Source organism: Salinisphaera sp. RV14 (assembly GCF_052044135.1).
GTDB lineage: Bacteria > Pseudomonadota > Gammaproteobacteria > Nevskiales > Salinisphaeraceae > Salinisphaera.
The window spans coordinates 227,734-285,404 of sequence record NZ_JBQDYF010000001.1 but is presented as its reverse complement, the minus strand read 5'-3'; the positions used below and the strand labels follow the sequence as shown (position 1 = coordinate 285,404).

The following is a 57,671-nucleotide window of genomic DNA, read 5'->3' as shown; positions in this document are numbered from 1 at the left end:
CGATCTCCAGGGCGGCCCACACCGGCAAGATCGGCGACGGCAAGATCTTCGTCTCCGCACTGGAACAGGCGATCCGTATCCGTACCGGCGAAACCGGCCAGGATGCGCTCTAGACAAGCGAACGCAGCGGCTGACACCGGCCGGGGAATGCCAGGGGCAGGCGGCGATCTTCAAGCCCGCGTGCCTTCGAAGCGCTCCCACCGACGCGGGTCGGGGCATGCGCCGCCTGCACGACACCGATCGCGAACCGGCAATGCGACCGGCCGAGACCGGGCGCCATGGGCGGGCCACCGGAGTCACCGTGCATTCGGGATTATTCGACTCATCCGGGGAGGGCTTCCGTTTACGGGGGCTTTTCATACATCACACCGCGCGAACGGGCACGGCCCGTCACGGCATCTGGCACAAACCGTGCTTGAACCCAAACCGTGCAACGGCCATCGCCAGGCCGATGGCCACAGGGGGCACGATCGGACGACCAACCGTTTTGCCTCGTCGTTCACCGCCCATGCGCAGACGTCAAAAAGGTAGCCTCATGTCAACACGTCTCTTATTGAAATCCACCGGTTTCGGTCTCGCCGCGCTCGCGCTGCCGGGCGCGGCCATGGCTCAGGCGAGCACGCCCACCCTCAACGCGGGCGACACCGCCTGGATGCTCACGGCCACGGCGCTGGTGCTGTTCATGACCATTCCGGGGCTGGCGCTGTTCTATGGCGGCATGGTGCGCGCCAAGAATTCGCTGTCCGTGCTCATGCAGTGCTTCGCCATCTGCTGCCTGGTCACCCTGATCTGGGCATTGTGGGGTTACAGCATCGCCTTCGGCGGCAGCGGCACGATCTGGGGCGGTCTGTCCAAGGCCTTCATGTCGGGCGTCGGCGTGAGCAGTCTCTCCGGCACGATTCCCGAGACGGTGTTCTCCACCTTTCAGTTGACCTTCGCCATCATCACGCCGGCCCTGATCGTCGGCGCCTTCGTCGAGCGCATGAAATTCTCGGCGATGCTGTGGTTCATCGGCCTGTGGGTGACCCTGGTCTATACCCCGATCGCCCACTGGGTCTGGGGCGGCGGCTTTCTGGGCGGTCTCGGCGTGCAGGACTTCGCCGGCGGCACCGTGGTGCACATCAACGCCGGCGTAGCCGGCCTGGTCGCGGCCCTGATGCTGGGCAAGCGCAGCGGCTACCCCAAGACCATGATGCGCCCGCATAACCTGGGTTACACGCTGATGGGCGCCTCCATGCTGTGGGTCGGCTGGTTCGGCTTCAACGCCGGCAGTGAGCTGGCCGCTGACGGCACCGCCGGCATGGCGATGTTCGTGACCCAACTGGCGACCGCGGTCGCGGCGCTCACCTGGATGTTCCTGGAGTGGGGCAGCCACGGCAAGCCGAGCGTTCTGGGCATTTGCTCGGGCGCGGTCGCCGGCCTGGTGGCGATCACCCCGGCCTCGGGCTTCGTCGGCCCGATGGGCTCGATCGCGGTCGGTGTGGGTGGCGGCTTCTTCGCCTTCTACGCCGTGACCCTGCTCAAGGGCAAGCTCGGCTACGACGATTCGCTCGACGCCTTCGGCGTACACGGCGTGGCCGGCATGGTCGGCGCCCTGCTCACCGGTATCTTCTCGGCCAAGAGCCTGGGCGGCGCCGGCCTGTCGGCCAACGCCGGCGGCAGCATCCTAACCCAGTTCGGCATCCAGGCGGCCGGCGTGTCGGTGACCATCATCTACTGCGCCATCATGACCGCGATCATCCTGACGGTGATCAAGGCGGTCATCGGCCTGCGGGTGGACGCCGAGTCCGAAGAAGCGGGTCTGGATCTGTCGCTGCACGACGAACGGGCCTACGACCTGTAGCGTGCACCGCCGCCGTCGATCCGGGGCGCCTTCGGGCGCCCTTTTTTCGTGCCGACGATTGGAGGACGGCGGCCGGGCACGGCTATACTCCGGTGCACCGCCTGCAATCGCACCGAAGATGAGCGCCATTTCGATACGTCGCCGTGCCTCGGCCCTTTTATTGTGCGCCGGGCTGATCGCCAGCCCTGCCGTCTGGGCGGCGCCTGCGTCCGCCACGTTCGACAAGGCCGACACCGCCTGGATGATGATGGCCACGGCGCTGGTGCTGTTCATGACGCTGCCCGGGCTGGCGCTGTTCTATGGTGGGCTGGTGCGGGTGCGCAACGTGCTGTCCGTGCTCATGCAGTGCTTCGCGATCTGTGCCCTGGCGTCCCTGCTCTGGTTCTTTGTCGGCTATAGCCTGGCGTTTTCGGGCCATGGCCTGTTCATCGGCAACCTGGACCGGATCGGCCTGGCCGGCATCACACCGAACGACGTGACCGGCACGATTCCGAGCCTGCTGTTCGTGCTCTATCAGATGACGTTCGCGGTGATCACCCCGGCGCTCATCATCGGCGGTTTCGCGGAACGGCTGCGGTTTTCGGCGCTGCTCTGGTTTTCGGGTCTGTGGTTGCTGCTGGTCTATGTCCCGGTGGTGCACTGGATCTGGGGCGGGGGCTGGCTCGGCCGGCTCGGCATGCTCGATTTCGCCGGCGGTACCGTGGTGCATATCACGGCCGGCGTGGCCGCGCTCATGGCCGCGCTCGTACTCGGCCCGCGCAATGGTTTCCAGAAGCGCCCCATGGCGCCGCACAACCTCACCATGACCGTCTCCGGCGCCGGCATGCTGTGGGTCGGCTGGTTCGGCTTCAACGGCGGCAGCGCGCTTGCAGTGGATGGCCAGGCGGTCAGCGCCATGCTGGCCACTCACCTGGCGGCCGCCGCCGGCTGCATCGCGTGGATTTCCGCGGAATGGATTCGTTTCGGCAAGCCGAGCGTACTCGGCATCGTCACCGGCATGGTGGCCGGGCTCGGCACGATCACCCCGGCCGCCGGTTACGTCGGCCCGGCCGCGGCGATCCTGATCGGCCTGGCCGGCGGCATCGTCTGCTTCGCCGCCACGATGTTCGTCGAACGCGTGCTGCATATCGATGATTCGCTGGACGTGTTTCCGGTCCACGGCGTTGGCGGCATGCTCGGCACACTCGCGGCCGGCGTGTTCGCCGCGACCGGCCTCGGGCCGTTGTCCGGCTACGGGCTGGCCGACGGCATGCCGGGCATCGCCGCCCAGTTCGGCGTGCAGTTGCTCGGCGTGGTGACGGTATTGATTTACACCGCCGCACTGACCTGGGGGCTGCTCAAGCTGGTCGACAGAATGGTTGGCCTGCGTATCGGGCACGACGAGGAGGATATCGGCCTGGATATCATCGAACATGAAGAACGCGGCTATGATCTGCAGAGCAGCGGCATGTAGACTCGCTCACAAGACATTGAGGAGAACACGAGATGAAAATGGTCACCGCGGTCATCAAGCCGTTTCGCATGGACGACGTCCGTGAGGCGCTCGCCGAAGTCGGCGTTCACGGTACGACGATGAGCGAAGTGCGCGGCTTCGGCCGGCAGAAAGGCCATACCGAGTTGTATCGCGGCGCGGAATATGCGGTCGACTTCCTGCCCAAGGTCAAGCTCGAGGTCGCAGTCGACGAAGACCGGCTCGACGCGGTGGTCGATGCCATCATCGGTGCGGCCAAGACCGGCCAGATCGGCGACGGCAAGATCTTCGTGCACGATCTCGATCAGGTCGTGCGCATCCGTACCGGCGAAACCGACAGCGACGCGATTTAGGCCCGGTGCCGCCGCTTCACGCGGTCGCCTTGCGGCGCGGTGAGTTGACGGACTGCTGTGCCGGGCGCGCGGCCGGCATGGCGCGCCCCGGCGCATAACCGGCGACGGGCGTGGTCTCGAGCCGGATGAAGACAGGCTCGCCCCGCGCCGCCCCTGTCACCCGGTTTCGCCGACGGGGCTATCCTCGGCGACCGGCTCGAAGCCGGGCAAGCGGCCGCGAAAATAGCTCGGAATCCGTTCCTCGAGCCAGTAGACCGGCGCGCCGAGACGGCCACCCGAGACAAAGCCGACATGCCCGCCGTGTGCCGAGAGTTCGAGCCGGATCGCGTCGGACAGCTCGTCGGCCCGCGGTACGACGTCGGGCGTCATGAAAGGGTCGTCGCGCGCATGCAGCACCAGGGTCGGCGTGCGAATGCGTTTGAGAAACCCCCGGCTACTGGCACGCGCATAGTAATCCTGCGCGTCGGCGAAGCCGTTCAACGGCGCGGTGATGGCGTTATCGAAACTCGGAAAATCGCGCAGCTCGCGCAGATGCGGCAACGGCCGATCGATGATGCCGGCCCGTACCTTGGCTTCCACGATTTCGCGCATGCCGTTGATCAGATGCGCCTGATACAGTCGGGAGAACCCGTGCTGTACCGCGTGGGCACAGATTTCGAGATCGTAGGGCACCGATACCGCGACCGCGCACGACAACGGCGCATCGCCTCCCTGCTCGCCCAGATACTTCAGTAATACGTTGCCACCGAGGGAATACCCCGCCGCGCCCAACGGGGCACGCGGGTAGCGTTCGCGCAGCCGCGCCAGTACGGTGGTCAAATCCCCGGTTTCGCCCGAATGATAGGAACGCGACAACCGGTTGGGCTGCGCCGCGCCGCGAAAATGCATGAGCACACCCCGCGCGCCGTGCGCCGCTACCTGGCGCAGCAGGCCACGGGCATATTTGGATTCGATCGACCCATTCAGCCCGTGCAACACCACGACCAGCGGCGCATCCGCGGCCAGATCGGTCTCGGGCAGCCAGGACAGATCGATGAAGTCGCCGTCCTCCAGCTCGAGTCGTTCGGGCACCACCGTCACCGGCGGCCGGGCCCGAATCTGCGAGGCGAACAGCGTCTGCGCGTGGGGATTGCGCAGCCAGAACGCCGGTTTGAACTCACTCGTTGTCAGCATGAGCACTGGGCCGGTCGGTGCCGGCCGGTATTGAAACGAAAACGGGGCCCGCCGGTTACGGCGGCCCGCACCACGGTGTCATCGCGCAGTGCGACCCGACAATATGGTGCATTTTACACTTAATTGCGCTGCAGGGCCGAGTCCAGATAATGCGGCCCCAAATGCCGCATCTGACGCAGAATCCATGCCTTTCGCCGGGTCAGGTAGCGCCCGGGGTGGGCCGCATCGTACTTGTCCGGCGCCGGGAGCACGGCCGCCAACGCCGCGCATTCACCATGCGACAGCTTTGCTGCCGGGATGTGAAACAGTTGTTGGGCGGCCGCCTGCACGCCGAAGGCCGTATCGCTGAACTGGGCGATGTTCAGATAGACGGCCAGCACGCGACGCTTGGACCAGAGCAGATCCATCCAGACGGTGATATAGGCTTCGATGGCCTTGCGGATATAGCTCTTGGCCGGCCACAGGAACAGATTCTTGGCCGTCTGCTGGGTGATCGTGCTGGCGCCGCGCACCACACCGCCGTTGGCGTTGTGCTTGAGGGCACGCGCAATCGACGACCAGACGAACCCGTGATTCGTGGGAAAGGTCTGGTCCTCGCCGGCCACCGCGGCCAGCGGCATGCAGGCCGCGATCCGATCGAGACCGACCCACTGGTGCCTGATCGTCCGGCCGGGGTGGCGGTCGTGAAGCCCGGCCGCCTTGCGCGTCATGAAGGCACTCGCAGGCGGATGGATCACCCGGAACACCAGCAGCACCGCCGCCGGCGCCAGCGCGACGACGACGACGATGATCGCGATATCGCGAAACGGGCGTTTAAGCAGAAACCTCAATAGCCCTGGCTGCCCGCACCGCCAGTCTGCTGGCCGTTGTTGTTGGCCGCACTACCGTTATTGCCGGAGCCACCGTAGGTGCCGCTGCTGTAATCCGATGTGCCGTCGGCATTGTTACCGCCGCTGCCATTCTGCTGCACGGTGACGCCGCTGTTCGAGCCGCCATTGTACGGTTGGGTCTGGCCGTAGCCCTGCGTGCCCTGATTCGACTGGGCGCCGGCCGCATGGTTGCTTGCCGCGCCATTATCGCCGGTATCGCCGCCGCCCTGGTTGTTGCTGTTGTTGGCGCCGCCGACATGGGCGTCGTAGTGAAAGTGGTCGTTCGACGGCGGCATGTACTGGTTGAGCGTATAAACGAAGCGCCGACCGGACTTCGGAAGATTGCCGCTATCGCGCGTGAGCAGCGTGCGGGCGGAGATGCCGCTCTGGTTGTAGTACAACCAGTTCCAGTCCTTCTTGATGCCGATGTGTGCGCCGCTGAGCGATACGCCGCCGAACAGGCCGCGCGAACGCGAGTAGGAATACACTTCGGCGTTGAAATCGCCGTTGGTGGCTGCGCCTACCTTGCGACCGACCGGGCCGGCGGCCACCGAAGCATCCGCGCCGAGGCTGAACTGGCCATCGGCGAGCCGGCTGATGCTGCGCTGCGTCTTGAACACCAGGATGATGTCGGTCGAGGACACGCCGGCCTGAAAACCGACCGAGCCGCCGGACAGGCTGATGAAGGTCGGATCGGACCACTTGCCGTCCGCGGTGCGCACCGAAAGCACGCCATCGCCGTGTTCACCGGCGCCGATGAAGCCGATCTTGAGCACACTCGGGATCACGGCGATGCCGTAGGCCTGACGCAGCAGCGCCGACGGGATCTTGTTCTCCGGGATGTTGACGAACTGCTGGAGCACGCTGGTCGCGTCGTCCATCTTCTGGGCCTGCTTGCTGCTGGCGATCGCCGCGCTGCTGGTCGTCAGACCACCGACGATAATGAGCATCAGGCTGGCCAGTACGGTCATCCATCGTTTCATGTGGGTCATTCCCTTGTAAGGCGCGAACCGCCGTGCGGTTCGCTGGATCGGGTGGCCGGTTGCGCCGTACCACAGTCTATTGCCTGGGACCACGGCCGACGACAAGGGTTCATGACCTGCCGGGCGATGGTCCGCTACCCCGGTCCCTCCATGAGACGCTTCTGCACGGACACCACGGGCTCGTCGGCCGCTGGCCGCACCGGTGTATAGCGTCCGTTCTCGCCCAGCTGCCAAGCACCGCTGTTATCGGCGAGGTAAAGCCCCAACTCGCGCACGACACGATCATATAACGGGCGCGAGGTCACGGGAAAGCAGATCTCGACCCGACGAAAGAAATTGCGATCCATCCAGTCGGCGCTGGACATGTACAACTCGGGATCGCCGTCGCCGGCGAAATGGAACACACGCGTGTGCTCCAGGAACCGCCCCACGATCGAGCGCACGCGGATGTTGTCCGACACCCCCTCGACGCCCGGACGCAGGCAGCAGATGCCGCGCACGATCAGATCGATCTGCACGCCGGCCACCGATGCCGCATACAGCGCCCGGATCACCGCCGGCTCGACCAGCGAATTCATCTTGGCCACGATCCAGGCGGGCCGGCCGGCCGCCGCGGCCTCGGCTTCGCGACCGATCTTGGCGACGATGGCATCGTGCATGCGGAAGGGCGCGTCGACGAGCCGCTCCAGCCCGCTGACCTTGCCCAGGCTGGTGAGCTGCAGAAAGATCTCGTGTACGTCGTTACCGAGCGCATGATCGCAGGACATCAGACCGTAGTCGGTGTACAACCGCGCGGTCTTGGGATGGTAGTTGCCGGTGCCCACGTGCACGTAGTTGTGCAGGCCATCGGGCTCCCGGCGCACGATCAGCGTCATCTTGGCGTGGGTCTTGTAACCGACCACGCCATACACGACATGCGCGCCGGCCGCCTGCAGCCGGTTGGCGAGCTCGATATTGTCGGCCTCGTCGAAGCGGGCCCTGAGCTCAACCACGACGGTGACTTCCTTGCCCGCCCGCGCGGCCTCGACCAGCGCATCCACCACCGCCGAGTCCGGCCCGGTGCGATACAGCGTCTGCTTGATCGCCAGCACCTTGGGGTCGGAGCCGGCCCGGCGCACGAAATCGATCACCGGCAGGAAGGAGTCGAACGGGTGGTGCAGCAGCACATCGCCCGCCCGGATCTCGGCGAACAGATCGCCCGACGGCGCGAGCGCGTTGGGCAGCCGCGGCGTGAAGGCGGGATACTTCAGGTCGGGCCGGTCGACCGTGCCCTGCAACGACAGCAGGCGATTGACGTTGACCGGGCCATTGACCTGATACAAATCCTCGCGCGTGAGCAGGAACCGTGCGAGCAGATAATCCGACAGTTCCTGCGGGCAATTGTGCGCCACTTCCAGGCGCACGCAGTCGCCGTAGCGCCGCCCCGGCAACTCGCCCTCCACCGCGCGCAGCAGATCGTCGACCTCTTCCTCATCCACATACAGATCGGAATTACGGGTCACGCGGAACTGGTAGCAGCCATCGGCGCGCATGCTGGGGAACAGATCGCCGACGTGCTCGTGGATGATCGACGACAGGAATACGAAATCGTGGGTCCCGCTGCCGGTAGCCTCCGGCGGCAGCGCGATGATGCGCGGCAGCGCGCGCGGCGCCTGGACCACGGCATGGCGGATCTTGCGGCCGAACGCATCGGTGCCGTCGAGCGCCACGATGAAATTCAGGGATTTGTTGAGAATCCGCGGAAACGGATGCGCCGGATCGAGCCCGATCGGACTGATCACGGGCAACAGCTCCTCCTCGAAATATTCCGCCAGCCAGGCGCGTTGGTCGGCATTCCACTCCGACCGTCGCAGGAATCGAATACCCTCGGCTTCCAGCGCCGGAATGATCTCGTCGTTGAGCGTGGCGTACTGCTTGTCCACCAGCGTATGGGCCCGTTCACTGATCGCGCGTAACACCTCGCTGGGCGTGCGGTTGTCGGCCTCGCTGGGCGTATCCAGCAGTTCCGCCTTCTGCTTGAGACCCGCCACCCGGACTTCGAAGAACTCGTCCAGATTGGTGGACGAGATACACAGAAACTTCAGCCGCTCCAGCAGCGGCACCGACTCATCCTGCGCCTGCGCCAGCACGCGGTCGTTGAATTCGAGCAACGACAGCTCCCGGTTGATGAACAACTCGGGGGCGGCGAACGCGTCCGGCGTGGGTACGGTGGACGCATCGGCGGGTTGGGTCATGCGAAACTCTCCTGGAACGGACACGGCAGCTGGAATCGATACAGTGGCCCGAGCCACCACACACGCCACATTACATGACACCTCTATGACAATCGGACGACAACCCCTGGCTTTTCATCAGGTGGATGCCTTCACTGATCGCGTATTCGCCGGCAACCCGGCGGCGGTCTACGTGCTCGACGCCTGGCCGGACGACGCAACACTCGCCGCACTGGCCGCCGAGCACAATCTATCGGAGACGGCTTTCGTGGTTCCCGGGGCGCACGCGCGCCACGAGCTGCGCTGGTTCACGCCCACGGTGGAAGTCGAGCTCTGCGGCCATGCCACGCTCGCCAGCGCCCACGTGCTGCTCAACGAACGGACCGGCCACGACGCGCCGCTGACGTTCGTCACCCGCTTCGCGGGCGAACTCGGCGTCGACGCCCGCGACGGCCGGCTGTGGCTGGATCTGCCGGCCCGCATCGCAACCCCGGTCGAGCGCGACATGGCCGACGTCGCGACCGCGCTCGGCGGCCGGCCGATCGAATGGCAGGCGGCCACCAACTACCTGGCGGTGTTCGAAACCGCCGCCGAAGTCGCGGCACTGGCCCCGGACATGCGCGCCCTGGCCCGGCATTCGGCCCGGACCCATCTCGGCTTCATCGCCACCGCCGCGGCCGACGATGGCGTGCACGATTTCGTTTCGCGCTTTTTCGCGCCGGGCCACGGCGTCGACGAAGATCCCGTCACCGGCTCGGCCCACTGCACGCTGGCGCCTTACTGGGCCCAACACCTGGGCCGGACGGAACTGGCGGCACGCCAGATCTCGGCTCGCGGCGGCGAATTGCTGTGTCGCGTCGACGGCGATCGCGTGCATGTCGGCGGCCAGGCGGTGACATTCTGTTCCGGTACCACATACCTGCCCGAGGACGGCCACTCATGATTCGGCTCACGCTTGTTTTCGCCGCGCTTTACGGCGGGCTCGCCGTCTGCCTCGGCGCGTTCGGCGCGCACGCCCTGTCTTCGCATCTGTCCGAGCGCATGCAGGCCGTCTGGCATACCGCCGAGCAATACCAGTTCTATCACGCCCTCGCCCTGCTGGCGCTCGCCCTGCTGATGCGCACCGGGCTGACGGGCGCCGCGATCACCATCGCGGCCTGGTGCTTCATCGCGGGCACGCTGATCTTCTCCGGCAGCCTCTATCTACTGGCCGGCTCCGGCGTGAAGATTCTGGGCGCGATCACGCCGATCGGCGGCGTACTGCTCATCGTCGGCTGGATCGCGTTACTGACCGGCGCATGGCGGATGACGCCATAACGCCCCAGCGACCGCTCGCCCGCCGCGCGGTCTCGCCCGGCGGCCCATGATCAGCCAGCCGGCACCGCCAAGCTACGGCGTGCAGGACGCGAACTGAAAAGATCACCCCTCGCCGCGGTACTGGGCGTCCGTGACCTTTTCCATCCAGTCAACCACCCGACCGTCCTCGGCCTCGGCGATCGCCACATGGGTCATGGCGACATCCGGCGCCGCGCCATGCCAGTGTTTTTCGTCCGGCTCGAACCAGATCACGTCCCCCGGATGGATCGTCTCGATCCGGCCGCCGTCGCGCTGGACCCGGCCCTGGCCCCCGGTGACCAGCAGCGTCTGGCCCAGCGGATGGGTATGCCAGGCGGTTCGCGCCCCGGGCTCGAAGGTCACGATCGCCCCGCTCACGCGAGCCGGCTCGCGGCCGGAAAACGGCGCGTCGATACGCACGCGGCCGGTGAAATAATCGGCAGGGCCGGCCGCCGACGGCTTTGAACCATTGCGCTGAATATCCATGATCGGTCTTCTCCGGGGAACTGGGCCCCCAGCCTGCAGCACGCGCGCCGCCAAGGCGAGCGGTTGCGCAATGGCGGCAGACGGCGCCCGGCCGACGCGCAACCGGCCAGGCCGCGCCGGATGCGCCCGCAACGCATGCCTGCAGCGCCTGGCGGCCACTTCGATCGCATCGTCACGGCCCCGGAGGGCCGCCCGGCTATGACGACACCGCGGCCTCGGATTCACCCCACCCCGAGACCTCGCCGCGCGCCGGCAGGGCACCGACGTCCAACCTCGCGTGCCCGGCGTCGGCTTCGCGCAGGCGGAAGGCTGCGACCGTATCCGCCAGCTCCCTGGCCTGCTGGTGCAGCGCCTCACTCGCGGCCGCCGACTGTTCCACCAGGGCGGCGTTCTGCTGCGTCATGCCCTCGAGCTGCGAAACCGACTGGCTCACCTGCCCGATGCCGGTTGCCTGCTCGGCGGCAGCGCTCGTGAGCTCGACGAGCATGGTGCTGACCTGCTCGATTCGTTGCACGATGCCCTGCATGGCGCTATCGGCGGCCTCCACCTCGACCACCCCGATGTCGGTCTGCTGGCTGGCGTCGGCGATCAGCGTCTTGATCTCGCTGGCGGCTTCCGTGCTGCGGTTCGCCAGACCACGCACTTCTTCGGCGACCACGGCGAATCCACGGCCATGTTCGCCGGCGCGGGCGGCCTCGACCGAGGCATTCAGGGCAAGCAGGTTGGTCTGGAAGGCGATCGTGTCGATCATCTCCAGAATGCCCTCGATCTTCTTGCTCGAATCCTGCATGCGCTGCATCGCGCCGTTGACCGCCTGCATGCGCTGCCCGCCCTGGCGTGCCGTTTCGGCGGCTTCGCTGGCGACCTCGCTGGCCTGGCGCGACGAGGCGGCGGAATGTTCCACCGTCCCCGTGAGCTGCTCGACCGCCGCGGCCGACTGTTCCAGCTGGGCGGCGGTTTCTTCGGTTCGCTGCGACAGATCCTGGCTGCCCTGGCTTATTTCATCCGAGGCCGTACGCACCGATTCGCTGGTGCCGCGGACATGCAGCAGGACATCGTTGATGCGTTCGACGAAGGCGTTGAATGCGCCGGCAATACCGGCGATCTCATCGCGGCCCCGCACCGGCAGGCGGCGCGACAGATCGCCCTCTCCGGAGGCGATGTCGTCGAGCGCGTCGCGGACACCCGCCAGCCGCCGGAAGCTCGGCTTTAGAGCCAGCCAGAGAATGGCGGCGGCCAGCACGGCCGTGATCAGCAGCGCGATCAGCATCGTCTGGCCCGCGCTGTGCAAGCCAGCCAGCGCCTCGCGCTGATTCATCGCGATCACCAGCGTCCAGTCCGTATTCGGGATGGCCTCTGCGAGCACCCGCTCCTTCACACCGTCGAGACTGACCCGGCGCACTTGCCCGCTGGACGCCGCCTGATGGAGCCACTGCGGGGTCAGTCTGGGATCGATCTTGGTCGCGGGCTTCAACGCGAGCGCAGTATCGGGGTGAGCGATCACGGTGCCGTGGCCATCGACCAGGAAGGCATAGCTATGCTGCGTCGGCTTGATCGCCTTGACGTTGGCGACCACCCGATCGAGCGGCATATCACCCGCCACCACCGCCGCCAGCTGCCCATCTTTCATTACCGGCGTGGCGAATGGCACGGCCAGTTTATGGGTGGCCGCATCCATGTACGGCTTGGTCGCCACGGTATGCCCGGCCTTGGCCGCCTGTTCGTACCAGATCCGCTGCGTGGGCTGAAAACCCGGCGGCGGGGTCCAGTTGCTGCCCGAGACGAACCGCTCGTCCGGATATCCCGCGTACACCATGGAGAACTGGCTGGCTTTTTCGATCAGAGCCATCGACGAGGCCGCGTCCGGCTGGAGCGCGCGCTGGCCGATCGATGACACCAGCCGCTTCTCGGTCGCACTCCATTGCGCAATCGCCATGACGTGGCCGGTGGCGATCGACTTGAGATTAGCGGCAATGCTCTGGTTGTTGTAGGCGTTCATCACGCGCCAGGTGGCCGCGCCGATCACGACCAGCGACAACACAATGATCGCGATGCAGATCGCCAGAATACGGGCGCGTAGAGAATGTCGCATCAGAACCTCGGTGAAAGCGTCGGACAGCGATCGGATTAACGGCGACTTGCGGCCGGTCTTTAGGGGCGATTGCCGTTTCGTACATGTGCCGCGTTGGAGACCGCAAATCCGTTGAGACAAGGCGCGCGCCGCCGGTCGTGACGTGCCAGCGACAGGCGCCGCTTGGCGTGGCGGGGCCCGCGGTCAAGGCGCGAACAGCGTGCCGGACGGGTTTCACGCGGCTGGGAACGTTTCGGGACAAACGCCGCCTCGATCCGAACGGCTAATATCCGATGCCCGTTCGCCGATCCGCCGTTCTCATCTCGATCCCCGATCGCAACGCGATGCGACCGTATCCGCCGCGGCATCGGCGGCCGGACCTATAACCCTCGGCGCGGCGCCGTTTATCCAAACGAACCGACACAGGAAAACGAACTCGCCCATGCCGCTCGCCGCTTGCGCGCGATCGAGATCAAGGGCACTTTCTGCCGCCCCCGAAACCCGAGACCTTCGCGCGCTGGGCCGGGCAAACACCCGCGGATTTCGTGTTCTTAAAGCGCCGCGCTATAGCGTGCATGAGGGCATTGTTGGCGCTGTCTCCGATCAGGGTCTTTGGCAGCGAAGCGCGGAAACAGCGCTCTCTGCCCAGGCGCGCCCGCGGCGAGTTCGTCGGTGGTTTCGGGTTGGCCGAGCCCGAGGCCGGCTCCAACCCCGACGGTATGGCCGGCCGCGCGGTGATTGCGCAAAGGCGTTGGATATCGCCCGCAGCGCCCGCGGCATGCACGGCGGAAACGGTACCCTGATCGAGTACGGCATCATGATGCATCCTATGCACAATCCCGAAAGCGGAACACTCATCACGGCACCCACGACGTGCATGCGCTGATTCTCGGCCGGGCCCAGACCGACATCCAGGCAGTCCACTAAACCATGACCGATCAATCATCCCACCGCCCGCTCGCAGGGATTCGCGTGCTCGATCTATCGCGCGTGCTGGCCGGGCCCTGGTGCACGCAGCAACTGGCCGACATGGGCGCCGACGTGGTCAAGATCGAACGCCCGGGCCGCGGCGACGACACCCGCCACTGGGCGCCACCCTGGCTGTACGGCACCGATGAATCGTCTTATTTCCTGTCGGCCAACCGGGGCAAGCATTCCGTCTGCGTGGATTTCTCGCGGCCCGAAGGCCGGGATCTGGTGCGCCGGCTGGCCGCCGATAGCGACGTACTGGTCGAGAATTTCAAGGTCGGCAGGCTGGCCGGATATGGGCTCGATTATCAATCATTGCGCGAGATCAATCCGTCGTTGATCTACTGCTCGGTTTCCGGCTTCGGCCAGACCGGACCGTACGCATCGCGTGCCGGCTACGACTTCCTGATCCAGGCGATGGGCGGGCTGATGAGTGTGACCGGCGAACCCGATGGCGAGCCCATGAAGGCCGGCGTGGCCTTCGCCGACGTCTTCACCGGCCTGTACAGTGCCAACGCCATTCTCGCGGCCCTGCACCAGCGACGCACGACGGGCACGGGCACGCATATCGATATGGCGCTGTTTGATGTCCAGATCGGCGTCATGGCCAATCAGGCGCTGGCCTATCTCACCACGGGGGCAAACCCGCCGCGGCTCGGCAATGCCCACCCCAGCATCGTGCCGTACCAGGTCTTTCCCACCGCCGACGAACCGATGGTGATTGCGGTGGGCAACGATGATCAGTTCGCGCGCCTGTGCGCTGTGCTCGGCGCGGAGGAACTGGCAGAAGACCCGCGCTTTGCAACCAACGCCGAGCGCGTGGCCTGTCGCGATACACTCGTGCCGATTCTGTCCGGGCACTTGCGCACCGCGCCACGCGGCGAATGGCTGAAGCGACTGGAAACCGCGGGCGTGCCGTCAGGGCCGATCAACACGCTCGCGCAGGTCTTTGACGACCCGCAGACTCAAGCCCGGGAGATGCAGATCCAGCGGCGCCATGCCAGCGGTCGCGACGTGTCGCTGGTCGGTAATCCGATCCGGTTCGATGATCAGCGACTCAACGCCGACCGTGCGCCGCCGATCCTCGGCCAGGACACCTTCACGATCCTGCGCGAACGCCTGGCACTGGACGACGCGACACTGACCGACCTGGTGGAGCGGGATGTGATCGCCGGTGCCGACACGACCCAGGGCGCCTGACCGGGCCGGATCGCCGCATCAGCGCGACGCCAGCAGACGGCGCCGAATCCGGGCGCCGCCCAGGCGAGAACACGGACACCATCGCTTATCGCGCCGCTCGTGCGCTCGCCGACAGGCCGCGCCTTGTAGCCGGAGCCGGCGCGAACCCCGGCGGCTCAGACCATGACGCATAGATCCCGATGCATCGCACCATGGACCTGTCCCGGAGCCGCTGCAAAGTAGCACAGGTGATGGCCTGATAGGCCAGGCCGGGCCGGGGGCGCGGCGAACGTGGCGTGGTCGCTCTACGCAAAACAGCGCTTGGCGCGGCCCCGCACGAGGAGGTCTCGCTAGCGCACCAGCGCCAACCGCAGACCCAGCGCCGTGAGCAACGCGCCCATGACCGTATCGATGCCGCGCCGGGCCTTGACGTAGAGCCGCTGTATACGCCCCATAGAAAATGCCAATGCAAGCACGATGAACCAACCGAAGGCCGTGCCGGCCGCCAGCGCGATGGTGGCGCCGTACACCCAGTCCGGTGCGTGAGCCGGCAGAATGGTGGCGAACAAACTACTGAAGAAAACCGCCGACTTCGGATTGGTAATACCGATCAGAAAACCGCGCTTGAACGACCCGTACTTGGTGGCGACACGCATCGGCGCCGTCGCTGCCGGCCCACCGCGCCAGGTCGAAACCAGGATGCGGATACCCAGATACACCAGGAATGCCGCACCGGCCAGCCGCACGCCCTCGTACAGCACGGCAACGCGCGACAACACAAAGGCCAGCCCGGCCACGCTCAACGCGGCCCATAACGTAATCGCCGCCGCGATCCCGCAGGCGATGCGCAGCCCGGAACGCCGATCGGCCAGAGAATGCGACGTGACCGCCACGAAATCCGGCCCCGGGCTGATGCAGCCCAGGAGCAGGACGGTGCCAAGTGTGATGAGTTCCGGAATGAAAGCCATAGTCGACGTCCAGCGGACTTTAGCCAACATTAGCCGGGCCGCAGACCACGAACAAGGCGCGGCTCCGGGCGAGTCGATCAGCGGTTGTTCGACTCGGCCCGTTGCTGGCGGCGTATCGTGCCCTGACGCTCGAGCATCCAGCCCGGATATTCGGCCGGCAGCGCACTGACTTCGTCCAGGCGCGCGAGTTCGGCATCGGACAACTCGACTTCCGTGGCGCCGATATTGTCGTCGAGCTGGTCGGGCCGCTTGGCGCCGATGATCACGCTGCTCACCACCGGCTGATGCAGCAACCAGGCCAGCGCGATGCGGGCCACCGAGACACCCTTGGCGTCGGCGATGTCGCGCATGACATCGATGCAATCGAAGCCGCGCTCGCGATCGACCGGCGGAAAATCGAAGGTCGTGCGGCGGCTGCCGGCTTCGCCGTCGGACTCGCGATCGTACTTGCCGCTGAGCAGACCGCCGGCCAGCGGGCTCCACACCATCAGCCCCAGATTCTCGCTTTCCAGCATCGGCGCCAGCTCGCGCTCCAGATCGCGCCCGGCCAGCGTGTAGTACGCCTGCAGCGATTCGAAGCGGTTCCAGCCCTGGCGTTCGGCGATGCCGAGTGCCTTGACGATCTGCCAGGCGGCCCAGTTGGATACGCCGACATAGCGCACATGGCCTTGCTCGACCAGCGTATGCAGCGCGCGCACGGTTTCCTCGATCGGCGTGGCCGGATCGAAACCATGGATCTGATACAGATCGATATGATCGAGCTGCAGCCGCTTCAGGCTGGCCTTGACGCCTTCCATGATGTGATAGCGCGATGCCCCCTGCGTATTGGCCCGGCTGGCGGCCCGCCCGCTGCTCTGGGTCGGGCCGAACACCTTGGTGGCGACCACCACCTCGTCACGCTGCACGCCGAGATTCTTCAGCGCCTGGCCGGTGATGATCTCCGACTGGCCCTCGGAATAAACATCGGCGGTATCGATGAAGTTGATGCCGGCATCCAGCGCCCGGCCGACCAGTTTTTCGGCATCCGACTGCTGCAGATCGCCGATCTGGCTCCACAGCTCGCCCTGGCCGCCGAAGGTCATGGTGCCGAGACAAAGCTCGGAGACGAACAGGCCGGTGTTGCCCAGTTTGTTGTAACGCATTGCGAACCTCTTGAGAGAAATGGCACAGCGATCACTTCAGTATGCAGCCATCACGCGATTGATGGCCGCTCGATTCGATCTCATCCATGCCTGATCGTCCAAGATTCCGGCAGCCGAAAGCCGCCCTGCGGCTATCCGATGATGCGCCGCTCCGGATCATGCGCCACCTGACCCCGGCATACGGTCAGCCGGACACGAAGCTCGGCATCCAGCACCACCAGATCGGCATCGAAGCCTTCGGCCAGTGATCCCTTGCGATCGGCAACATCCAGATCGTGGGCGACGTTCGTACTGCTCATCGCGATGGCGTCGGCCAGCTCGCAACCGGTGAAATCGAGCAGATTGCGGAACGCGGCATCAAAGGTGAGCACGCTGCCGGCCAGTGTTCCATTCGCGAGCCGCGCCTGGCCATTGGCGACCGTCACTGCCTGCCCGCCCAGCTCATATTCGCCGTCGCCGAGGCCCTTGGCGCGCATGGCATCGGTGATCGCCATGAGCCGGTCGCGGCCGGCGGCGCGATAGGCGAGCTTCACCATGGCCGGCGTCACATGCAGCCCGTCGGCGATGATCTCGCTGCGCGCGGCCGGATCCGTCAGCAGTGCGCACGCCGCACCCGGTTCGCGGTGGTGCAACCCGTTCATCGCATTGAACAAATGCGTGCCGCGGTTCGCCCCGGCCGCGATCGCGGCCTCGGCTTGCGCCGCGCTGCAACTGGAATGGCCGATCGAGGCGCGCACGCCGTGGCGGCCCAGATGCGCGACGAGCGCTTCGCCGCCGGGTTGTTCCGGCGCCAGCGTGACCACGCGGATACACCCGCCCGCGGCCGCCTGCCAACGATCGAACAGGCTGATATCCGGGGCGATAATGTGATCGACCGGCTGGGCACCGGCCTTGTTGCGATCCACGAACGGGCCTTCCAGATGCACGCCGAGCATCTCGGCGGCGCCGGGCGCTGCTTCGAAATGCGCCGTCACGCCAAGTGCGGCTTCGATCGCGGCCGCCGGCCCGGTCATGGTGGTGGCCAGAAACGCGGTCGTGCCCTCGGCCGGCAGATAGTCCGCGATACGGGCCAGCCCGTCGGCATCGCCGTCCATCACATCGGCACCCATCGCGCCGTGGATATGGGCGTCGATAAAGCCGGGCACGACATGCCAGTCGGCCGGCAGATCGATCGCGGGCGCGTCCGAGTCAGGCGCAGAGATGCGCGTGCCGGCGATGGTGATCGCCTGCGGCTCCGTTGCCCCGCCATGGACCCGAGCCCCGCGCAACTGCCACACGCGCTGATCCTCGTTATCGGATGAACGCATCAATACGTACTCGTGACCTTGCGGACATTGGGCGGCTGATCGGGGTCGTAACCGAGCGCCACCGCCCGGGCCTCCAACGCGCCGTAGCAGTCGAACGCCATCGCGATGGCATCGGTATACACATTACCGGTGGCCGGACGGCTCACGACCGACAGATGCTCGGCCGCGGGCACGCCATCCAGATCCGGGCCGACCAGCGTGACGTTGGCCGCCAGCTCGGCCAGCCGATGCGCGGTGTCGATCAGCCCGGGTCGCGTGGCGTCGTCCAGGCAGATGATGAGCACCGGCGTGCTGCGCCCGACCAGCGTCAGCGGGCCGTGAATGAACTCGGCGGCCGAAAACGCCTCGGCCGGCGTCACGCACACTTCCTTGAACTTGAGCGCGACCTCGCGCGCGATGCCGAGGCTCACCCCGCGCCCGAGCACGAAGCCGGCCGAATCGAAGGCGGCGAGCGCCGATGCATCCAGCGGGGCCTGCTTGTCGCGCCGGTGGGCGAGTGTGGCCGGCAGGCGCTCGAGCGCGGCCTCCAGTTCCTGATCGTCGGCGACCGTGGCCACCAGCCGCGCGGCGGCGGCCAGTGTGCCGAGATAGGTCTTGGTCGCGGCCACGGCCTTCTCGGGCCCCATGGCCAGATCGAGGGTATGGGCCGCCGTGGCGGCAAGCCGGGATTCCGGGTCGTTGGTCAGCGCGAGCGTGAGCGCGCCGGTCGTGTTGGCGGCATCCATCACGGCGTTGATGTCCGAGCCCGCGCCGGACTGCGAGATCGCCATTACCACCGCGCCGGCCAGCATGGGTTTCCGGCCGTAGACGGTGAACAGGCTGGGCGTGATCTCGCCGACCACGCGGCCGGCACCCAGCCCGGCGGCCGCGGCGAAGAACGCCCCGGCGTGCGAAGAACTGCCGCGGGCCGTGACCCACCAGGGCGCATTCGGGCGCGCGGCCAGATCGGCGGCGATCGCCATGATCGCGTCGCGATTGGCGGCCCATTGATCGGCCAGACGCTCGGGGGTTTCGCGCATCTCGCGCCGCATGAGAGTGGTCGAGCTCATGAACCGGTCTCCGGTGAAGGGGTGAAAGCATGACGGGCCATCAGCGCGGCCCCGTGCGCGCCGTCGTGAACGGGCCGCGTGGATCGCGCCTGCAGATCGGCATCGAGCCGCGGCGCGATGATCGCGGCCAGGCCGCCGGTGAGTGCCAGCAGGAGATCGCGACGCTCACCGATGAGCGCGCGCGCCACCGCCGACACATGCCGCCCGGCCGCCTCGAGCAATGCCTCCGCGCTGGCCTCGCCCCGGTCCGCCAGCTCCACCACGGCGCGTGCGTAGCCGGCGAAATCGCCTGCCTGCGCGCTACACGCCCAGCCGGCGAGCGCGCCGGGATCGTGGTCGAAATCGGCCAGCAGCCGATCGGCCAAGCGATCATGTGGGCAACGCTTGTCGGCAGCGGCCAGCGCATGGCCGACCGCCTCCATGCCAAGCCAGGCACCGGAACCACGATCGTCGTGCGGAAACCCCCAGCCCCCGGCGCGCGCCGTGGTCTCGCCGTCGCGACAGAAACCAACCACCCCGGTACCGACCGACACGATCGCGCCGTTGCCGCCGTCATGCGCGCCGGCACAGGCGATATGCGCATCCGAGACCACCTCGAGCGCGCCGCAGGCGGGTGCTGCCGCCACGAAGGCACGATACGCCGGCGCGATCTCGGTGCCGGCGATGCCGACGACCACGCTCGCCGCAAGCAGATCGAGGCCGACCAGCGCATCGATGGCGCGAATCGTCTCGACAATGGTCGCCCAGCTCGTATCGGCGCGCCCGTTCAGGGTGGCAGCGGCGCCGTTGGCGGTGCCCAGCACCTGCCCCGCGGCGTCGAGCGCGACGACCCGCGTCTTGCTCGCGCCACCGTCGACGCCGATGAACACGCGCGGCTCGCGATCAGCCATGCGCTTCTCCCAGAAAATGGGTTTCGATCTCTTCCAGTTTGCGCCCCTTGGTCTCCGGCAGCGGGAAGATCGCCACCAGCATGTAGACGAATACGGCGATTGCGAGCAAGCCGAAGGCCCCGGCATAGCCGGCCACCGAGACGATATCCATGAACACCGCGGCCAGGATCGCCGACATCAGCGAATTGGCGAACAGCGCCACCGCCATGCCCTTGGCGCGGATCGCCAGCGGCAGCACTTCGGAAATCGCCAGCCACACCACGATACCCGGGCCGATGGCGAAAAAGATGACGAAACCGATCAGCCCGGCCAGCGTGGCATAGCCCTGGAACGCGGAGGCCGTAGTCAGCAAATGGATGAGCGCCATGAACGCCAGCGCCACGGTCGCCCCGGCCGTGCCAAGCACCAGCAGCGGGCGTCGGCCGACGCGATCGATCAGCATCAGGCCGATGATGGTGACCACGAAATTGGTCAGCCCGACCGTCACGCTACCGAGTACCGCCGTCGCGCCGCCGGACAGGCCCGACTGATCGAGGATCACGGTATTGAACTGCAGCAGGGTGTTGATACCCGTGAGCTGGTTGAGCAGACCGATCGCCAGGGCCAGAAAGAAAGCGCGACGATAGCCCGGCGCCAACAACAGGGACCAGCGCGCGGCCACGCCTTCTTCATCGGTCTGCGCGGCCAGTTCGTTGAATGTGGATTCGGTCTCGTCGGCACTGTGCGTGCGGGCGAGCGCGGCGCGCGCTTCGCTCGGCCGGCCTTTCTTGATCAGCCAGCGCGGCGATTTCGGCAGCGCGAGGCCGAGCAACACGAAGGCCACGGCCGGCGCCAGCGCGGTGATGAACATGGCCCGCCAGTCGCCACTGGCATTGAAGAAATAACCGACCAGATAACCGGCCAGAATGCCGAAGGTCAGAAACAGCTGGAACAGCGTCACGCTGCGCCCGCGCACCGCCGGCGGCATGACCTCGACCAGATACAGCGGCACCACGATGGTTACCAGACCCACGCCGATGCCCTGGATCAACCGGCCGCCGAGCGCGCCGGCATAGCCGGCCGCCATGGCGGTCACGATCACGCCGATCGCGAATACCACGCCCGAGATCAGCAGCGTGGCCTTGCGCCCGATCGCGTCGGCGATCGGCCCGCCGATGAGGGTGGCCAGCGAACCGCCGCCGAGCACCGCCGCCACGATCAATGACATTTCCGAGCCCGACAGCGACAGCGCGCCCTTCATGAACACCAGCGCGCCGGCGATGATGCCGATGTCGTAGCCGTACAAAATGCCGCCGAGCGCGGCGATGGCGATCGCCAGCCAGGCCATGGCCGGCAGGCGTGCCGGCGAGAATGATTCCTGTGTCGTTACCGTCATGTGGCTCTCCTCCGAGAACGAAGCGTCGCCGCTTCGGTTGGTGTCCGCGTTCTGTTGTGACGCGGTGTTCGCAGCCGCCGGGCCGCAACGCCCGACGCCGATGACAATCCGCCGCCCGCCGCGAGTGCGTCCGTCCGTTCAACCGGATGCCGGGCGCCGATGCAGCTCGACCATGAAGTCGTAGTAATGGGTACGGCAGTAGCTCACGCTCAGTTCGGCCGGCGAGCCATCTGCCAGATAGCTCGACCGGGTGACCTCAAGCAGCGCCTCGCCTTCGGGCACCGACACCAGTGCCGCGGTTTCGGCGTCGGCGTTGACCGCCGTGATGTGCTGCAACGCCCGCATGATCGGCCGGCCCAGATCCTCGAGCGTCTTGTACAGCGACGTCTCGACCGCTTCCGGTTCGGGCAAAACCGCCTCGGGCAGACAACTTTCCTCCACCGCCATGACCACATCGTCAGCCAGGCGGAGACGTTTCAGCCGCGCGACACGCGCGTTGCTGTGCAATCCCAGGCGAAACGCTTCTTCGCTGGTCGGCGAATCGATCCGCCGCGACAACCAGCGCGAGCTCGGCGTGAAGCCGCGCTGGGTCAGCAGTTCCGTGAAACTGGCGAGCCGGGTCAGCGGCTCGTTGAACCGCGGGGCGATGAATGTGCCCGAGCCGTGCGTGCGTCGGATCAAGCCGCGCTGCGCCAACTGTTCGAGCGCCTTGCGCGCGGTGATGCGCGAAATATGGAGCACATCGGCCAGCGCCCGCTCGGATGGCAGCGCCTCGCCCGCCTGCCAGCGGCCCGCCTCGATCGCGTCGCCGAGTTGCCGCGCGAGCTGGTGATACAGCGGCGTCGCGATACCGGCATCGAGCATGATTCGGGAAAGGCGAGGATCCATGGCGCGTATTCCAGGCAACGGTTACACACCAATATAAGCCCTATCGAATACCAGTAAAATACCAATTGGTCTTATTCTGGATTGTAGAGGACGCCGGAAAGACAAGCCGATAGACGCCATGCAGCGCCAATCGACGGGCCCGCCAGGGCCTGTTGTCGCATGGGCGGGTTTGCCGCGGCCCGAATAGACAAACGCTGTCTTGCCCCGGACCAACGGTCGGCGCGGGCCCGTATGTGATCGCTACAGACGCCGCGGCATCGCCGATCTCAATGCATTCCTCCACGCAGCAAGCCAGCCAACCGCCCCGACGCGGCTCGGATTCGCATCACGCCCACATCCATGCATTATGCATTTTTCAAATATGACCAGATAGATATCACTTATTTCTACTAAAGCAGTAGATAAAAATATTGCCTATCTCAATCCGATTGTATAATCCATATTCCACGATGACTTTGGGGTATATTTCATGCAAAAAAAGATACTAAAAATTCTTACAATCGCCATTTTTTCTGTATACCGATTACTTTTTTTGGTTGTGCAAAATACGATGCCGTGACGGCGCCGCCGGTCAATCCGCCTCTCTATCTGGAGATCGGCAAGCAGACCTCACCGCTGTTCGGCCCCGGAGGATTTACACAGGCACGCAAATCGCAGTCTAAGTCTTCAAAAACATATGGTAACGGGAAAGAAGCGGGCCGGCCCAATTCGCCTAAAAGCGAGTCAGCGGCTTCGGTATCGCCGGGTCCGTAAGCCCGGTATCCGGTCACACGAGAGACCGGTGGCAACGGGCTCGGAGGCCCCGAGTAACATGGGGGATATGACAATAATGAAGATTATCGTAAAGTTTACTTTCCTTAGCACTTTTAATTTAATACTGCTGGCACAGTCGGCAAGTGCGTTCACACTCTACAGCTCGCCGGAAAACCGGCTGATCTTCAGCGGCCGGCTGAGCGCCTACAGTCGTTTCGGCAAAGACACGGATCACGACGACCACATACCGCACAATGCCGGCAGCCGCGCTCGCGTGATTGTGGAACACAATCTCGTAGACGGCTGGACTGCCGTCGGCATGAGCAGCTGGGGCTTCGACCCTTTCTTCCAGGATGGCGACGACCATCATTTCAAGCGCCAGCAATATGTCGGACTGACCAACGACCGTTACGGCACGCTATTGCTCGGCAAACAATATTCGCTGTTCTATTCCATGGTCGGTATCTTCACCGATTACTTCTGGATCAACGGCACGGCCGCCCAGGGCAGTTTCAACGGCGAAGGCGACAGCAGTTTCGATGGCACTGGGCGGCCGGCGCGCTCGGTGTCCTACCGCGACCGCCTCGGCAACTGGTCGATCGGCCTGCTGTATCAGACCAGCCGCGACCAGCGTTATCAGACGCGCATCCTGCATTACGGCACGGTCGACGGTCAGCGCGTGGTAACCGGCTTCGACCACGAGACATTTGGCGCATGGCGAAAGAACACGATCCAGGGCGGCATCCAGTGGCATGCCAGCGATGACCTGACGTTCGGCGCCGTCTACAGCCACAGCAACATCGAGCGCTACCGGAACAACACCGCCCACGATGCCAACATCAACGCCGGTCTTGTCGGCGTGAGCTGGCAGCCCGGCAACTGGTACTTCGGCGCGGATGCCGGCGAATACCGCAACCTGGTTAGCAAGAGCGAGTTCGCCGGCTACAGCGGCGCCGGCCCCGCCAAAAAGGCGCGCGGCTACGAATGCATTGCGCAGTACAACTTCAAGCATCTGGCGCCTGGCACGATTCAGCTTTACGGCGGATTGAATCGACTGGACGACGCGAACAGCGACGCCCGCAACGTCAGCTACATCGCTGGCGCGGCCTGGCTACTCTTTAACGAGAACCTGATCCTCGCGGTGGAGCAGGACTTCGATGACTCAAAAAACGTCGACGGCCATGCCGTGGGGCACAACAACACGTCGGTACTCGCCCGATACAACTTCTGACCCACTGGCCGATGAGGCACGCGTATGCGGCTGACTCCTATGCCCGCCCAACGCATCGCGCGCCCAAAGCCCGCTATCCCTCACGCCCAAAGGAGACCGAACCCCATGCAGTCGAATGAGCCGAAGCCAGCCGCAGGCAGCCCGAAACAGGCATTCGCCGTATTGTTCCTGATCGAGATGTGGGAACGCTTCGGCTATTACGGCATGGGCGCCTTGATGGTGCTGTTCATGACCACGCAACTCGGTTTCGCGGACCAGCGCGCCGAGCTGATCTGGGGCGCGTTCGTCGCCATGATCTACGCCATGCCGATGATCGGCGGCTATGTCGGCGACCAGATACTGGGCACGCGGCGCACCATGACCTACGGCGCCATCGTACTGATGCTCGGATACATCCTGCTGGCCATCCCGTCGACCCGGACCTTCTATATCTCGATGGGGGTCATCGCCATCGGCAACGGTCTGTTCAAGGTCAATCCCAACAACCTCCTCTCTAGGCTGTACGAGGGCGACGAGGCGAAACTCGATTCAGCGTTTACCACCTATTACATGTCGATCAACATCGGCTCGATGATCTCTATCGCGATCACACCGCTCGTGGCGCATGTGTACGGCTGGCATCTGGCCTTCGGCATCAGCGCGATCGGCCTGGCGGCGGGACTGATCAACTACGCATTCATGCGCCGCAAGCTCCAGCCTTACGGTTCGGCACCAGACTTCGAGAAGCTCAGGTTCGGGCGGCTGGCGCTGGTGATCGCCGGCACGATCGTCATCGCCTACCTGCTATCGCTGGTGGTTCAGTACACGGCGCTCGCGCAGGCGATAATGGCCGTGTTCGGCGTAGCCGCGCTCGGCGTGTTCGCTTATCTGATGATCCGCGTGCCCGAGGAACGCAATCATCTGGCGGCCTGCCTGGTTCTGTTCGCGGTGGTCATCGTGTTCTTCGTCTACTACCAGCAGATGAGCACGTCGCTGACCCTGTTCGCTAAACGCAACGTGGCCCATCACTTGCTGGGCATCCCGGTACTGCCCGCCCAGTTCCAGGACCTCAACCCGATATGGATCGTGATCCTCAGCCCACTGGTGGCCTGGTTCTACAACCATATGGGCAAGAACCGGGGCGATTTCAATATCGCGACGAAGTATGCATTCGGCCTGTTCCTGTCCAGCGGCGCGTTCTTCGTGTTCGCCGCCAGCGGGCTGAATGCCGCCCACGGCACGGTATCGGCATGGTGGATGGTTGCCGGCTATGGCCTGCAGTCTCTGGCCGAACTGATCATCAGCGGTCTCGGGCTGGCGATGGTGGCGCGCCTGGTGCCCAAGCGCCTGCGCGGTTTCATGATGGGGGCCTATTTCCTGGCCACGGCCGTGGCCCAGTATCTGGGCGGCGTGGTCGCCGGTATCGCCTCCGTGCCCGAGGGTGTGACCGATCCCGTGCAATCCCTGCCACTGTATATCCATCTGTTCGTAAAACTCGGCATCGCCGCCCTGGTCGCCGCGCTCGTCGTCTCCTGCTTCGTGCCCTGGCTGAAACGTCTGGTCGACGGGCCGACCCCAACGGGCCAATCGTCGGCGAGCGCTGACCCAGCATGACGCCGGCCGCACCACCGCGCAGCCTGCCGAAGCCACGGCTGGCTGCGCGCCCAAACCGCGTGCCCATGATGCACGCACTTCAGGCGACTGCGGCCGCAACACGTGACAAACAAACAGCCCGGTCGACGCGCAACCACGCCCGGGATACGACAACTCGTACCACCGACGTGACCCGGAACCGACAAAGCGCGACAATACGGCGCTTACGCACTGGCCCGAACACCCGGACATCAAGCCATGGACTGGACGCCCTCCCGCGAAGACTTCGACCGCTACATGCTGCCCAACTACAATCCGCAGGCCGTTATTCCGGTGCGCGGCGAAGGCAGCCGGCTGTGGGACCAGAACGGCGATGAATACATCGATTTCGCCGGTGGCATCGCGGTCAACGGGCTCGGCCATTGCCATCCCGCGCTGGTCGAGGCGCTGACCATGCAGGGCCAGCAGCTCTGGCATCTGTCCAATGTCTATACCAATGAGCCGGCGTTGCGGCTGGCGAAGACGCTGGTCGAGGCCACCTTTGCCGACAAGGTGTTCTTTGCCAACTCCGGCGGCGAGGCCAACGAGGCCGCGCTCAAGCTGGCGCGCCGCTATGCCCACGACACAACGGGCGAACACAAGGACAAGATCGTTTCGTTTCGCAGTTCGTTCCACGGCCGAACCTGGTTCACGGTCTCGGTGGGCGGCCAGGAGAAATACACCCAGGGCTTCGGCCCGGTGCCGGGCGGCATCGTCCACGGCGAGTACAACAACCTGGAATCGGCGCGCGAGCTGGTCGACGACAACACCTGCGCGATCATGGTCGAACCGGTGCAGGGCGAAGGCGGCGTGACGCCAGGCGATCCGGATTTCCTGGCCGGGCTGCGCCAGCTGGCTGACGAGCACGACGCCCTGCTGATCTTCGACGAAGTCCAGTGCGGCGTCGGCCGTACCGGGCAGCTGTACGCCTACATGGGTTACGGCGTGACGCCCGACATCCTCACCAGCGCCAAGGCGTTGGGCGGCGGTTTCCCGATCGGCGCCATGCTCACCATCGACAGGGTGGCCGAGGTGTTCGTGGTCGGCACGCATGGCTCCACCTACGGCGGCAATCCGCTGGCCTGCGCGGTGGCGCTGGCGGCGGTCGAAACCATCGGCCGGCCGGACGTGCTGGCCGGCGTCGAGGATCGCGCGGCGATCTTTCGCGAAGAACTCGACCGCATCAACGCGAAATACGACTGCTTCGCCGACATTCGCGGCAAGGGACTGTTGATCGGTGCCGAATTCAACGCGCGCTATCATGAGCAGGGTCGGGCGACGCTGGCCGCCGCGATCAAGGAGGGCCTGATGCTTCTGGTCGCCGGGCCGAACGTGCTGCGTTTCGCGCCTTCGCTGATCATTCCCGAGGCCGACATCCGCGAAGGCATGGCCAAGCTGGACAGGGCCATCGGCACGCTCGAGGCGATCTCGTAGGCGGCCATGCTCATTGTTCGTCCCGGCCACCCGGATGATCTCGAAGCGTTGATGGCGCTGGCCGCCAACGCCGTGCCCGCGCTCACCAACTTTCCGGCCCATCGCGAACGGCTGGGCGAACGGCTCGCGGCCTCGCGCCATGCCCTCGAGGAATCGATCGCCTCGCCGGGCAGCGAGGTTTACACCTTCGTGCTGGAAGACCACGCCGGCGAGTCGCCGCGCGTGGTCGGCACGGCCAGCATCCGGGCCCGCGCCGGCGCGCGCGAGGCTTATTACACCTGGCGTCGCGAGACGCTGATTCACGCCTCGCAGCAGCTCGACGTGCGCCGCGAGGTCTCGATTCTGTCGCTCTCGCACGAACTGTCGGAATCCAGCCTGCTCTGCGCCTTTTCGATCGACCCGGCCTATCGCGGCGGGCCGGGCGAGCGCCTGTTGCGACGCGCACGGCTGTTGTTCGTGGCCCAGCACCCGGAGCGGTTCATGGTCAATCTGGCCGTGGCCATGCCCGGGCACCTCGACGCCAACGGCGCCTCGCCGTTCTGGGAATCGGTCGGCCGGCATTTCTTCGTGCGCGATTTCGGCGAAATCAACGAAATCGCCGGCATTCATTCCAAGAGCTTCATCGCCGAGGTCATGCCGCCGTTTCCGCTCTACGAACCGCTGCTGAGCGAAACCGGGCGCGCCGCCATCGGATCGATCCATGCCGCGCATGGTCCGGCGGCGGTCGATCTGCGCGACGAAGGCTTCACGCCGTCGCGCCATATCGACCTGTTCGACGGCGGCCTGTTGTTCGAAGCCCCCTTCGAACGCCTGCATTCGGTGCGCGGCAACCGCTGGCATCCGGTTCGGGTCGATGATCGCGTAGCGCCCGGCGAACACGGCTCGGCGCTGCTGGCGAATCAGGAAACATCCGAGTTCCGCTGTATCGCCGCACCGCACGCATTGACCGCCACCGGCCAGCTGCGGCTCGCGCCCGAGCGCGCCGACCGGCTGCACCTCGACACCGGGCGCGCCGTGCTCGCCGTCACCCTGCCCACGCTGGACGCGGAGGCCGGCTCATGCTGATTCGCCCGATCGAAACCGGCGATCTCGACGCCCTGCATGCCATCGCCATCGAAACCGGCGCCGGCTTCACCTCCCTGCCCGACAATCGCGATTTTCTGGCCCGGCACATCGCGGAAACCCGCGCCGCCTTCGACAAACCGGCCGACGATCCCAGCCTGGCCACGGACCCCGATCTGTATTTTTTCGTCCTCGAAGACGACAGCCTTGGCGATACGCCGGTCGCCGACCGGATCGCCGGCTGCTGCGCGATCGAGGCCCGCGTCGGACTGGACGCACCGTTCTACAACTATCGTGTCGGCCGGCTGGCCCAGGCCTCCAAGCAACTCGATCTGAACCGCGTGATCGATACGCTGTTCCTGTCGTCCGATCACACCGGCGACGCCGAGGTTTGCTCGCTGTACCTGCGCCCGGCCTGGCGCAGCAAGGGCCAGCGCAACGGCACGTTATTGTCCCGCGTGCGCTGGCTGTTCATGGCCGCCTATCGCGCGCGTTTTCCCGAGCGCGTGCTGGCCGAAATGCGCGGGCGCTTCGACGATGCCGACGTCAACCCGTTCTGGCAGGCGCTCGGTCAGCATTTCTTCCCGATCGATTTCCGCGACGCCGACCGGCTGACCGGTCTCGGCCAGAAATCGTTCATCGGCGAGCTGATGCCGCGCTACCCGATCTGCACCGCCATGCTGCCCGAGGCCGCCCGCGACTGCATCGGCGCGGTCCACGAACAGACCAAGCCGGCGCTGGCGATGCTCAACGCGCAAGGGCTGCGCTTCGAAGGCTATATCGATATCTTCGACGCCGGCCCGACTGTCGAAGCCTATCTCGACGACGTGCGCGCCGTGCGCCACTCGCGTGAAGTCGAGGTGCGCATCGATGCCCGGGCCGACACCCCGGGCTCGCCGGTTACGCTGGCCGCCACCACCGGCGCCTGCGCGGATTTCCGGGCCGGCTGGATCGGCCGGCCGCCGGAAGAAGACGGCATCGCCGTGCATCCCGAGGAAGCGGCCCGGCTTTGCGTTGATGAGGGCGCGCGGTTGCGTGTGTTGGGCGATTGATCGCATTGTCGGGCATGCGCGGCCAGCCAATAGCCAAAGCAACAAACCTTGAACCTGCTGCTCTTCGATCGCGCTGGGGTTTCGCGCTGATGCGCGAGTCACTTTCGTTTGCTTGTCCAAACGAAAGTGACCAAAGGAAAGGACACCCTGTCTTGCGCCGATGCTTCGCATCGGTCCCCTGCGCGGCTCCGGCCGAAAGCGGACCGCCGGAAACTCGCCGCGCTGCGCGCGACTCAAACATCCGGCGGTCTTTTTCGCTTTCGGCCTCCACTGCTCGGCGCTGCGCCCAAGGGCGGAATACAAACCCGTTACTCCCGGTTTCGGGTGGGTTTGCCTGTATTCCGTCCCGTTACACGGCGACGCAGGCGCGCAGCGGCGACGGGTGTCCGGCGCACTGCGCCGGTGCGGCCAGCCTGTCTGAGGGCCGCCAAAGCGGCCCGAGTTCTGGCCGCATCCCGTCGCCGCGAGCATCGGCGTGCACCGGCGCAAGCCGGCGCCGTGTCGGGTGCCCTTTTCTTGGTTCCTTCTTTTGGGCACGCAAAAGAAGGAACTCGCACTGCAGTGCGAAACTCAAGCCGTGCCACCCCCGTGGCTCGACACAATACGCCCGACTCGGAATGCTCGTCGTGCCGTACACCCGAATGATCTTCTGACCCGACCGGAGCCACCATGCCACTCCAAGCCAAACAACAACTATTCATCAACGGCGCCTGGCAGCCCGGCAACGGCATGCCCCTGAACAAGACCGACCCGATCGCGCACGCCACGCTCTGGCAGGCCAACGCCGCCGACGCCGATCAGGTCGGCGCGGCCATCGCCGCCGCGCGTGGCGCCTTTCCGGCCTGGGCGCGCCGTCCGTTCGAGGAACGCGTGGCCGTCGTCGAAGCCTTCGGCCGACAGCTCGAAGCCCACAAGGAAGACCTGGCGGCCTCCATCGCCCGCGAAACCGGCAAGCCGCTGTGGGAGGCCCGCACCGAAGTCGGCGCCATGATCGGCAAGATCGGCATCTCGCAGACCGCGTATCACGAACGCACCGGCGAACGCGCCAAGACGATCCCGGGCGGCCGGGCGGTGCTGCGCCATCGTCCGCACGGTGTGCTGGCCGTATTCGGGCCCTACAACTTCCCGGGCCACCTGCCCAACGGCCACATCGTGCCGGCGCTGCTGGCCGGCAATACGGTCGTGTTCAAACCGAGCGAACTCACCCCGGCCACCGCCGATCTCACGCTGCAGTGCTGGGAGGCCGCCGGCCTGCCGCAAGGCGTGATCAATCTGGTCCAGGGCGAGAAGGCCGTGGGCCAGGCGCTTGCGGGGCATGACGGCATCGACGGCCTGTTGTTCACCGGCTCGGCGGCCACCGGCCAATCGCTGCACAAGCAGTTCGGCGGCCGGGTGGACAAGATCCTGGCGCTGGAGCTGGGTGGCAACAATCCACTGGTGGTAGCCGAGGATGGCTACGACATTCCTGCGGCCGTGCTGACCATCATCCAGTCGGCCTATATTTCCGGCGGCCAGCGCTGCACCTGCGCGCGCCGCCTGCTCGTGCCCGAGGGCCAGGCCGGCGATGCGCTGATCGAAGCCCTCACGACCGCACTCGGCGATCTGCACGTGGGCGACCCGATGGACGAGACCCATCCGCCCTTCTACGGCGGGCTCGCGACCCCGGCCGCGGCCGAGAAACTGGTGGCCACCCAGGACGCTCTCGAAGCGCGCGGCGCCGTCGTGCGGGCGCGTACGAAGATCCTCAAGCCCGGCACCAGCCTGCTGTCGCCCGGACTGATCGATGTCACCGGCGTCGAGACCGCCGACGTCGAACACTTCGGCCCGCTGTTGACGATTCGCCGCACCAAAGATTGGGACGACGCCGTGGCCGAGGCCAACCACACGGCCTATGGCCTGGCCGCCGGCCTGATCGGCGGCGACGCGGCACTGTGGGAGGATTTCCGTCTGCGCATCCGTGCCGGCATCGTCAACTGGAACCGCCAGACCACCGGCGCGGCCTCCGATGCGCCCTTCGGCGGCATCGGCGACTCCGGCAACCATCGCCCGAGCGCCTACTACGCCGCCGACTACTGCGCCTGGCCGATGGCCTCGATGGAATCCGAGACCGTCGCGCTGCCGGAGAAGCTGCCGAACGGCGTGAACCTGTCGCGTATCGCCGCGCAATAGCCGATATGGCCCCCTTGCCGCCACGAGGACTCGGCTATCGGCCACGCGCGGGCGGCGCTTGGCGCCGCGTTGAGCGCCACTCTCAGAGCGGAGATTCGCCCATCCATTCCCGAAGGAGGCTTGCATGTTCACCGGTCTGAGCGCTTTTCCGCTGACGCCGATGCGCGCGGAGCAACTGGACGAACGCGCCTTTGTCGGCTTGGTCAAGCGGCTGGCGCAGGCCGGCGTCGACTCCATCGGCGCCCTGGGGTCGACCGGCAACTATGCCTACCTGACGCGCAGCCAGCGCGCGCGGATCGCACGGCTGGCCTGCGAACACAGCGGCGATGTTCCCGTGATCATCGGCATCGGCGCCCTGCGAACCGCCGACGTACTCGCTTGCGCCGAGGACGCACAGACCGCCGGCGCGCACGGTCTGCTGTTGCCGCCGATGTCGTATCAGCCGCTGCGCGAGTCGGAGGTGTTCGATCTTTACCGAACGGTCGCGGCATCAATATCGATACCGCTGTGTGTCTACGACAACCCGACCACGACGCGTTTCGAGTTCAGCGATCGGCTTTACGCGCGGATCGCCGAGCTGCCGCGGGTCCGCTCGATCAAGATTCCGGCCGTGCCGGGCCGCGCCGAGCAGGTGCGGGCTCGAATCGCGAATCTGCGCTCCGCTCTGCCGCCCGATGTGACCCTCGGAATAAGCGGCGACGCCTCGGCCGCCGCCGGTCTGAACGGCGGCTGCGATGCCTGGTATTCGGTCATCGGCGGCCTGTTCCCGGCCACCGCACAAGCGATTACGCGCGCGGCCCTGGACGGCAACGCGGCCGAGGCAAGCCGTCTCTCCGAGGCACTCGCCCCGCTGTGGACACTGTACGCGCGCCATGGCGGCAGCCTGCGTGTGATCGCCACCGCTGCGGAAGTGCTCGGTCGCGTTGCACCAGACAGCCTGCCGCTTCCGCTCCAGAGCCTGAGCGGCGCCGATCGACAGGCCGTCGAGACGGCGCTGCAGGCACTCAATCCATATTGATGGACACGCCGCAATGAACACATTCGCCCCGGACGCGACCCGCGAAGTCAATTTCGACGGCCTGGTTGGCCCCACCCACAACTACAGCGGCCTGGCCCACGGCAATATCGCCTCGGCCAGCCACCGCGGGCTGGTGTCCAACCCGCGCGAGGCCGCGCTGCAGGGCCTGGCCAAGATGAAAGCGCTGCACGATGCGGGCTTTGCCCAGGGTGTGCTGCCGCCGCAGCCGCGCCCGGCGATCGACATGCTGGCGCGGCTCGGTTTCACCGGCAGCCCGTCGCAAATGCTGGCCGCGGCTCAGGCGGCCGATCCGGCCATTGTGCGCGCGATTTCCTCGGCGGCGGCGATGTGGACCGCCAATGCGGCCACGATTACGCCGTCGTTCGATGCGCCGGATGGCCGCGTGCATTTCACCGCCGCCAATCTGCAATCCAGCTTTCATCGCGCGATCGAGGCGCCGACCACCGCCGCAGCACTGGCCGCCATCTTCGCCGACAACTCGCACTTCGCCCATCACCCGGCCTTGCCCGCCACGCCGGCCTTTGCCGACGAAGGCGCGGCCAACCACAGCCGCCTGTGCACCACCTACGACGCGCCCGGCGTGCATCTGTTCGTCTATGGCCGCGACGGGCTGGATCGCGGCGAGACCACTCAGCCTGGCGCGAAGCGCTTCACGGCGCGCCAGACGTGGGAAGCCAGCCAGGCCGTGGCGCGCCAGCACGGGCTGGGTGCTGGGCAGTGCGTATTCGCCCGGCAAAGTGCCGAGGCGATTGATGCCGGCGTGTTCCATAACGACGTGATCGCGGTCGGCAACGGGCCCGTGCTGCTCTACCACGAAACCGCCTTCGCCGATGAAGCCGGCGTGCTGGCCGAACTGCGCGAGAAGATGGGCCGACTCGGCGCGACGCTCTGCCCGGTGCGCGTCAGCCGGCAGGCCGTGTCGCTTGCCGATGCGGTGGCGACCTATTTGTTCAATTCCCAACTACTGACCCGCGCCGACGGCGCGATGGTCGTGATCGTGCCGGCCGAATGCCAACGCAACCGGGCGGTGGCCGCCGAGCTGGATCGCATCGTGGCGGATGAGGCCAACCCGATCGCCGAATACCGCGCCTACGACGTCAAGCAGAGCATGGACAACGGCGGCGGCCCGGCCTGCCTGCGCCTGCGGGTGGTGTTGTCGGCGGCCGAGCGGGCGGCGATGGCGCCCGCGGTCATGCTCGATGCGACGCGCCACACACAGCTGACCGAATGGGTCGAGCGCCACTATCGCGACCGGCTGGCCCCGGACGACCTCGCCGACCCCGCCCTGCTCGACGAAACCCGCGTCGCGCTGGATGAACTGACCCGTCTCCTCGGCCTGGGCTCGATCTACTCGTTCCAGACCGAAGGCGCCTGAGTGCGTTCGCCCGTATTCGCAGCCGCGTACACAGCACGCTCGCCGCTCCAAGCCGCTGGAGGATTCGCCCCTTTGATCGCCGGCCGGATCGGCCCCGTCGTTCCTGCGCGTCGGATTCATCGTTCTCGAGCGGGTGCGCGATCGTCAACGACTGGTCGGCGCGCCATACTGTGCACCCCAGCACCTTAGCGCTGTGATACAGGAGAGCGACTTGGCCGATAACCGCAACACGAACACTGCCCCCGGTGCCAGCCGCTGGAGTGACCGCGCCACCCACCGCCACTGGCTGGCGGCCGAAGGCCTGGACCTGCTGGAGTTCTATCGCGCGTCCTGCCGGGCCGGCGGCGGCTTCGGGCCGCTCGACGTCAATCGCGAACTGGCCTCCGATACGGCCGACACATTGATCACGGCCCGCATGACGCATTGCTATGCCCTGGCCACGCTCCAGGGGGTGCCCGGTGCGTCCACGCTCGCGCATCACGGCGTGGTCGCCCTCGCTGAACTGCTGCGCGACGACGCACACGGCGGCTGGTTCGCCGCCGAACCGACGCCCGGCTTCGACGATTCCAAGCAGTGCTATATCCATGTCTTCGTGGCCCTCGGCGCGGCCAGCGCCACGCGCGCGGGCATCGAGGGCGCCCGCGCCCTGCTCGACGATGTGCTCGCCGTGCTGGAATCCCGCTTCTGGTCGGCCGGTGAACAAGCCTACGTGGAAGCATATGCACGCGACTGGACCGGGCTTGCGGACTATCGCGGCGCCAATGCCAACATGCACGCGACCGAGATGTGCCTGGAACTGGCCGACGTGCTGGATGACAACAGCTGGCGCAAGCGCGCGCTGGCGATCGTCACACGCCTGATTCACAACGTGGCCGCCGACAACGGCTGGCGTGTGATCGAGCATTTCGATGCGAACTGGCGCATCGTGGCGGATTTCAACGCCGACAAGCCGGACGATGATTTCAAGCCGTTCGGCGCCACCCCGGGCCACGGCTGTGAATGGGCGCGCCTGTTGCTGCATCTGGAAGCCGGCCTCGGCGCCAAGGCGCCCGACTGGCTGGCCCACGACGCCGCGCAACTGTTCGACAAGGCCATGGCCGAGGGCTGGGAGGCTGACGGCAATCCCGGCATGGTCTACACCGTCGACTGGGACGGCGCCGCCTGTTCACGCCGGCGGCGTCACTGGACCCACGCCGAGGCCGCCGCCGCTGCCGCCGCGCTGGGCGCGCGCACCGGCGAGGCCCGTTTCGAGATCTGGTACCGGCGGCTCTGGGATTTCATCCGCGATGTGTATATCGACGACGATCGCGGCAGTTGGCTGCAGGAACTGGACGGCGAACTCGGCCTCGATCGCGACGATGGTCATCTCAAGGCCGATCTGTATCATGCGTATCAGGCCACGCTGCTGCCGCGTTTGCCGCTCGCGCCGACCCTGGCCGTGGCGGTCGATACGCTCTGAACCGGACACACGACCTCACCCTTATAACGCTGAAACCGGCTTATGTCCGACCGCGATCCGAACGATCCCCGAACCCAGCGCGGCAGCCAGCGGCTGCCGCGCTGGGCCGGCTATCTGCTCATTGCCGCCGATGTCGTTCCCCGGCCGCTGTTTCTGACCTGCTGGCTGGCCACGCTCTTTGCGCTGTGGATGACACTGCCGACCGATTCGATCTGGATTCAGGTGGCCGTGCTGCTCATCGCCTCGATCGCAACATTGGCGGCGGTCACGCGCGCCGCCGCCACCCAGGCCGGCGAGCGCGGCGCGCTCGGCGCCTATGTCGCCCGGCTGGCCGCCACGACGTCACTCGGGCGTTGTCTGACCGATTTTCTCGGCGGGCGGCGCGACTGATCCAAAATTGGGCGCAGGATTGAAGTGCCGCCCAGACGTCTCATTGTCGCCTCGAATCGCGCCTGGCAAGGCGCGAGCCGCCGGTACGTGAGTGTCCCGGCCAGGACGAGCAACACCGCCGGTCGCGCTGTGCCTCACCCCGCGGCAATGTCAGACTAGGCGCACGATCTGGCTCTTTGCGCCAGGCGCGCAATGGCTTACCCGGAGTGCTCCATGCCCGCTCATTCGTTCGTATCCGCGGCCTCGATCCGAGACCGTTTCGCTTCGGCGATGTCGACCATGTACCAGAACGAGGTACCGCAGTACGGCACGCTACTGAAGCTCGTGGCCGATATCAACGAGCGCACGCTGGCGGATAATCCTGCCCTGGCCCGGCAGATGGCCGCGGCCAACGATCTGGCTCGGCTGTCGGTCGAGCGCCACGGCGCGATTCGTGTCGGCACGGCCGAAGAACTTGGCATGCTGAGCCGCCTGTTCGCGGTGATGGGTATGGCGCCGGTCGGCTACTACGACCTGGCGGCGGCCGGGGTGCCGGTGCATTCGACGGCGTTCCGGCCGATCGAGACCGAGACCCTGGCGATCAATCCGTTCCGGCTGTTCACGTCGTTGCTGCGGCTCGATCTGATCGAGGATGACAATCTACGCCAACGCGCCGCCGATATTCTCGCCGTGCGCGATATCTTCACGCCGCGCGTACGCGAACTGATCGCGCGTTTCGAAGCCGAAGGCGGGCTCACCGAGGCCGAAGCCGACACATTCGTCGCCGAGGCGATTGAGACCTTTCGTTGGCACGAAGACGCCACGGTCGATTACGCGACCTACGAGGCGCTGGCATCGGAACACAAGCTCATCGCCGACGTGGTCTGTTTCCGCGGCCCGCATATCAATCATCTGACACCGCGTACGCTGGATATCGACGCCGCGCAGGCGGCCATGCCGGAATACGGCATCACGCCGAAGGCCGTCATCGAAGGCCCGCCCCGGCGCGACGTGCCCATCCTGCTGCGCCAGACCAGTTTCAAGGCGCTGGAGGAGTCGATCCGCTTCGCGGGCGACACCGAAGGCCGACATACCGCGCGCTTCGGCGAAATCGAGCAACGTGGCGTGGCGCTCACGCCCGACGGGCGTGCGTTGTACGATCGGCTGCTGACCGCCGCCCAAACCTACAAGCGCGACGCCAATGACGACTACCAGGCCGCGCTGCACGGCATATTCGAGGAGTTTCCGGACGATCTCGATACGTTGCGTCGGCGCGAGCTGGCTTACTTCCGTTACCAAGCTGCCGGCGAATCGCTGATTGATGCCAGTGCGCCCGCCGACGACGACAGCGCCATCGAAGCCCTCCTGGCCTCGGGGCATGTCGTGGCCCACCCGATCGTCTACGAGGATTTCCTGCCGGTGAGCGCGGCGGGCATCTTCCAGTCCAACCTCGGCAGCGACGAGGCCGGCGAAGGCACGGCCGCCGCCAGCCAGCAGGAACTCGAGGCGGCCCTGGGCCAACCCATCATCGACCCGTTCGCGCTGTATGCCCGGATCGAGGCAGACTCGAAGCGCGCGGCGCTGGATATGCTGATGGGCCTTGCACCGCAAAACAGGCCGGCCTGAGCGGGCTTGGTCGCCCGCCGCGAACCCGACAAAAGCAGTCCGCAAATGGACGCGAATAACGCAAATGGAGCGGCGTGTCGTGCGCGGGCAGATTCCGGTGCTTTTGGGCCGCCGGCCGACTGACGCAGAGCGCGCCACGCCCGGCATTGCGCAATCTTGTTTAATTTGCGTTTCTTGCGTTCATTTGCGGACTCGTCTTCCCGATCCGACACAAAAAAGCGCGCCGGGTTATCCCGGCGCGCTGTCTGAGCCAGCTGGACGCGCTCGCGTTATTCGTCCTTGGCGGGCGGCGCCTTGTGGAAGTACTTCTTGTAGATCCTGGCGTAGGTGCCGTTGTCCCTGACGGCCTTGAGCGCCTTGTCGAACTTCTTGGCCAGGCCCTGCTCGTTCTTGCGGAACGCGATACCGAAACCGTCGCCGAAGTATTTCTTCGGGCCGGTCAGGTCAGCCCCGGCCTGGCGATATTTATCCGGATGCGGATCGATCAGCGTGCTCTGCCCGGTGATCTGGTCGAAGAACGCGGCATCGAGGCGGCCGGCGGACATGTCGACGGCGACGTCGTCGGCGTTCTGATAACGCTTGATGATGGCGATATTGCCGTATTTGTCGGTGACGTAGTTGTCCTGGACCGTGCCACGCTGCACGCCGATCTTCTTGCCCTTGAGCGTCGCGGCGTCGATCTTGTGCAGCGAGCTACCGGTCGGCACAAAGAACGCGGACGGCACCACGATGTAGGGCGTCGAGAACAGCACGTGCTTCTTGCGTGCGTCGTTGATGGTCATCGACGACATGATGGCGTCGTACTTGCGCGCCATCAGGCCCGGAATGATGCCGTTCCAGTCCTGCTGCACCCAGCTGCAGTGCAGACCGGCCTGCTTGCACAGGGCATTGCCCAGGTCGATGTCGAAGCCGGTGAGCGTACCGTCCGGCTTGGTGTATTCCATCGGCTTGTAGGGCACATTGGTGGCGATGCGCACGTTGTCGCCCGCGGCACTCGCGGTCGTGGCGATACCGGCGCCCAGTGCCACGCTCGCGGCCAGCACGGATACGGTAAGCAGTTTTTTCATGATCGATTCGGTCCTCGTGAATGGGTGCGGCCGGAAGCGACGAGCGCCGCCGACACGACGCGTGGATTGAACCACGGATGTCGCACCGTGAACATGCACAAAACGTGCTATGTCGATGGCTTTCCTCCCTCAGGCCGGCTTGAGATGCCGCAGCAGGCGCTTCTCGGCCAGCCGGAATCCGCCCTGGATGGCGAAGCTCAAAACCATGTAGACACAGGCCACGAATATGAAGGCCGGGAACGGCGAGTAGAAACGGGCATAGACATAGTAGGCCGCGCCGGTCAGATCGGTGATGGTCACCGCCGAGGCGATCGAGCTGGCATGCAGCATGAAGATTACCTCGTTGCCATAGGCCGGTAGCGCGCGCCGGAACGCCGACGGCAGCACGATCCGCCGGTAGCAGGTGAACGTCGACATGCCGTAAGCGCGAGCGGCTTCGATCTCGCCGCGTGGCGTGGCCCGGATCGCGCCGTAAAAGATTTCCGTGGTGTACGCGCCGGTATTGAGCGCAAACGATAACAACGCCGGGTACAACGGGTTGTCGATGAAGAACGCGAACCAGCTCTGCTGCACACCGGGTATGAAGGCAAAACCGTAATACGCGATGTAGAGCTGGATCAGCAGCGGCGTGCCACGAAACACATAGGTGTAGACCCAGATCGGCCCGGATATCCAGATCCGGTTCGAGGCCCGGCCGATCGACAACGGCACCGCCAGCACGATGCCGACGAGCAGCGAAATAAAGACCAGTTGCACCGTGCTGACCAGGCCTTGCCAGTACTGTGCGAACGTCGCCGGGGTGAAGATGTCGTTGTGCGACAAAAACGGGGCGACATGCGCGAGCCACTGTTCCATCACACCCCCTTCCTGGACGTATTGAAGCCGGCGTCGTAACGCCGGCGCAGCCAGCCGACGAACAGCTCGGAGACACTGGTGATGGCCAGGTAGCCCATCCCCACCGGTACCATGAACAGAAACGGCTCGTGCGTGGCCTTGGTCGCCTGGTCGGCGATGCGCACCATATCCGACAGGCCGATGATCGAAACCAGTGCAGTGGCCTTGAGCAACACCATCCAGTTGTTGTTGATGCCCGGCAGGGCGTGGCGCATCATCAACGGAAAGCGCACGCGCCGGAACGCCAGCCAGCCGCTCATGCCGTACGCCCGCGCGGCCTCCATCTGACCGGCGTCGACCGCGAGGAAAGCACCGCGGAATGTTTCCGACATGTACGCGCCGTAGATCACGCCCAATGTGATCACGCCGGCCACGAAGGCGTTCACGTTGACGAAGATGTCGGTACCGAGCCAGGCGTTGATCTGGTCCATCGCCACATTCACGCCGATCTGGCCGCCATAGAACAGCAGCATCATCATCACCAGATCGGGCACGCCGCGAATGACCGTGGTGTAAAGCAACGCCAGACCGCGCAGGACACGCGAGCGAGAGAGTTTCACGCTGGCCACCACCAGCCCGATCACCAGCGCCAGTACCAGCGAAAGCAGCGCCAGCTCAGCGGTGAGCGCCGCGCCGCCGAGCAGGCGCCAGCCGTAACCCTGAAAATCGATCATCGCCAGTGTCCTGTCCTGGGGTATTAGAAGCGCGGACCGAGGAACTGTCGCAGTCGCGGCGAGTTCGGATTTTCCAGAACATCACCCGGCTTGCCGGCCTCTTCCACGCGCCCCTGGTGCAGATAGATCACCTGCGACGACACGTCGCGGGCGAAATCCATCTCGTGGGTGACCACCACCATGGTCCGGCCCTCGTCGGCCAGTCCCCGCATCACCTTGAGCACATCGCCGACCAGCTCGGGATCGAGCGCCGAGGTTGGTTCGTCGAACAACATGACCTCCGGGTCCATCGCCAGCGCGCGGGCGATCGCGCCGCGCTGTTGCTGGCCGCCGGACAGCTGGGCCGGAAAATACTCGGCTCGCTCGGCCAGGCCCACCCGTTCGAGCAACGCCATGCCCTGCTCGCGCGCGTCCTTTTTCGACTTGCCCAGCACATGCACGGGCGCCTCGATGACGTTGCCGATCAACGTCATGTGCGCCCATAGGTTGAAGCCCTGGAACACCATCGACAGCTTGGCGCGAATACGCTCGACCTGCTTCCAGTCGGCCGGCTCGCGCTCACCGCGCCTGGTCTGAAACGCCACCGGCTCGCCGTGCACGACGATATCGCCGGCATTGGGGATCTCGAGCAGATTCATGCAGCGCAGGAACGTGCTCTTGCCCGAGCCCGAGGCGCCGATCAACGAGATCACGTCGCCCTCGTGCGCCTCCAGTGAAAGACCTTCGAGTACCGGATTGTCGTTGAAGCTCTTGTGCAGGTCTCGAACGACCAGCGGTATCGCGTTATCGGCCATGCGCGTTCAGTCGCCCTCGCAAAACGGCAAACGAAATAGCCTAGCAGGCACGTGATCACAACGACATCACGCATCCGTCGTAGCAGGGGCCGGCACCGGTCGGGCCAGCAACGCAGCGCGGGCACCGCGTTCCACATTCGCGTTGGGGAACACGATATACACCGGCGCATCGGCAACGATCGTCACGCCGGCCTCGCGGTCCCGGGCAATCACGGACCCGACGTCAAACGGCGTGAAATTGGCTATATCGTCGCCGAACCCCAGCGAAAAATCTTCGCTGACGCGACGCAGCTCGTCGATTACATGGAAGAACACCAGCCTCTGTGGCGACGCTTCCGCCGCGACCTCGCCCGCCACGCGCGCGCCCAGCCAATCGGCCATCGGCGTCAGTGCCGTGATGTCGTTGGCGCCAAAGGGGGCCACCCGGCCGAGTTCGAGCGTGAAGGCGACGACCCTGTGCCGGGCGCGGCTGTAATGCGAGAAGGTGGGGCTCGCCACATGCTGGGACAGCACCGCCTGCAGCCCGGCGGCGGCGAGCGCGCGCCAGACCGGCGCCGGGGTCTCGACGGCGGCGAACGGCTCGACCGCGAACCGCGGATAACGACTGGCCCGGATCGCGGTGTGCATATCCAGATGCAATGGCGTCCCGCGTTGGCCGCCGGCCGAGGCTCCGGTGGCGTGGGTGGTCCAGAACGCATCGAGCGCATCCATCAACTCGCGGGCGCGCCGATGTTCACGGCTCTCGCCCGCGGCGGCGGGGCGCTCGAACAGCCGATTGAGATTGGTATCGAGATAACGGGTACCGGCCGCGATCGCGGCCGGATGGCCGACCACGAGCAGTACCGGCGCGCCGACCGTTAGACAGCCATGATCCAGGTCACCGGCCAGATCCAGCAGCAACTCCAGCGGTGCGGTTTCGTTGCCGTGTATGCCGGCAGAGATGACCGTGGCCGCGGCATCGGCGACCGGCGTCATCGGCACCAGCTCGACGATCCCCGGGCCGCGATCGATGACGCGGTCGCCGCCGGGCAGCTCGATGGTATGGAACGGGACGGGCCGGTCGGCCATGGCGGCACAGAGCATATCGCGCAGACGTCGCGGCGAACCGTTTGTCGGGTGATCCGAAGTCATACCCCTCCCTTGAACATGGCACGGCAAAGCCGGGCCGGGCTCCTGATCCGTCAATGATCGGCGCTGACGCCCCGGGCGCCGTTCGATTCCGCGGTGACATGCACCAACCAGCGTTCGATAAGCGCCTGATTACGGCGATTCGCCTTGTATGTCATGTCGAACAGATCGCCGGCGACCGGAATCAGACCGACCGCGAAATCGACGCCCACGTGGCTACCCATGCGGATCAACAAACGCTTCGGCGCGCCCAGACGCACGGCCTCGCCGATGGTCAGGCTGGACAGGAGCAGCCCGGAAAAATCGCCGACGACCGGCAGGAGGCCGATGAGACCGTCGATACCGACGCGCTTGCCGATCATCGGCACACGCCAGGCGTCGTCGAGCCAGTACGCCAGCTTGCGGATACGCACCAGGCTGGCGCGACGCCTGGCCTGCAGATCGGCATTGGCGTGATCGGGCATGGGCCGGTATGAATAGACAGAAAATTCGCAAGTCATCCGCAGTATACGGGAACGATCGCCAGGGCCCCCGCGTCGCGCTCGTGCACCGTGCACAATCGTCAATGCCGGCCGCTGTGATAGCGGGGCCGAAACCCGGACAGTGCAAGCCGGCGTTGTCGCGCACTGGCGTAGACTCGATACCCGGCGCCCCGGCCAGGAGCCTGCCACCCCGCCCGGCGCGGCGCGGCGCGGGCCACATTCACAGCCCCTGGACCGGCTGCGGCAGCGCGGCTGTTCGGACAACGACAGATGAGAGATGAATGTATTCAGGCATGATTGGCCCGGCTTTTCCGAGCCCATCGAGACCGATCGCCAGGGCGTCCGGACCGCTCTGTATGTAGCGCGCGAGACGCCGCCCGAGGCCGCCGCGCCACCCTCGCTGGCATGCGTGACCGCCGGTGGCCACGGGCCGTCTCCGGCCGGTCTGGCGGGCCCGCTCATGCGGCGCGTGACGAGGCGACCATGAGCGCCGCCCCCCGTCCGCTCGGCGAAGCGCTGGCCGCCCTGCGCGACGCCCGCGGCGCGATCGCGAAACGGCGCGATCCATTGTTCCACCAGCGCCTGGCCGAATTGCGGCACTGGCAATCGGACCGGGTCGCGGCCTTTCATGCCGAGCGCGTCGCCGCCTATGACGGTGATGCCCTGCTCGAGTTTCTCACGCGTCGTTTTTATCGCGATGCCGATTGGTCGGAGCTGATCGGGCGGCCGGAAAAAGTCGCACGCGCGGTCGACCGGATCGTCGACCGCGACCGCCCGCTGGTGATCACCATCGAACTCCAGGCCGCGGCGGAAAGCCTCGACACCGCGATGACCGACGCGCTGCTGGCCGACAACGCCAGCCTCAACCCGCACAGCTATGTGCGCGCGCTGCGCCGGGTCGGCCGGCGCGACGACCGGCTGCAGCAGATTCTGTGGCTGGAGGAACTGGTGGATCTGGTTGCCGACTATGCCGACAACCGCGCCGCGTGGTGGGCCTTCAAACTGGCCCGCGCGCCGGCCCGCACCTTCGGTCTCGGCCGAACCTACGATCTGCTGGCCGAGGGTTACGCCGCCATGCGCGCCACCACCGATCTCAAGGCCGGCACGCGCGAAGTGATCGCCGCCCAGCGCGCGCGGCTCGAACGGCTCATGGGTTACGAGCTGGTCGATTGATATCCCTGCCAAACTCAGCCCGTAAGCGCCCTGCCCTGATCGTCGAACAGATGGCAATCGTCGGCTGAGAACGTTACCTGAACCGTGTCGCCGGGCTGAGCCTTCGTGTAGGCATCGGCCTGAACCACGAACCGCTCGGAGCCGCCATATTCGCAGTAGAGATAGGTCACGTTGCCCAAACGCTCGGTGACTTTGACCGGAATGTTCAGGATCGCATCTCCATGCGTACCTTCGTGCAGATGCTCGGGGCGGATGCCGAGCTTGATTCCTGTGTCTACGGCCAGTTTCTCGCTAGAGGGCAGCGGAATATTAAAGCTCGCTGGTGCAGCGGTATCGTGCTCTGCGTTCGCAAGGACAAGTTCTATGTTCCCTTCAACAGCTTTTTTGACGGTGGTGTCGATAAAATTCATGCGCGGCGAGCCGATGAAACCGGCAACAAACGCATTGCTCGGCCGCTCATAGATCTCGAGCGGGGAACCGACCTGCTGGACGTTGCCATCACGCAGCACCACGATCTTATCGGCCATCGTCATCGCCTCGACCTGATCGTGGGTGACGTAGATCATCGTGGTTTCAAGCTGGCGATGCAGTTCCTGCAACTGCACGCGCATCTCTACGCGCAGTTCGGCATCCAGGTTCGACAGCGGCTCGTCGAACAGAAAAACCTGCGGTTCCCGAACGATGGCCCGCCCGATAGCCACGCGCTGGCGCTGCCCACCCGACAACTGCTTCGGCTTGCGATCAAGCAGTTTCTCCAGCTGAAGGATGCCTGCGGCTTTTTCGACCTGCGCGCGAACCTCTTTCTTGTTCACCCGCGCCATGCGCAACCCGAAACCCATATTCTGTTCGACCGTCATATGCGGATAGAGCGCGTACGATTGGAATACCATGGCAATACTACGATCGGCCGAATCAACCGTATTGACGCGTTCGTTGCCGATATACAAATCGCCGTCGGTGATGTCTTCTAGCCCGGCGATGAGTCGCAGCAGCGTGGTCTTGCCGCAGCCCGACGGACCAACAAAGACCACGAACTCTCCGTGCCGAATGTCCATATCCACGCCGTGGATGGTTTCCACGTCGCCGAATCGCTTGACTATGCCGCGCATCGCTATATCGGCCATTTTTTAAGTCTCCCTGTTAATGCAAAAGGCTGTAGCGATTCGCGATGCGGCCAGCCGCCGCGATCACGAGCGGCGCGATGGATTCCATGAGCCTGGGGGCCATGCGCATCGAGGGCGCGGTGATACTCACCCCGCCCACAACATCGCCGCTTCGGTCGACGATTGCCGCCGCGACGCAGCGCACGCCCGGCTCGTGCTCTTCCATGTCGTACGCGCAACCTTGCTCGCGAATCGCGTCGAGTTCGGTCTGCAGCGCCTTGCGATCAGTGATCGTATGGGCCGTATGGCCAATCAGCTCCTGGGTGTCGAGCAGCTCGTCGAGCCGTTCCGGTTTGAGGCTCGCCAAAATCGCTTTGCCGATGCCGGTGCAATACAGCGGCCCGCGCTTGCCGACTGCGGAATACAAGCGCAGCGCGCTGGAGCTGTCCCGCTTGTCGATGTAAACCATGGTGTCGCCGTCGAAAGCTGCCAGATGAACTGTCTCGCCAGTCTGCTCGGCCAGCCAATCCACATCCGCGCTCGCGACCGAACGCAGATCCGATGAAAGCCAAGACTCATGCGCGAGTTCAAGCAGCCTCAGACCCGGGCGGTACGTCTGAGTAGACTTGTCGAATGTGATCAGTCTTTCGGCCGCCAGTGCGCGCAAAAGGCGATGCAGTGTCGCCCGAGGGTGCCCCGACCGATTCAGAAGATCGGTGAAACGCGGCGGCACCGCCGTACTCTCGGCAATGAGATCGAGCAGAGAAATCGCCTTATGAAATAAGGACATCGTGTTGGCATCCGGAGCATTCGAAAGGACCTTGACAGCTTCACGCTGTGCCGCTAGCTTAATTTGAAACAAAGTTCCGAATAATGGAACTATAGTCGTAGAGAGCCGGTCGGGTACAACGGCCGCTTCAGGAGGAGACAACGTGTCATCAAAGGCCACGGTGGCGCCCCGCCAACCGCTTGTCAGACGCGGCGCACTAGCACCGTATCTGTTCGTGGCGCCCGCTTTTGTGTTCTTCGCCATCTGGGTGATATACCCAATCATCCAGAGCTTCATCGTGAGCTTTTATCAGTGGAATGGCTTCGGGGCGGGTCATTTCATCGGTTTCGGCAACTATCGTGAGCTCTTTACCTCGGACCAATTCTGGACCTCGCTGGAAAACAACATCCTGTGGCTGGTGTTGTTCATGCTGGCGCCTCCGCTCGGCCTGCTGATCGCACTGTTTCTCAATCAGAATATCCTCGGAATCCGGCTCGCCAAATCGCTGTTCTTTTTCCCCTTTGTCTTATCCCAGGTCGTGATCGGCCTGGTTTTTTCATGGTTCTATCAACCTGACGGCGGCCTGATAAACGCTTTTCTTGGCCTATTCGGCGTGCCGCCGGTTGCGGTGTTGTCGAGTCCGACGCTGGTGAATTTCGGCATCATCGCGGCCGGGCTTTGGCCGCAGATTGCCTATTGCATGATCATCTATCTGACCGGTCTTAACAGCGTGAATCCGGAACAGATCGAGGCGGCCCGGCTGGAAGGCGCCAAAGGTCTGCGCCTGCTCTGGCACGTGATCCTTCCGCAGTTGCGCGCCGCGACCTTCATCGCGGTAGTCATCACGGTTATCGGCGCGCTGCGCAGCTTTGACCTGATCTCGATCATGACGCAGGGCGGGCCATTCAACAGTTCCAGCGTGCTGGCCTGGTTCATGTATCAGGAATCTATCACCAACTATCGCGAAGGCTACGGTGCCGCGATAGCCGTGATTCTGTTCCTGATCATGAGCGTGTTCATTGGCTTCTTCCTGTGGCGCATCTTAAAGGACCGGATTCGCTGATGTTCCCAAAACCGATACAAAAACAATCGCGTGCAGTCCAGATCGGCTATCGCATCGCGGTACCCGTGGTGCTGCTGCTCTGGCTACTGCCATTGATCGCGGTGTTTCTCACATCGATGCGTTCGCTGGCCGACATCAACGCCGGTAACTACTGGGGCGTACCCACCCAGATCACGCTGGTACACAACTTCGCCGAAGTCTTCCAGCAGACACCGATGCTGCGCTATCTGATCAACAGCCTGATCATCACCATCCCGTCGGTAATTGGCGCGATCGCACTGGCCACGGTGGCCGGCTTTGCGCTCGCCAAGTATCGTTTTCGCGGCAGCGTGTTCCTTTTCGCGCTGTTTGTTGGCGGCAACTTCGTGCCGTATCAGATTTTGATGGTGCCAGTACGTAACTTCTCGCTCGCGATCGGCCTTTACAACACCTACTGGGCGCTGATCCTTTTCTATATCGCGTTCCAGAGCGGGTTCTGCGTGTTCTTTATGCGCAATTTCATCGCCGAATTGCCGGACGATCTACTGGAGGTCGCGCGTACCGAGGGCGTCAGTGAATTCAAGATCTTCATCCATATCGTACTGCCGCTGGTGCGCCCTGCGCTCGCCGCACTCTCGGTACTGATCTTCACCTACGTATGGAACGACTATTTCTGGGCGCTGGTGCTGGTTCAGAGCGACAGCGTACGGCCCGTCACCACCGCTCTACAGTCATTGCAGGGCCATTTCACCGCGTCCTGGCAGTTGGTTTCGGCGGCCGCTCTGATCGCCGCAATGCCGCCGGCCGTGCTGTTCTTCGCCATGCAGCGTCATTTCGTGGCCGGGTTAACGCTCGGCGCGAGCAAGGGCTAGGCGCTCAAACAAAGCACGCCATCATGACTCGACTCGACTCGGCCACCACCACGCTGATCATCGACGACGGCATCGTCGGACTGCCGCGCGTTGCCTACTGGGGCAAACGACTGCAAAGCGACATCAGCCAAGCCATGCTGGCGGCCGATCGCTCACGGGCCCTGCCGCAAGGCGGACTAGACGACGACGTCGCTCTGTCGTTGTTACCGGAAGCCGGCGCCGGTTTCATGGGCCATCCTGGCATCGCCGGTTCACGCGGCGGATACGAGTGGCTGACCCGCTTCGAGACCGACGCGATCGAAAAACAGTGCAATACCCTGGTGATCATCGCCCGCGACGATGTTGCTGCGCTTGGGCTTACCATCGAACTGACGCTCGACGACGAGTGCGGTGTGCTCACCAGCGCCGTCGAGCTTGTCAATAACGGCGACGCGCCCTATACCGTCGACTGGCTCGCCGCTCTGGCCTGCCCGCTGCCGGCGCGCGTGGACGAACTGCTGACGTTCGAAGGGCGATGGAGCCGCGAATTCCAGACCCGTCGACAGTCCTGGCCAGACCAGGCATTGACTGGCGACAACCGTACTGGGCGCACGTCGCACCACAGTTTTCCGGGGCTGATTGCTGGCACAGCCCATTTCGGCGAACAGGCCGGCGAGGTGTTCGGCTTTCATCTCGGCTGGAGCGGCAATCACCGCTGGCTGGCAGAGCGCCTGCGCGACGGTCGACGTCAGGTTCAGTTGGGCGAGTTGCTGCTTCCCGGCGAAATTGTGCTCGAACCCGGCGCGCGCTATAAAACGCCGGTGGCGTACGCAGCGTGGTCCGGAACGGGACTCTCGGGCATGGCCAACGCCTGGCATCGGTTTGTGCGCAGGAGGATCCTGCCAAGCGCGACGCAAACGCCCCGTCCGGTGCACGCCAACACGTGGGAAGCCTTCTATTTCGATCATCAGCCGGCGCGCCTCATGGCGTTCGCGGATCGCGCCGCCGCGCTCGGCTGCGAGCGCTTCGTACTCGACGACGGCTGGTTCCGCGGCCGCGACGACGATCGCCGCGCGCTGGGCGACTGGACCGTTGACGCCGGCAAATACCCGGACGGCCTCGCGCCGCTGGCCCAGCACGTCAACGCACTGGGCATGCAGTTCGGATTATGGGTCGAACCGGAAATGGTCAATCCCAATTCAGATCTGTTCCGCGCCCATCCCGACTGGATCCTCGCTACGCCGGGTTACCGCCAGCCGATCGGCCGGCATCAGTACGTGCTCGATCTGGCGCGGCCCGAGGTTCGCGCGTATCTGTTCGAGCATCTCGACGCATTGCTTTCGAACCTGCCGATCGCGTATCTGAAATGGGATATGAACCGCGATCTGACTCAGCCGGGCCACGCGGGCCGGCCGGCAGTGCATGCCCAGACCCGCGCGGTCTATGAACTGATCGATCGAATTCGCACCGCGCATCCGACGCTCGAGATCGAATCCTGCGCCTCGGGTGGGGCCCGCGCCGATTTCGGCATCCTGCAGCGCACCGATCGTGTCTGGACATCCGACTGCAACGACGGCATCGAGCGTCAGAGCATTCACGACGGCTTTCGCCTGTTCTTTCCGCCCGAGATCATGGGCGCACACATCGGGCCCAACCCGTCGCACACCACGGGCCGCGTCATCGAATTCGATTTTCAGGGCGCGACCGCGCTATTCGGCCATTTCGGTCTGGAACTCGACGTCACCGCCCTGAACGAACAGGAGGCGGACGATATCGCGGCGTGGATCAGAGTCTATAAGGATTGGCGCGCTCATCTGCACGGCGGCCACCCGGTCCGGCTGGACGTCGACGAGTCCGGCGTGATCGCACACGGCATCATCACGCCGGACGGTAACCGCGCGCTTTATGCTTACGCCCGGCTCGCCTCGGCCCGTGATCCGGTACCGCCCCCGCTCCGCCTGACCGGCCTGGCGCCTGATCGACATTATCGCGTGCGCTTGCTCGACCACCCGAGGCGCAAGGATTTCGGCATGCGAACCATGCCCGACGCACTCAACGAGAACGGGCATACATTCACCGGCGAATGGCTGGAGCGCTGCGGAATCCAGATACCGATCGTAGCGCCGCAGCAGGCGCTGCTGATCGCCGCAGACGCCGTGCACTAACCCTATGAACCAGAAAATGACAACCGACGCCGCCGAACGCCGGATGACGCTAGGCGTTTGCTACTACCCGGAACACTGGCCGGAAACTCAGTGGGCAGTAGATGCCCGTGAGATGCGGGCCGTCGGCATAAGCCGCGTGCGCATCGCCGAATTCGCCTGGTCTCTAATCGAACCGGCACCCGGCCAATTTGACTGGGGCTGGCTGGATCGCGCGGTCGAGACTTTGGCCGACGCCGGCCTGGACCTCATCATGTGCACGCCGACCGCCACCCCACCGCGCTGGTTGATCCGCCGTCATCCAGACATCCTGGCGGTCGGCGCCGACGGGCATACCCGCGGATTTGGCTCGCGTCGACACTACTGCTTTTCCAGCCCGGCCTATCGCGCCGAGAGCCGGCGCATCAGCGCTGCCGTAGCCCAGCGCTACGGCGCGCATCCGGCGGTCATCGCCTGGCAGACGGATAACGAATATGGCTGCCACGATACCGTGGTTAGCTATTCGCAAGCTGCAGCCCAGGCATTTCGCGAGTGGCTCGCCGACCGCTACGGCACGATCGATACGCTCAATGCGGCCTGGGGCACGATTTTCTGGAGCCAAGTCTACGACTCGTTTGACGATATCGATCCGCCGATTGCTGCCGTCACTGAGCCCAATCCCGCGCAGTGCGTAGATTTTCGGCGCTTCTCCTCCGACCAGGTCGTGGCTTTCAATCGGGAGCAGGTCGATATCCTGCGCGCTCATTCACCGGGGCGCACCGTGCTGCACAACGGCATGGGCTTCTATACCGGCTACGATCATCATGCCCTCGGCCGCGACCTGGACGCCTTTTCCTGGGATAGCTATCCGCTCGGCTTTCTCGACGTCGGACCCTGGGACGAGGCCACGAAACGCCGCTACATGCGGACCGGCCACCCGGATATGGCCGCGTTTCATCACGACCTCTATCGCAGCGTCGGCCACGGCCGGTTCTGGGTCATGGAACAGCAGCCGGGGCCGGTGAACTGGGCCACCCACAATCCCGCGCCATTAGCCGGCATGGTGCGACTGTGGAGCTGGGAGGCTTTTGCCCACGGCGCCGAAACAGTCTCTTATTTCCGCTGGCGCCAAGCCCCCTTCGCACAGGAGCAATGGCATACCGGCCTCTATCGGCCCGACGGCACGGCCGATGTGGCGCGTGACGAAGCCGCACGTGTAGCAGCCGAAATCGGGACAATCGGCGAGCTGACTCATGATCGGGCGCCAGTCGCGCTGATCTTCGATTACCAAGCCTGCTGGATGCTCGACACGCAGCCACAGGGCGCCAACTTCGATTACTGGCAACTCGCCTTCACCTTCTACGCCGGCCTGCGCCGGCTTGGGCTCGACGTGGATATCGTCGCCACCGATACCGATCTGTCGAACTACGCGCTCGTGGTAATTCCCAGCCTGCCCTTCGTCAGCGAGACCGCGCGCAAGGCCATCGAAAGCTATGCCGGGCCGACGCTGATCGGCCCACGCAGCGGCTCGCGAACCGGGACTTTTCACACACCGGACACACTCGCCCCGGGGGTGCTTCAGGACATACTGCCGCTACGCGTCGTGCGCGCCGAATCGTTTCGGCCCGGTTGGTCGGAAGCCGTTTCCGGATCGGATTATCACGGGAATATCGAACGCTGGCTCGAGCAGGTCGAAAGCAATCTTGCGCCCGAGGCACACTTGGCCGACGGGCGTGGCGTGGTCTACGCGTATGGTCAACGGCGTTATCTCGCGGGCTGGCCGGATCAAACACTCTGCGAGCTATTGTTAGCGCATATGGCGCGCGAGGCCGGGCTGGCCCCGCAGCATCTGCCCGATGGCCTTCGTATCCGTCGTCGGGCCAATCATGTTTTCGCCTTCAATTTCGGGCCACGGGCCCTGACAGCACCCGCACCGCCCGACGCGGAATTCGTTGTCGGTCAGCGCCAGATCGCGCCGGCTGATCTCGCCATCTGGCGGGCCCCCGATACTACCGGTTTTTAGCGCTCAACCATTTTCAGCTCCAAACCAATAGAAACAGAATACTAGGAGGAGACTCATGAAAAAACTACGTCAATGTATTGCGGTGCTCGGCCTGTGCGCTGCAGCCCTGCCGGCCGCCCAGGCCGCCACGCCGCTCGTCATCAATTCGGGGCTAAGCAATCCGGCCTCACAAAAGGCCTTTGCCGAGATCGTGGCGGATTTCAACAAGAGCCATCCGAATATCCAGGCCAAGGTCAATGTGTACGATCACGAGGCCGAGAAAACAGCGATCCGCAACTGGCTGGTGGCGAATCCGCCGGATCTCGTTTACTGGTATCCAGGCACGCGCATGCAGCTGTTCGTCAAGAACCACTTGTTTGCGGACATGTCCGATCTTTGGAACCAGATCGATTTCAAGAACAAGGTTTCGCCGGCGGTCACCGAACAGCTGACGTATAACGGCAAGCAGTGGGGCATGCCGTACACCTATTACATGTGGGGCATCTACTACCGCAAGGATATTTTCCAGAAATACGGCATTCAACCGCCCAAGACCTGGGACGAACTGCTAAAGGCCTCCGCAACGCTTAAAAAGAATGGCGTCAAGCCCTTCGCGCTAGGTGACAAGGAACTCTGGCCGGCCGCCGCCTGGTTCGATTATCTGGATATGCGGATCAACGGCTACGCTTTCCACGAGAGACTCTGTCACGGCGAAATTCCCTATACGGATCCGCGCGTGAAGAATGTCTTCGAACACTGGGCTACGCTGATCAAGAAGGGCTACTATACCGACGATCCGACGTCGTATCGCTGGCAGGGCGCCATGCGTTTTCTGTTGAACGGCAAAGCCGGCATGTTCCTGATCGGTTCATTCTTCCAGCAGAACATTCCGCAGAATCAGCGCTCCGAGATTGGCTTCGTACGGTTCCCGGAAATAAATCCGAAGGTCGCGATGGGTGAGGACGCGCCGATCGACATGCTGGCGATTCCGGAGCGCGCCGAGCACAAGAAGGCTGCTAAGACGTTCCTCGCCTTCCTAGTCAAACCAGACAACCAGACCCGGCTCAATGAAGCCCTGGGACAGCTACCGGTGGTGAAGGCCGCGAAGCCGCCAGAGAATGCGATTTTGAAGCAGCAGTTCAATATCATGAAGACGGTTCAACACACGGCCCAGTTCTACGACCGGGACAACAAGCCCGAAATGGCCAAGTTCGGCATGAGCCAGTTCCAGCGCTTCCTGGCCTATCCGGATCAGCTGGACTCGATCCTCAAAAAGCTTGAGCAGGAGCGTAAGCGCGTCTATCAGTAAGGCGTCGATCGCCAATTTATGGGCGCCGATCATCGGGATCGGCGCCGTCTTCCTGGAGCATGCCCACCTTTAGCCTGGCGGCATCGCTCATCAGTTCCATGTTCCACACGGCGGGTCGAACACGAGTCCAACGTCGACCTTCGCCACGATTAGCAACATCCAAATCTTATGACGATAACCATCAGCAGTGGCCATCTCGCGCCCATCATTTCCCTGGTCGCCGGCGTGGGGATCCTGCTCGCACCGCGCCTGCTCAGCTACATTGTGGCTGCGTATCTGATCGTGATCGGCGTGCTAGGGATCGTCCACTTCTAGACCGCGGACAGAACATTCGCCCCAGCCCCGTTTGGATGCAGCCCGGGCCGGCTAGAGCATGCCGACCTGGAGCTTGGCGGCGTCGCTCATCATTTCCATGCTCCAGGGCGGATCGAAGACCATTTCCACGTTCACCCGGACCACGGTCGGTACCATCTTCACCTTGGCGCGCACGTCGTCGACCAGGATGTCGCCCATCCCGCAACCCGGTGCGGTGAGCGTCATGTCGATATCGACCACGCGATTATCCGGGTCGCTGTGGTCGAATTCACAGCGATAGACCAGGCCGAGATCGACCAGATTGATCGGAATCTCCGGATCGAACACGGTCTGCATCTGTTCCCAGACCATCGCCTCGACGTCCTCGGCGGTGGCGTTGTCCGGCAACTTGAGCGGCTCCGGCATTTCCTTGCCGATGGCGTCGGCGTTCTCGCCCGCGATGCGGATGAGATTGCCGGCGATATAGACGGTGAACGAGCCACCCAGCGCCTGGGTGACGTTGCCGTGCGTTCCCACCGGAATCTCGACGGTGTCGCCGGCCGGGATGAGCACGGCCTCGCAGTCGCGCGTGAAAGTCACGGGTTCGTTCTGGGGCATTGACATGTCGAACCTCGCCGAAATCGGCGGCGTTTGTCGATCGGGCCGGTATTCTATCAACTCGACCAAACGATGGCTTGCCCGCCCGTTCGGCGCGGCCCGATCCCACCGCCAGACCGGGCCGCGTCTGGTAGCATCAAGCCGTCGTGAAACGGGTCGATGCTGAATGAGTGTTCGACAACTCGCATTACCGGGAATCACTGTATGACAAACGCTTTGCTCGTGGTGGCCCACGGCAGCCGCCGGGCCGAATCCAACGATGAGGTCCGCAGCCTGACCGACCGGGTCCGGACCACTGCCGGTGATCGCTTCGCGGCGATCGAGTGTGCCTTCCTGGAGCTGGCGCCGCCGAGCATTCCCGACGGACTGGAAAAGCTGATCCAGGACGGTGCCACGCATGTCACGGTCCTGCCGTATTTCCTGGCGGCCGGGCGCCATGTGGCCGAGGACATTCCGGCCGACGTCGCGCAGACCCGTGCCGCGCATCCGGACGTCACGATCGAGATCGCGCCCTATCTGGGCACCTCGGACGCCATGCCCGGACTGTTGCTGGATACGATCGACACCGCGGGCTGACCGCCAGAGGAGCTTGCCATGACCGCATCGCCCGCCGAACGGCGCTTCAACCCCACGCGGGCCGCAGCCGTGTGCGGCATCCTGGTCGCGCTGACCTCGCTGTCCGGCGCGCTGGCGCCGCCCGGCGACTGGTACATCGCCCTCGATCAGCCGCCGGGCACGCCGCCGAATGCGGCCTTCCCTATCGTCTGGACACTGCTGTACATCGCCATGGCCGTGGCCGCCTGGCGCGTGTGGCGCGCCCGCGGACTCGGCCGTGAACTGGGTCTGTTCGTGCTCCAGCTTGCACTCAACGCGCTGTGGATGCCCGTCGCCTTCGGCGCACACGCGCTGGGCTGGGCGCTGCTCGTGATCGTTGTGCTATGGCTGGCGATCGCGGCGACCACGGCGGCGTTCTGGCGCGCCGACCGCCTCTCCGGGCTGTTGTTCGCCGTGTATCTCGCCTGGGCCAGCTATGCGCTGTATCTCAACGCCGGCCTGGTCTGGCTGAACTGAGCCATGGGTTTTCGGGGCGAACAAAGCCTCTGGGGCCGGCGCTATCGCTGGCTGATGCGCACCGGGCGCATGGCGCCAAGCGGATGCCGCCGTGGCTGGCCGAATATGCAATGCATCCGGCACGAGCGCGGAAATTGACACCAATCCCATCGACCATTCGGAGGAGACTATGGCCGAATTGAATCCCCCCGCCGCGCCCAGTCTGGCGGGCAAGACGCTGTTCATCACGGGCGCCTCGCGCGGCATCGGGCTGGCCATCGCCAGGCGCGCCGCGGCCGACGGCGCCAACGTCGCGATCGCCGCCAAGACCGACAAGCCACATCCCAAGCTGCCCGGCACCGTGCATACCGCCGCCGCCGAGATCGAATCCGCGGGTGGCCATGCCCTGCCCATCGTCTGCGATATTCGCGACGAGAATGCGATCGAGGCGGCTGTGCGCGCAACCGCCGAGCATTTCGGCGGCATCGATATCTGCGTGAACAACGCCAGCGCCATTTCACTGACCCAGACAACGGACACGCCGGCCAAGCGCTACGACCTCATGCACCAGATCAACGGCCGCGGCACGTTTCTGGTCAGCCAGGCCTGTATTCCCTATCTGCGGCAGGCGGAAAACCCGCATGTGCTCAACCTCTCGCCGCCGCTGGATTTTCAGCCCAAGTGGTTCGCCCCGCACGTCGCCTATTCGATGGCCAAATACAACATGAGTCTGTGCGTGCTGGGCATGGCCGAGGAATTCCGCGACGACGGCATTGCCTTCAACGCCCTGTGGCCGCGTACCGGCATCGCCACCGCCGCCATCGACCTCATCGGCGGCGAGGAACTGCGCCAGCACTGCCGCATACCGGATATCGTGGCCGACGCGGCGCACGTCATCCTCACCCGGCCGGCACGTGAATTCACCGGCCAATTCTGTATGGACGACCGGATCCTGGCCGAAGCGGGCGTGACCGATTTCTCGGTCTATGCGGTCGACCCGAGCCAGGAACTCTGGCCGGACTTCTTCGTGCCGGACGATCTGCCGCCGCCGCCCGGCTCGATGGGCGGGGCTGCCTGAAGCACGCCATCCCACACGGGCCAGCGCCCGCAGCGGCCGTTTACATCCGCTTCGCAGCCCGTGGGCGCTCGACGATATGGCCTCGGTGCAGCGCTGACCCGTATTGCGTCCTGGTTTATGCTGCGCCTGTTTTACCGACGGACCCGACATGGCCAAGCGCGACTACATCACCCGTGAAGGCTGGCAGGCCCTGGCCGACGAGCTCGATCACCTCTGGCGCGTGAAACGCCCGTTCGTGGTGCGCAAGCTGGCGGATGCCGCGGCCGAGGGCGATCGCTCGGAAAACGCCGAGTACATCTACCGCAAGAAGGAACTGCGCGAGATCGACCGGCGCGTGCGCTATCTGGGCAAACGGGTCGACGAACTGACCGCGGTTTCGCCGCGAGCCGACAGCCCGGACCAGGTCTTCTTCGGGGCCTGGGTCGATGTGGTCGATGCCGACGACTCGCGGCATTGTTATCGCATCGTCGGCGCGGACGAAACGAATGCCGCCACCGGCGCAATCAGCCTGCATTCGCCGGTCGCACGGGCCCTGCTCGGCAAGCGCACCGGCGACGTGGTCGAAGTGCAACTGCCGGACTCGCGTCGCGAACTGGAAATCGAAGCCATCCGCTACAGCTGAGGCGCAGCCCACTGGACTATGCAACAATCCCGCGCTCATGCGTGGCGCGTTGACTCCGGCGGCCGATAGCGTTCTGCGCGATCCGGCCTTTCTCAAACTGCTGACCAGCCGGCTGACGGCGGCCACCGCGGTGCAGATCCAGTCTGTGGTGGTGGGCTGGCAGCTTTACGCCATGACCCACAGTGCGCTGACGCTGGGCTGGGTGGGGCTCGCCCAGTTTCTGCCGATGGCCGCGCTCGTACTGCCGGCCGGCGATGCCGCCGACCGCCTGCCGCGGCGCCTGCTGCTGATCGCCAGTGCCGCGATCATGACGCTGGTCTCGCTGATCTTCCTCGTACTCACGCTGTCCGGCACCCGGTCGCCCATCGGCTTTTTCGCAACGCTGGCGCTGTTCGGTGTCGCCCGGTCATTTTCGGGGCCGAGCCTGACCTCGCTGTTGCCGCAAATCGTGGGGGAAGCACACTTGCCCAAGGCGATCGCGATCAATTCGTCCGTTTTCCAGATCGCCGTCATCGGCGGGCCGGCCATCGGCGGCGCCATCTATCTGGCCGGGCCCAGCGTCGCCTATGCGGCATGCGCGACCCTGTTCGGGGTTGCCGCCGCTTCGGTGGCGCGGATCCGCCGCCCGCTGCCGGCCAAGGCCGACACCACGACCCAGAGCGCCTTCGCCCGGTTTACCGCGGGCATCGTTTACGTGCGTTCCCGGCCAATCATTCTCGGCGCCATCTCGCTGGATCTGTTTGCCGTGCTGCTGGGCGGCGCCACCGCCCTGCTACCGGTCTACGCCCACTCGATTCTGCATACCGGCCCGGCCGGCCTCGGCGCCCTGCGCAGCG

Annotated in this window: 52 protein-coding genes and 1 pseudogene (2 of these 53 only partly in view); 31 read left to right on the top strand and 22 right to left on the bottom strand. The window is 65.1% G+C overall.

All coding sequences use genetic code 11. The features are described from left to right. The 4 genes from glnK to ACS8Y6_RS01275 form a co-directional block, all read left to right on the top strand. Positions 1-113, top strand: partial view of a P-II family nitrogen regulator gene (gene glnK / locus ACS8Y6_RS01290; RefSeq protein WP_440848577.1) — the final stretch only. The gene continues 226 nt to the left of window position 1, outside the view; the window shows 113 of its 339 coding nt (coding positions 227-339); the start codon falls outside the window, past its left edge; it ends in the stop codon at positions 111-113. 422 nt (positions 114-535) lie between these two features. Then, complete coding sequence (locus ACS8Y6_RS01285) at positions 536-1,843, top strand: ammonium transporter (RefSeq protein WP_440848578.1); 1,308 nt, start codon at positions 536-538, stop codon at positions 1,841-1,843. Between the two features lie 127 nt (positions 1,844-1,970). After that, positions 1,971-3,296: an ammonium transporter gene (locus ACS8Y6_RS01280; protein ID WP_440848693.1), complete on the top strand. Its 1,326-nt coding sequence runs from the start codon at positions 1,971-1,973 to the stop codon at positions 3,294-3,296. 32 nt (positions 3,297-3,328) lie between these two features. Further along, positions 3,329-3,667 carry a P-II family nitrogen regulator gene (locus ACS8Y6_RS01275; RefSeq protein ID WP_440848579.1) on the top strand — a complete coding sequence of 113 codons (339 nt, stop codon included), beginning with the start codon at positions 3,329-3,331 and terminating at the stop codon, positions 3,665-3,667. A gap of 156 nt (positions 3,668-3,823) precedes the next feature. On the opposite strand, the gene ACS8Y6_RS01270 is transcribed toward ACS8Y6_RS01275, so the two are convergent. The 4 genes from ACS8Y6_RS01270 to ppk1 all read right to left on the bottom strand — a co-directional run bounded on the left by ACS8Y6_RS01270 (position 3,824) and on the right by ppk1 (position 8,926). Further along, complete coding sequence (locus ACS8Y6_RS01270; protein WP_440848580.1) at positions 3,824-4,840, bottom strand: hydrolase; 1,017 nt, start codon at positions 4,838-4,840, stop codon at positions 3,824-3,826. A 119-nt stretch (positions 4,841-4,959) separates the two neighbouring features. Continuing rightward, positions 4,960-5,670: a monofunctional biosynthetic peptidoglycan transglycosylase gene (gene mtgA, locus ACS8Y6_RS01265; protein WP_440848581.1), complete on the bottom strand. Its 711-nt coding sequence runs from the start codon at positions 5,668-5,670 to the stop codon at positions 4,960-4,962. Next, a complete protein-coding gene (locus tag ACS8Y6_RS01260) occupies positions 5,667-6,692 on the bottom strand; it encodes a lipid-binding SYLF domain-containing protein (protein ID WP_440848582.1) in 1,026 nt (341 codons plus the stop codon). The genes mtgA and ACS8Y6_RS01260 overlap by 4 nt, the downstream gene beginning before the upstream one ends. A gap of 134 nt (positions 6,693-6,826) precedes the next feature. Next, positions 6,827-8,926 carry a polyphosphate kinase 1 gene (gene ppk1 / locus ACS8Y6_RS01255; RefSeq protein ID WP_440848583.1) on the bottom strand — a complete coding sequence of 700 codons (2,100 nt, stop codon included), beginning with the start codon at positions 8,924-8,926 and terminating at the stop codon, positions 6,827-6,829. A gap of 85 nt (positions 8,927-9,011) precedes the next feature. Here ppk1 and ACS8Y6_RS01250 point away from each other — a divergent pair, with 85 nt between their 5' ends. Then, the gene (locus ACS8Y6_RS01250; RefSeq protein ID WP_440854839.1) at positions 9,012-9,848 is read left to right on the top strand and encodes a PhzF family phenazine biosynthesis protein; all 837 of its coding nucleotides are present in this window, start codon (positions 9,012-9,014) and stop codon (positions 9,846-9,848) included. Then, entirely contained in the window at positions 9,845-10,222 is a 378-nt protein-coding gene (locus ACS8Y6_RS01245) for a DUF423 domain-containing protein (RefSeq protein ID WP_440848585.1), read from the top strand. The genes ACS8Y6_RS01250 and ACS8Y6_RS01245 overlap by 4 nt, the downstream gene beginning before the upstream one ends. A 102-nt stretch (positions 10,223-10,324) precedes the next feature. Here the strand turns inward: ACS8Y6_RS01245 and ACS8Y6_RS01240 are convergent, their stop codons facing one another. After that, the gene (locus tag ACS8Y6_RS01240) at positions 10,325-10,726 is read right to left on the bottom strand and encodes a (R)-mandelonitrile lyase (protein WP_440854838.1); all 402 of its coding nucleotides are present in this window, start codon (positions 10,724-10,726) and stop codon (positions 10,325-10,327) included. Between the two features lie 196 nt (positions 10,727-10,922). Further along, the gene (locus ACS8Y6_RS01235) at positions 10,923-12,818 is read right to left on the bottom strand and encodes a methyl-accepting chemotaxis protein (protein ID WP_440854837.1); all 1,896 of its coding nucleotides are present in this window, start codon (positions 12,816-12,818) and stop codon (positions 10,923-10,925) included. 658 nt (positions 12,819-13,476) lie between these two features. Here ACS8Y6_RS01235 and ACS8Y6_RS01230 point away from each other — a divergent pair. Both ACS8Y6_RS01230 and ACS8Y6_RS01225 read left to right on the top strand, forming a co-directional pair. Continuing rightward, positions 13,477-13,724, top strand: a pseudogene (locus ACS8Y6_RS01230) (acyl-CoA dehydrogenase); the annotation flags it as partial. A gap of 3 nt (positions 13,725-13,727) precedes the next feature. Next, positions 13,728-14,966, top strand: a complete 1,239-nt coding sequence (locus ACS8Y6_RS01225) for a CaiB/BaiF CoA transferase family protein (protein WP_440848588.1) — start codon at positions 13,728-13,730, stop codon at positions 14,964-14,966. A 329-nt stretch (positions 14,967-15,295) separates the two neighbouring features. Here the strand turns inward: ACS8Y6_RS01225 and ACS8Y6_RS01220 are convergent, their stop codons facing one another. The 7 genes from ACS8Y6_RS01220 to ACS8Y6_RS01190 form a co-directional block, all read right to left on the bottom strand. After that, positions 15,296-15,913 (bottom strand): LysE family translocator, encoded by a 618-nt coding sequence (locus ACS8Y6_RS01220; RefSeq protein ID WP_440848589.1) that lies wholly within the window; start codon positions 15,911-15,913, stop codon positions 15,296-15,298. A 77-nt stretch (positions 15,914-15,990) separates the two neighbouring features. Beyond that, positions 15,991-17,055, bottom strand: a complete 1,065-nt coding sequence (locus tag ACS8Y6_RS01215) for an aldo/keto reductase (RefSeq protein ID WP_440848590.1) — start codon at positions 17,053-17,055, stop codon at positions 15,991-15,993. A gap of 131 nt (positions 17,056-17,186) precedes the next feature. Further along, positions 17,187-18,362 carry an N-acetylglucosamine-6-phosphate deacetylase gene (gene nagA / locus ACS8Y6_RS01210; protein WP_440854836.1) on the bottom strand — a complete coding sequence of 392 codons (1,176 nt, stop codon included), beginning with the start codon at positions 18,360-18,362 and terminating at the stop codon, positions 17,187-17,189. Continuing rightward, a complete protein-coding gene (locus ACS8Y6_RS01205; RefSeq protein ID WP_440848592.1) occupies positions 18,362-19,411 on the bottom strand; it encodes an SIS domain-containing protein in 1,050 nt (349 codons plus the stop codon). The genes nagA and ACS8Y6_RS01205 overlap by 1 nt, the downstream gene beginning before the upstream one ends. Then, positions 19,408-20,301, bottom strand: coding sequence for a BadF/BadG/BcrA/BcrD ATPase family protein (locus tag ACS8Y6_RS01200; protein ID WP_440854835.1), 894 nt, complete (start codon positions 20,299-20,301; stop codon positions 19,408-19,410). The genes ACS8Y6_RS01205 and ACS8Y6_RS01200 overlap by 4 nt, the downstream gene beginning before the upstream one ends. Then, positions 20,294-21,778: a sugar porter family MFS transporter gene (locus tag ACS8Y6_RS01195; protein ID WP_440854936.1), complete on the bottom strand. Its 1,485-nt coding sequence runs from the start codon at positions 21,776-21,778 to the stop codon at positions 20,294-20,296. The genes ACS8Y6_RS01200 and ACS8Y6_RS01195 overlap by 8 nt, the downstream gene beginning before the upstream one ends. Before the next feature lie 36 nt (positions 21,779-21,814). Next, entirely contained in the window at positions 21,815-22,564 is a 750-nt protein-coding gene (locus ACS8Y6_RS01190) for a GntR family transcriptional regulator (protein WP_440848594.1), read from the bottom strand. A gap of 829 nt (positions 22,565-23,393) precedes the next feature. Here ACS8Y6_RS01190 and ACS8Y6_RS01185 point away from each other — a divergent pair. From ACS8Y6_RS01185 to hglS, 11 genes are all read left to right on the top strand, one after another. After that, a complete protein-coding gene (locus ACS8Y6_RS01185) occupies positions 23,394-24,548 on the top strand; it encodes a porin (protein WP_440854834.1) in 1,155 nt (384 codons plus the stop codon). 105 nt (positions 24,549-24,653) lie between these two features. After that, positions 24,654-26,141 (top strand): peptide MFS transporter, encoded by a 1,488-nt coding sequence (locus ACS8Y6_RS01180; RefSeq protein ID WP_440848597.1) that lies wholly within the window; start codon positions 24,654-24,656, stop codon positions 26,139-26,141. A gap of 237 nt (positions 26,142-26,378) precedes the next feature. Next, positions 26,379-27,593, top strand: coding sequence for an acetylornithine/succinyldiaminopimelate transaminase (locus tag ACS8Y6_RS01175; RefSeq protein ID WP_440854833.1), 1,215 nt, complete (start codon positions 26,379-26,381; stop codon positions 27,591-27,593). A 6-nt stretch (positions 27,594-27,599) separates the two neighbouring features. Beyond that, positions 27,600-28,658: an arginine N-succinyltransferase gene (locus ACS8Y6_RS01170; protein ID WP_440854832.1), complete on the top strand. Its 1,059-nt coding sequence runs from the start codon at positions 27,600-27,602 to the stop codon at positions 28,656-28,658. Beyond that, positions 28,652-29,707, top strand: coding sequence for an arginine N-succinyltransferase (locus ACS8Y6_RS01165; RefSeq protein WP_440854831.1), 1,056 nt, complete (start codon positions 28,652-28,654; stop codon positions 29,705-29,707). Before ACS8Y6_RS01170 ends, ACS8Y6_RS01165 begins: the two co-directional genes overlap by 7 nt. Positions 29,708-30,376: 669 nt before the next feature. After that, positions 30,377-31,876: a succinylglutamate-semialdehyde dehydrogenase gene (astD, locus tag ACS8Y6_RS01160; RefSeq protein WP_440848601.1), complete on the top strand. Its 1,500-nt coding sequence runs from the start codon at positions 30,377-30,379 to the stop codon at positions 31,874-31,876. 124 nt (positions 31,877-32,000) lie between these two features. Further along, positions 32,001-32,894 (top strand): dihydrodipicolinate synthase family protein, encoded by an 894-nt coding sequence (locus ACS8Y6_RS01155; RefSeq protein ID WP_440848602.1) that lies wholly within the window; start codon positions 32,001-32,003, stop codon positions 32,892-32,894. Positions 32,895-32,907: 13 nt separating this feature from the next. Continuing rightward, the gene (astB, locus tag ACS8Y6_RS01150) at positions 32,908-34,290 is read left to right on the top strand and encodes an N-succinylarginine dihydrolase (RefSeq protein WP_440854830.1); all 1,383 of its coding nucleotides are present in this window, start codon (positions 32,908-32,910) and stop codon (positions 34,288-34,290) included. Between the two features lie 211 nt (positions 34,291-34,501). Further along, positions 34,502-35,749 (top strand): AGE family epimerase/isomerase, encoded by a 1,248-nt coding sequence (locus ACS8Y6_RS01145; protein WP_440854829.1) that lies wholly within the window; start codon positions 34,502-34,504, stop codon positions 35,747-35,749. Between the two features lie 42 nt (positions 35,750-35,791). Continuing rightward, positions 35,792-36,139, top strand: a complete 348-nt coding sequence (locus tag ACS8Y6_RS01140; RefSeq protein ID WP_440854828.1) for a hypothetical protein — start codon at positions 35,792-35,794, stop codon at positions 36,137-36,139. A 213-nt stretch (positions 36,140-36,352) separates the two neighbouring features. Continuing rightward, positions 36,353-37,744, top strand: coding sequence for a 2-oxoadipate dioxygenase/decarboxylase HglS (hglS, locus tag ACS8Y6_RS01135; protein WP_440854827.1), 1,392 nt, complete (start codon positions 36,353-36,355; stop codon positions 37,742-37,744). A 269-nt stretch (positions 37,745-38,013) separates the two neighbouring features. On the opposite strand, the gene ACS8Y6_RS01130 is transcribed toward hglS, so the two are convergent. The 6 genes from ACS8Y6_RS01130 to ACS8Y6_RS01105 form a co-directional block, all read right to left on the bottom strand. Beyond that, entirely contained in the window at positions 38,014-38,811 is a 798-nt protein-coding gene (locus tag ACS8Y6_RS01130; RefSeq protein WP_440848614.1) for a transporter substrate-binding domain-containing protein, read from the bottom strand. A gap of 129 nt (positions 38,812-38,940) precedes the next feature. Further along, a complete protein-coding gene (locus ACS8Y6_RS01125; RefSeq protein ID WP_440848615.1) occupies positions 38,941-39,666 on the bottom strand; it encodes an ABC transporter permease in 726 nt (241 codons plus the stop codon). Then, positions 39,666-40,379, bottom strand: a complete 714-nt coding sequence (locus ACS8Y6_RS01120; protein WP_440848616.1) for an ABC transporter permease — start codon at positions 40,377-40,379, stop codon at positions 39,666-39,668. Before ACS8Y6_RS01120 ends, ACS8Y6_RS01125 begins: the two co-directional genes overlap by 1 nt. Before the next feature lie 23 nt (positions 40,380-40,402). After that, complete coding sequence (locus tag ACS8Y6_RS01115) at positions 40,403-41,173, bottom strand: ABC transporter ATP-binding protein (protein ID WP_440848617.1); 771 nt, start codon at positions 41,171-41,173, stop codon at positions 40,403-40,405. A gap of 66 nt (positions 41,174-41,239) precedes the next feature. Beyond that, on the bottom strand, positions 41,240-42,304 hold the full coding sequence (locus tag ACS8Y6_RS01110) for a succinylglutamate desuccinylase (protein WP_440848618.1): 1,065 nt from the start codon (positions 42,302-42,304) through the stop codon (positions 41,240-41,242). Between the two features lie 50 nt (positions 42,305-42,354). Next, on the bottom strand, positions 42,355-42,765 hold the full coding sequence (locus ACS8Y6_RS01105; protein WP_440848619.1) for a DUF4112 domain-containing protein: 411 nt from the start codon (positions 42,763-42,765) through the stop codon (positions 42,355-42,357). A gap of 501 nt (positions 42,766-43,266) precedes the next feature. Between ACS8Y6_RS01105 and ACS8Y6_RS01100 the strand changes: the two genes are divergently transcribed. Then, positions 43,267-43,956 (top strand): FFLEELY motif protein, encoded by a 690-nt coding sequence (locus ACS8Y6_RS01100; RefSeq protein WP_440848620.1) that lies wholly within the window; start codon positions 43,267-43,269, stop codon positions 43,954-43,956. A 14-nt stretch (positions 43,957-43,970) separates the two neighbouring features. On the opposite strand, the gene ACS8Y6_RS01095 is transcribed toward ACS8Y6_RS01100, so the two are convergent. Then, complete coding sequence (locus ACS8Y6_RS01095) at positions 43,971-45,080, bottom strand: ABC transporter ATP-binding protein (protein ID WP_440848621.1); 1,110 nt, start codon at positions 45,078-45,080, stop codon at positions 43,971-43,973. Between the two features lie 16 nt (positions 45,081-45,096). Continuing rightward, positions 45,097-46,008, bottom strand: a complete 912-nt coding sequence (locus tag ACS8Y6_RS01090) for an IclR family transcriptional regulator (RefSeq protein ID WP_440854826.1) — start codon at positions 46,006-46,008, stop codon at positions 45,097-45,099. Here ACS8Y6_RS01090 and ACS8Y6_RS01085 point away from each other — a divergent pair. The 6 genes from ACS8Y6_RS01085 to ACS8Y6_RS01060 all read left to right on the top strand — a co-directional run bounded on the left by ACS8Y6_RS01085 (position 45,992) and on the right by ACS8Y6_RS01060 (position 53,488). Further along, positions 45,992-46,891 (top strand): carbohydrate ABC transporter permease, encoded by a 900-nt coding sequence (locus ACS8Y6_RS01085; protein WP_440848623.1) that lies wholly within the window; start codon positions 45,992-45,994, stop codon positions 46,889-46,891. The genes ACS8Y6_RS01090 and ACS8Y6_RS01085 overlap by 17 nt on opposite strands. After that, the gene (locus ACS8Y6_RS01080; RefSeq protein WP_440848624.1) at positions 46,891-47,742 is read left to right on the top strand and encodes a carbohydrate ABC transporter permease; all 852 of its coding nucleotides are present in this window, start codon (positions 46,891-46,893) and stop codon (positions 47,740-47,742) included. Before ACS8Y6_RS01085 ends, ACS8Y6_RS01080 begins: the two co-directional genes overlap by 1 nt. Positions 47,743-47,765: 23 nt before the next feature. Continuing rightward, on the top strand, positions 47,766-49,886 hold the full coding sequence (locus ACS8Y6_RS01075) for an alpha-galactosidase (protein ID WP_440854825.1): 2,121 nt from the start codon (positions 47,766-47,768) through the stop codon (positions 49,884-49,886). 43 nt (positions 49,887-49,929) lie between these two features. Beyond that, a complete protein-coding gene (locus ACS8Y6_RS01070; RefSeq protein ID WP_440854935.1) occupies positions 49,930-51,885 on the top strand; it encodes a beta-galactosidase in 1,956 nt (651 codons plus the stop codon). 55 nt (positions 51,886-51,940) lie between these two features. After that, positions 51,941-53,173: an ABC transporter substrate-binding protein gene (locus ACS8Y6_RS01065; RefSeq protein ID WP_440848627.1), complete on the top strand. Its 1,233-nt coding sequence runs from the start codon at positions 51,941-51,943 to the stop codon at positions 53,171-53,173. A gap of 168 nt (positions 53,174-53,341) precedes the next feature. After that, positions 53,342-53,488, top strand: a complete 147-nt coding sequence (locus ACS8Y6_RS01060) for a DUF3096 domain-containing protein (protein ID WP_440848628.1) — start codon at positions 53,342-53,344, stop codon at positions 53,486-53,488. Between the two features lie 51 nt (positions 53,489-53,539). Here ACS8Y6_RS01060 and sufT read toward each other — a convergent pair whose 3' ends face one another. After that, positions 53,540-54,091: a putative Fe-S cluster assembly protein SufT gene (sufT, locus tag ACS8Y6_RS01055; RefSeq protein WP_109992714.1), complete on the bottom strand. Its 552-nt coding sequence runs from the start codon at positions 54,089-54,091 to the stop codon at positions 53,540-53,542. Between the two features lie 198 nt (positions 54,092-54,289). Here sufT and ACS8Y6_RS01050 point away from each other — a divergent pair, with 198 nt between their 5' ends. The 5 genes from ACS8Y6_RS01050 to ACS8Y6_RS01030 all read left to right on the top strand — a co-directional run. Next, positions 54,290-54,661, top strand: a complete 372-nt coding sequence (locus tag ACS8Y6_RS01050; protein ID WP_440848629.1) for a sirohydrochlorin chelatase — start codon at positions 54,290-54,292, stop codon at positions 54,659-54,661. Positions 54,662-54,679: 18 nt separating this feature from the next. Beyond that, positions 54,680-55,156: a TspO/MBR family protein gene (locus ACS8Y6_RS01045; protein WP_440848630.1), complete on the top strand. Its 477-nt coding sequence runs from the start codon at positions 54,680-54,682 to the stop codon at positions 55,154-55,156. Positions 55,157-55,325: 169 nt separating this feature from the next. Then, positions 55,326-56,213, top strand: coding sequence for an SDR family oxidoreductase (locus ACS8Y6_RS01040; protein ID WP_440848631.1), 888 nt, complete (start codon positions 55,326-55,328; stop codon positions 56,211-56,213). A 148-nt stretch (positions 56,214-56,361) separates the two neighbouring features. Continuing rightward, a complete protein-coding gene (gene greB, locus ACS8Y6_RS01035; RefSeq protein WP_440848632.1) occupies positions 56,362-56,835 on the top strand; it encodes a transcription elongation factor GreB in 474 nt (157 codons plus the stop codon). 37 nt (positions 56,836-56,872) lie between these two features. Beyond that, positions 56,873-57,671: the 5' portion of an MFS transporter gene (locus tag ACS8Y6_RS01030; protein ID WP_440854824.1), read on the top strand. Its footprint extends 461 nt past the window's final position; the window shows 799 of its 1,260 coding nt (coding positions 1-799); it begins with the start codon at positions 56,873-56,875; its stop codon lies off the right edge, out of view.

Coding starts and splice junctions, on each gene's coding strand:
- ACS8Y6_RS01285 (WP_440848578.1), top strand. CDS start 536: ATGTCAACACGTCTCTTATTGAAATCCACCGGTTTCGGTCTCGCCGCG.
- ACS8Y6_RS01275 (WP_440848579.1), top strand. CDS start 3,329: ATGAAAATGGTCACCGCGGTCATCAAGCCGTTTCGCATGGACGACGTC.
- ACS8Y6_RS01270 (WP_440848580.1), bottom strand. CDS start 4,840: ATGCTGACAACGAGTGAGTTCAAACCGGCGTTCTGGCTGCGCAATCCC.
- ACS8Y6_RS01260 (WP_440848582.1), bottom strand. CDS start 6,692: ATGAAACGATGGATGACCGTACTGGCCAGCCTGATGCTCATTATCGTC.
- ppk1 (WP_440848583.1), bottom strand. CDS start 8,926: ATGACCCAACCCGCCGATGCGTCCACCGTACCCACGCCGGACGCGTTC.
- ACS8Y6_RS01250 (WP_440854839.1), top strand. CDS start 9,012: ATGACAATCGGACGACAACCCCTGGCTTTTCATCAGGTGGATGCCTTC.
- ACS8Y6_RS01245 (WP_440848585.1), top strand. CDS start 9,845: ATGATTCGGCTCACGCTTGTTTTCGCCGCGCTTTACGGCGGGCTCGCC.
- ACS8Y6_RS01240 (WP_440854838.1), bottom strand. CDS start 10,726: ATGGATATTCAGCGCAATGGTTCAAAGCCGTCGGCGGCCGGCCCTGCC.
- ACS8Y6_RS01235 (WP_440854837.1), bottom strand. CDS start 12,818: ATGCGACATTCTCTACGCGCCCGTATTCTGGCGATCTGCATCGCGATC.
- ACS8Y6_RS01225 (WP_440848588.1), top strand. CDS start 13,728: ATGACCGATCAATCATCCCACCGCCCGCTCGCAGGGATTCGCGTGCTC.
- ACS8Y6_RS01220 (WP_440848589.1), bottom strand. CDS start 15,913: ATGGCTTTCATTCCGGAACTCATCACACTTGGCACCGTCCTGCTCCTG.
- ACS8Y6_RS01215 (WP_440848590.1), bottom strand. CDS start 17,055: ATGCGTTACAACAAACTGGGCAACACCGGCCTGTTCGTCTCCGAGCTT.
- nagA (WP_440854836.1), bottom strand. CDS start 18,362: ATGCGTTCATCCGATAACGAGGATCAGCGCGTGTGGCAGTTGCGCGGG.
- ACS8Y6_RS01205 (WP_440848592.1), bottom strand. CDS start 19,411: ATGAGCTCGACCACTCTCATGCGGCGCGAGATGCGCGAAACCCCCGAG.
- ACS8Y6_RS01200 (WP_440854835.1), bottom strand. CDS start 20,301: ATGGCTGATCGCGAGCCGCGCGTGTTCATCGGCGTCGACGGTGGCGCG.
- ACS8Y6_RS01190 (WP_440848594.1), bottom strand. CDS start 22,564: ATGGATCCTCGCCTTTCCCGAATCATGCTCGATGCCGGTATCGCGACG.
- ACS8Y6_RS01185 (WP_440854834.1), top strand. CDS start 23,394: ATGAAGATTATCGTAAAGTTTACTTTCCTTAGCACTTTTAATTTAATA.
- ACS8Y6_RS01180 (WP_440848597.1), top strand. CDS start 24,654: ATGCAGTCGAATGAGCCGAAGCCAGCCGCAGGCAGCCCGAAACAGGCA.
- ACS8Y6_RS01175 (WP_440854833.1), top strand. CDS start 26,379: ATGGACTGGACGCCCTCCCGCGAAGACTTCGACCGCTACATGCTGCCC.
- ACS8Y6_RS01170 (WP_440854832.1), top strand. CDS start 27,600: ATGCTCATTGTTCGTCCCGGCCACCCGGATGATCTCGAAGCGTTGATG.
- ACS8Y6_RS01165 (WP_440854831.1), top strand. CDS start 28,652: ATGCTGATTCGCCCGATCGAAACCGGCGATCTCGACGCCCTGCATGCC.
- astD (WP_440848601.1), top strand. CDS start 30,377: ATGCCACTCCAAGCCAAACAACAACTATTCATCAACGGCGCCTGGCAG.
- ACS8Y6_RS01155 (WP_440848602.1), top strand. CDS start 32,001: ATGTTCACCGGTCTGAGCGCTTTTCCGCTGACGCCGATGCGCGCGGAG.
- astB (WP_440854830.1), top strand. CDS start 32,908: ATGAACACATTCGCCCCGGACGCGACCCGCGAAGTCAATTTCGACGGC.
- ACS8Y6_RS01140 (WP_440854828.1), top strand. CDS start 35,792: ATGTCCGACCGCGATCCGAACGATCCCCGAACCCAGCGCGGCAGCCAG.
- hglS (WP_440854827.1), top strand. CDS start 36,353: ATGCCCGCTCATTCGTTCGTATCCGCGGCCTCGATCCGAGACCGTTTC.
- ACS8Y6_RS01130 (WP_440848614.1), bottom strand. CDS start 38,811: ATGAAAAAACTGCTTACCGTATCCGTGCTGGCCGCGAGCGTGGCACTG.
- ACS8Y6_RS01125 (WP_440848615.1), bottom strand. CDS start 39,666: ATGGAACAGTGGCTCGCGCATGTCGCCCCGTTTTTGTCGCACAACGAC.
- ACS8Y6_RS01120 (WP_440848616.1), bottom strand. CDS start 40,379: ATGATCGATTTTCAGGGTTACGGCTGGCGCCTGCTCGGCGGCGCGGCG.
- ACS8Y6_RS01115 (WP_440848617.1), bottom strand. CDS start 41,173: ATGGCCGATAACGCGATACCGCTGGTCGTTCGAGACCTGCACAAGAGC.
- ACS8Y6_RS01110 (WP_440848618.1), bottom strand. CDS start 42,304: ATGACTTCGGATCACCCGACAAACGGTTCGCCGCGACGTCTGCGCGAT.
- ACS8Y6_RS01105 (WP_440848619.1), bottom strand. CDS start 42,765: ATGCCCGATCACGCCAATGCCGATCTGCAGGCCAGGCGTCGCGCCAGC.
- ACS8Y6_RS01100 (WP_440848620.1), top strand. CDS start 43,267: ATGAGCGCCGCCCCCCGTCCGCTCGGCGAAGCGCTGGCCGCCCTGCGC.
- ACS8Y6_RS01095 (WP_440848621.1), bottom strand. CDS start 45,080: ATGGCCGATATAGCGATGCGCGGCATAGTCAAGCGATTCGGCGACGTG.
- ACS8Y6_RS01080 (WP_440848624.1), top strand. CDS start 46,891: ATGTTCCCAAAACCGATACAAAAACAATCGCGTGCAGTCCAGATCGGC.
- ACS8Y6_RS01075 (WP_440854825.1), top strand. CDS start 47,766: ATGACTCGACTCGACTCGGCCACCACCACGCTGATCATCGACGACGGC.
- ACS8Y6_RS01070 (WP_440854935.1), top strand. CDS start 49,930: ATGACGCTAGGCGTTTGCTACTACCCGGAACACTGGCCGGAAACTCAG.
- ACS8Y6_RS01065 (WP_440848627.1), top strand. CDS start 51,941: ATGAAAAAACTACGTCAATGTATTGCGGTGCTCGGCCTGTGCGCTGCA.
- ACS8Y6_RS01060 (WP_440848628.1), top strand. CDS start 53,342: ATGACGATAACCATCAGCAGTGGCCATCTCGCGCCCATCATTTCCCTG.
- sufT (WP_109992714.1), bottom strand. CDS start 54,091: ATGTCAATGCCCCAGAACGAACCCGTGACTTTCACGCGCGACTGCGAG.
- ACS8Y6_RS01050 (WP_440848629.1), top strand. CDS start 54,290: ATGACAAACGCTTTGCTCGTGGTGGCCCACGGCAGCCGCCGGGCCGAA.
- ACS8Y6_RS01045 (WP_440848630.1), top strand. CDS start 54,680: ATGACCGCATCGCCCGCCGAACGGCGCTTCAACCCCACGCGGGCCGCA.
- ACS8Y6_RS01040 (WP_440848631.1), top strand. CDS start 55,326: ATGGCCGAATTGAATCCCCCCGCCGCGCCCAGTCTGGCGGGCAAGACG.
- greB (WP_440848632.1), top strand. CDS start 56,362: ATGGCCAAGCGCGACTACATCACCCGTGAAGGCTGGCAGGCCCTGGCC.